This is a genomic window from Rhodococcus jostii NBRC 16295, from assembly GCF_001894825.1.
Taxonomy (GTDB): Bacteria; Actinomycetota; Actinomycetes; order Mycobacteriales; family Mycobacteriaceae; genus Rhodococcus_F; species Rhodococcus_F jostii.
This window is the reverse complement of record NZ_BCWY01000015.1, coordinates 1-57,671: the sequence shown is the minus strand read 5'-3', so window position 1 is coordinate 57,671 and position 57,671 is coordinate 1. Positions and strand designations below refer to the sequence as shown.

Genomic DNA, 57,671 nt, shown 5'->3' with positions numbered 1-57,671 from the left:
GTGGGTCGCCGCCGGGACTCGCCACCAGGCGATTTGCATTCCCGAGAAGCGACCCGCTAATGTTCTGTCTCGCAAGAGCGAGCGCCTATAGCTCAGTTGGTAGAGCAAGTGACTCTTAATCACTGGGTCCGGGGTTCGAGTCCCTGTGGGCGCACTTGCACGAAGGCCCCCATCCTCTCACGAGGATGGGGGCCTTTTTCATGTCACCACCATCACAGCGTGGGTGCGGGGCGGTCAGATGACGAACGGGCCGCCGGAACGTGAAGTCCCTGCGAACTTCACACCCGACGGCCCGTTCGAGGGTCGTTCAGCGCAACGCTTTGCGGAGCACCAGGAGCCCTGCCACCGCACCCACGGCGATCAGTCCGTACTTGACCGCCGGCTCGTTCAGCTTGGCGATCAGCGTCCGCTTCGTGTTCTCCATGAGACGCTTCGGGTTGGTGCGGACCGTCAATTCGTCGAGAGTGCTCGCGAGCTGATTACGCGCGTTCTCGATCTCACGCTCGATGCTCTCGGTGTCCCTGGGCACGTGTCCTCCAACTTGTTCGACTGTTCGATCAGCGAGAGCGACGCTACCGCGGCGATCCCACACTTGCGTCAACCGTAGACGAGAACACGCGACCTGCGACTCCGTCTCCCCCGATCGCGCTTCGGCTCACGGTCAGACCTTCCCGGTAGCCTGACTTCTCGTGACCGACAACAGCAGACTCGCCCCCGGAGACACCGCCCCCGCCTTCACGCTGCCCGACGCCGACGGCAACGACGTGTCGCTCGCCGACTACCGCGGCCGCAAGGTCGTCGTGTACTTCTACCCGGCGGCAAGCACGCCGGGCTGCACCAAACAGGCCTGCGACTTCCGCGACAATCTCGCCGACCTGAACGGCGCCGGTCTGGACGTGATCGGAATCTCCCCCGACAAGCCGGCGAAGCTGGCCAAGTTCCGCGACGCCGAGGAACTGACGTTCCCCCTCCTCTCCGACCCCGAGAAGACGACGCTCGAGGCGTGGGGCGCGTTCGGCGAGAAGAAGATGTACGGCAAGACGGTGCAGGGTGTCATCCGCTCCACGTTCCTCGTCGACGAGGACGGCAAGATCGAGGTGGCCCAGTACAACGTCCGCGCCACCGGCCACGTCGCGAAGCTGCGACGGGACCTGTCCGTCTGATCGACGCCCGGGCGGCTGCGACTCGTCAGCCGCCCGCGAGCCGTTCGATGCCGTCGAGCAGCGGGCGTAGTCGACCTGGATTCCGGCCCACCGCCGGCCCGATGCAGTGGCTGACCGCGCTCGGGCTCCTCGCCGGCACCGAGGACGGTCCGTGGCCTGCTGGTCCGCGCACCCGTCGACGACACAGCGCTGATCGGGGTGTTGTGGTGTGTCGGAATAGCCTGCGTCGGCTACTTGTGGGCGATCACATCGTTCACCCAGAGAACGACGCGATGAGTCGTCTCCGCCAGGTGAAACCTGACGCGTCACCGGGAGGGATCTTCGGAATCCGGACGAAAGACGGATAGCCTGGGGCGGTGGAGTCTTCAGTCAGCAAGCAAGCGCCGCGCCGTGTGGACCCGGCGTTGGAGCTGCAGTCGGACCCGCAGGAGCTGCTGCCCCGCAGACGTCCGACCCAGGAACGTAGTCGCCGCAAGTTCGACGCGCTGCTCACGGCATCGCGGGAGTTGCTGGTAGACGTGGGATTCGAATCGTTCACGTGCGAGGAGGTCGCCGCACGCGCGGACGTCCCGATCGGCACCCTCTACCAGTTCTTCGCGAACAAGTACGTGATCGTCTGCGAGCTCAACCGGCAGGACCTCGTCGGCGTGCAGCACGAGATCGCCCAGTTCAACGGTGAGGTCCCGTCCCTCGACTGGCTACGGTTCCTCAATTCCTTCGTCGATCACATGGCGGGCCTGTGGACGTCCGACCCGTCGAGGCGGGAGGTGTGGCTGGCGATGCAGTCGACCCCCTCCACGCGCGCCACCGGGGCCATCCACGAGAAGGCGTTCGCGGAGCAGGTCTCACGGATGCTCGCGCCACTCACCCCGCAGACGTCGCGGGAGCGGCGCACGATGATGGCCGAGGTGCTCGTCCACGTCGTGTATTCGATGCTCAACTTCTCGGTGCAGGACAACCAGAGCCACGCGGACGCCGTCGCCGAACTCAAACGGCTGATGGTGGCGTACCTGCTGGTCGCCGAGAAGGAATCGCGCTCCACCTAGCCGCTACACGCTCGTGCGCCCTTCCGGTTGCCGGAGCTACCAGAAGGGCGCACGAGCGCCGAAGGCGCCTACAGGGACTCGATGACGGCGAACGCGCCGGCCATGTCTCCGTCGTGGGTGAGGGAGATGTGGATCTTCACATCCGTCAGATGCTTGGCGACGTCACCGCGTAAGCGGATACTCGGTCGCCCCCACGCATCCGTCACCACCTCGATCAGGTGGTGGATCATCTCGGGCAGCACCGGCGGGCTGGCGAAGAGGGACGTGGACCAAGCCTTGATCACTGCCTCCTTCGCAGCCCACCGGGCAGCGAAATGTCTAGCCGGATCGGAGCTCCGGGTCACGGCGTCCCGACGCTCGCCCGGTGTGAAGTTGTCGAGCATTGCCGTCCCTGGCCGGTCCAGCTGCTCGGCGAACTCCGACACCGTCACGAGATCGAAGCCGATCCCCAGAACTCCCATCCGTCGTTCCTACTTGCAGCCGGGCAGACCCGAGCTGTACACGTCGTCCGCTCCCAGGCGCGCGGCCTCGGTGAGCAGGACGTCCGCCTCGAGCTGACGGGACGCTGCGGCCGGGACGCTGTCGCCGCCGAAGCGACGATCCGCCGGACGCTCGTACAGGCTGCCGCCACCGACCATGGCCTTGGCCAGACGACGCTGACCCTCGACGGTGCGCTTGCGTGCCTGCTCGAGGTACGCCTCACGCTTGTCGGCCGGGATCGCCTCGACGAACGCCTGCGGGTGCACCACGGCGACCATGCCCGACACGTGCCCGAAGCCGAGGCTGGTCAGCAGACCGGCCTTCAGCGGGAACTGCTCGCCGAAGCGGAGCGGCTCCCGAGCCCACACGAGGTGTTCGAACTCGGCCATCTTCTCGTCGACGCAGTCCAGGCTGCGGTTCGGCGGCACGATGCCCTGGTCCAGCACCTGGCAGAGACCGATCAGCTGGAATGCTGCGGCACCACCCTTGGCGTGTCCGGTGAGGCTCTTCTGCGAGACGACGAACAGCGGTGCACCTTCGCTGCGGCCGAGTGCCCCGGCGAGGCGCTCGTGCAGCTCCGCCTCGTTGGGGTCGTTGGCCGCGGTGGAGGTGTCGTGCTTGGAGATCACCGAGATGTCGTCGGCACTCACACCGAGCTTGCCGAGGGACAGGGCGAGCTGCGAATCCGCTCCACCACGACCCGCGCCGAGCGCACCGATTCCGGGAGCCGGGATCGAGGTGTGGACACCGTCCGCGAACGAGCCGGCATAGGCGACCACACCGAGGACGGGCAGGCCCATCTCGAGTGCCAGGTCACCGCGGGCCAGCAGGATGGTGCCACCACCCTGCGACTCGACGAACCCGCCGCGACGACGGTCGTTCGCCCGTGAGAATCGACGGTCGTCGATGCCCTTGGCACGCATGTCGTCGGTCTTGGCCGTGGCGGACATGTCACCGAATCCGATGATGCCCTCCGCGCTGAGGTCGTCGAACCCGCCGGCGACCACGAGCTGGGCCTTGCCGAGCTTGATCTTGTCGACGCCCTCCTCGACGGACACCGCGGCCGTGGCGCACGCCGCAACCGGGTGGACCATGGCGCCGTAACCGCCGACGTAGGACTGGACCACGTGCGCCGCAATCACATTCGGCAGGGCTTCCTGCAGGATGTCGTTCGGCCGGTTCTCGCCGAGCAGCGTGTCGATGTACAGCGACCTCATGGAGGTCATGCCGCCCATGCCGGTGCCCTGGGTGTTGGCGACCAGCGAGGGGTGCACCCACCGCAGCAGTTCGCTGGGCGTGAATCCACCGGTGAGGAACGCGTCCACCGTGGCGACGATGTTCCACAGGCCCACGCGGTCGACGGAGTCGGCCATGTCGGCGGGGATGCCCCACTTGGTGACGTCGAATCCGGTCGGGATCTGACCACCCACGCTGCGCGTGAGCTTCATCTTGCGGGGCACGCGGATCTCGGTGCCGGCACGGCGCGTGACCTGCCAGTCACCGCTGTCCGGAACCGGCGTCGCGACCGTGTTCTCCGGGTCGGCCTCGACGAAGGCCAGTGCCTCCGCCTCGGTGCTGACCACGAAGCTCAGGTCCTTGTCGAGGAAGACCGACGTGAGCAGCGGCGCGGTGTTCTCGATCATGGAACCGTCGTCGGCGTAGCGGCGGATGCCGCAGTTCTCGACGACCCGATCGTGGTACCGGTCCGCGATCTCGGCCTCCGGAACCAGTTCCCCGGTCTCGGCGTCGTACCAGCCGGCGGACGGCGTGGTTTCCCACACGACGAGTCCGGTGTTCCAGGCGAGTTCGAGAACGCCTGCCGCCGAAAGCTCTTCGTCGACCTCCATCTCGAAGCGGGTACGCGAGGAACCGAACGGTCCGAGCTCACCGGCACCGACGATGACGACGAGGTCCTCGGGAGCCGCGGTGACTCCGGACCAGGCCGGTGCCACCGACGCGGAGACCCGCGGCGGGGCGGGCAGAGCCGCGATGGTGTCGAGCTCGGCGGCGTCCGCGTCGGCCTCTGCAGCAGCGGTCGCAGCGTCCTGAGCCTGCTTCGCCAGCGCGGGCAGATCCAGGTTCGCCTGGGCGAGCCCACCGGTCAGGTCGGCCGCGAGCGGCTCGGTGGAGGCGAGGCGACGTGCCTCGGGCTCGCACCACTGCAGCAGCTCGGTGGCCATTTCCTGGGTGGACCAGGTACGGACTCCGGCACCTTCGACGGCCTCGACCAGCGGGTCGTTGCCGCCCATGAGGCCGGTTCCGCGGACCCAGCCGATGAGAGCGTGCACCAGGGTGACGCGCTCGGCCCAGTTGCGCTCGGCCTTCCAGCGGCCGACCACAGCGTCCAGCGCGGCCTTGGCCTCGCCGTACGCACCGTCGCCACCGAACAGGCCGCGGTTCGGGGAACCGGGCAGGACGACGTGCAGGTGGGTGTCGACGTCACGGTCGTAACCGATCTTCGACAGCCCGCCGATCAGGCGCTCCACCGACCACAGGAGAACACGCATCTCCATTTCGGCGCGGGCGCCGGCGTCGGCGAGGTCGCCTGCCACGCGGGGCGCGGCGAACGGGAACAGCAGCGTCGGGGTGACCGCTTCCTTGACGAGCTTCTTCGATCCACCGGCCGTCTCGTACTGGGCTTCACCGATCCACTCGATGAGTGCGTCGATGTCCGTGTAGGACGCCATGTTCGCGGGAACCACCCACAGGGCGGCACCGGCGCGAGCATTGCGGCGGTACAGGTCGCGGTAGAAGCCGAGACGCTTGTCGTCGAGACGCGAGGTGGTCACGAAGACCGTCGCGCCGCCGGCGAGGAGCTTGCCTGCGACCGAGGCCGCGATGGAACCCTTGCTGGCACCGGTGACGACGGCGACCTGGTCGGCCCATTCCGGGGTCTCGTCGGTGACGACGGCTGCCGCCTCCGCGATGCGTCCGTACTTCTCGGCCAGAGCCGTGCGGCCCTCGTCGGTTGCGCGAGCCTGCCACCATGCGGCCTGCGCCGCAACGGACTTGCCTGCACCGGCGAAGCCTTCGATCTCGAGAGACTCCACGCCTGCCGCGTCGATCCACAGCCGGGCCAGGTCCTCACGTGCGCTGGCCCAACGGTCGTCGAGCAGCACCGCACGCTTGGCGTCGAATGCCGGAGCGACGAGTCGCGGCCAGTCGGAACCGAGTTCCGCCGACACGAGGTCGACGAGTTCGGTGTCGGACGGCTGCGTTGCCGCCGCCGTGTCGCCGGCGAACCCGAGCTGCTCGAGCACGAGGCGGGCGGCCGATGCCAGCACGCCGTCGCGACCGGTGATGTGCTCGGTGAACTCACCCAGCGCCGCGGCGTCGACGGTGCCACCGGCGCCGCCACCCGAGGACGGGAGGGAGACGCTGATGCCGCGGCGCGAGGCCACTGCGGCCACCGCGCTGTCGATGACGGCGTCCACCGCGGCGCCGTCGGCGAGACCGCCGCCGGCCAGGCCGCCGAGGTCACCACCACGGATGCTGGAACCGTCGCGGGTTCCGAGCGCCACCTCGGCGGTGACGTGGTATGCCCAGCCCTCGCCGAGTTCCCAGACCTTCTTCACACGGTCCGCGATCGCCGCGGGACGACGACCCGACGGGCCGAAGACCTTGCGGAGGTGGTCGTTGATCGAGTCGGACAGCACCGGGCCGAACGGCTTGTAGGTGCGGGCCAGCGAGTCGACCGTGCCGGCGAGCGAGCCCATGTCGGCGTCGGCCGCACCGTCGATCGCGCCGAGCGAGAGCTCGGAGCCGAGGTCGACGAGCAGCTGGTTACGCCGCGAGGACACGCCGTCGCACAGCGCCTCGATCGTGTCGACAGGTCCGACCTGATCGGGACGGAGCTTGGTCCACAGGCTGATCAGGACCTTGGTGGCGTCGGCTGCCTTGAACGCGATGTCGTCGGGACGCGGTCCACCGGACGGTGCGGCGGCCGGAGCCGGCGCAGCCGCGGGGGCGGCGGCAGCGGCGGGAGCCGCAGCAGCGGGAGCTTCCGGCTCGTCGTCCTCGACCGGCGCCGGATCGACGTCGGTGGAGTAGACGATGCCGGCTTCACGCTCGATGTTCAGGACCTCGACCGGGTAGCCGAAGCGGCCCGGCAGCTTCAGGGTCTGCGACGCGAGGTTCGCGACGGTCGGGACGGAGCCCAGGCCGATCTCGACGAACCGCTCGACACCCAGTCCACCTTCGGACTCGTCGCCGAACAGCAGATCCTGCGTCTCGATCCAGCGCACCGGGCTGGCGAACTGCCAGGCCAGGAGCTCGGTGAGGACCACGCGGGTGAGCTGGACCGGCTTCTTCGCCCAGGAGTCGAAGTCCTTCAGCACCTTGTCGAGGGGCTTCGACGGCACCAGGTCGGCGATCTCCTGCACGAACTCCTTCTTCAGGGAGAACGGCTTGGGGACCAGGTTCGGGATGTAGCGCCCGATCAGGATGGCCGGGTCGATGTCCTTCGGAAGCAGTTCCTCGAGACGTCCGCGGAAGTCGTCGACACCGCCGCGCAGCACCGTCGAGTGGAACGGAACGTCGATGCCCGGGACCATGATGTACGCGCGCTTGCCACCGAAAGCCTCACGGCGGATGTCGATTTCGACCTCCAGCGCGTTGAGTCCGGCGACCGTACCGGCGATGGCGTACTGCGAGCCACGCAGGTTCAGGTTCACGATCTGCAGGAACTCACCGGTCGCCTCGGCGACACCGGCGACGAACGCCTCGACGTCGTCGTCGGCCAGACCGATCTGCGACGGGCGGATGGCGGCCATCCGGTAGTCGGAGCGGCCGGCCTCGTCGCGGGGAACGAGTGCGTGCATCGCGGAGCCACGCTGGAAGACCACCTCGAGAACGGCTTCGAGAGGCAGCACACCGGCGACGGCGGCGAGAGCGTTGTACTCACCGACGGAGTGGCCTGCGAGCAGGGCACCCTCGACGAAGGCACCGGACTCGCGAAGCTCGGCGACCTGAGCCACACCGAGCGTCGCCATCGCGACCTGGGTGAACTGGGTCAGGTGCAGAACACCGTCCGGGTGCTTGTGCTCGACACCACGGGCCTTGACGACCGTCGGGTTGTCGCGGACCACGGCGAGGATCGAGAAGCCGAGAGCCTTGCGGGTGTGCTTGTCGGCGCGGTCCCAGATCTCGCGGGCGGCCTTGGAGCGGGCGCGGGCGTCGAGGCCCATGCCGGGACGCTGGATGCCCTGTCCGGGGAACGCGTAGACGGTCTTCGGGGCCGCGGTGCGACCCGTCGCGACCATCACCAGTTCACCGTCGATGCGGCAACCGACCTCGACGATCTCGGCACCACGGTCCACGGCGACGCGGTCGACGCGGACGTCGATCTCGGCACCGGGGCGAACCATGCCCAGGAAGCGTGCGGTCCAGGCGGTGAGACGACGCGGCGGCGTCTTGGTCTCGGCCGGGTCCACGGCGGTGACGACCTGCTGGGCAGCGGCGGAGAGCCACATGCCGTGCACGATCGGGCTGCCGAGGCCGGCGAGCAGTGCCGCGTTGTCGGAGGTGTGGATCGGGTTGTGATCGCCCGACACCTGGGCGAAGGAGCCCATGTTGCGGGGAGCGACGATCGTGGTGTCGCGGCGACGGCGACGCGGGGTCTCGACAGTCTCGTCGCTGAGCGAGCCACCGGCGCGGGCCGGGTCGGTCAGTTCGCCCTTGCCGATGCGGCCGCGGATCGCGAAGCGCTCGGACAGGGTGACGACGGCGGGCGCGTCCAGGCCCTCGCCGAGCATGGCGCCGACCTCGACCTTGACCTCGACGACGCGGCCCAGGTCGGTGTCGAGAACCGAGGCGACCTCGGCCTTGACCACGAGAATGCTGGTCTCCGACGGCAGTTCGCCGACGAAATCGACACCGTGGTCCAGGTGGACCAGGTCGAGCATGCCCTCGATGACGGAGAGCGAGTCCTCGGTCTTCGCGGCACCGAGCACGGCGAACACGGCCGGCCAGCAGGCGCCGACGACGACGTCCGGGACAGCCTTGCCGCTGACGCTCAGCGTCGTGGGCAGACCCGAGCCGGTGACACCGGCGTGGTCGGCGACCAGGTCGGGCATCCAGGCGAGGTTGAGCCGTGCGACACCGTTTTTGACGGTGGGCAGTTCCTGGCCGGCGGCGACCGAGAGGAGGGCCGTCATCGACTTCTCCGCGTCGGCCTCGGTGACCACGGGGGCGCCACCGTCGGCGACGGATGCGGGAACGGTGATGGTGATCTCGACGGACTTGCCTGCCACCAGCGGGACGGTGAGGAGCACCTGCTGGTCGTCGATCACGGACAGCTCGGCACCGGTGGTCTCGTGCACCGCGCGGACGTCGGACTCGATCGACCACTTGTCGAGGTCACCGAGCCGGCGAACCGGGTTCAGGGTCAGGCGCGAGGCCCACTGGATGTCGGGAGCCGACAGGACGGTGTCCAGGAGACCGCGGGCGATGTCCGCGTGACGGCGTGCGGGCAGCGACAGCGGCGCGGCACCGGCGGTGACCAGCTCGTCGTAGGTGGCCTTCTCGAAGCGGTCGAGCAGCTCGCCGACGGGCTCGTCGACTCGCGTGATGCCGGCGACGGCGACGGTGCCGGGGATGACGCAGACCTGGTCGGCCGTGTAGCGGGGATCGTGCGCCTGCCACAGCGAGTCGGAACGCCACCAGCGGCGGACGTCACCGTCGACGACGGGCACGAAGTTGACCGGCTTGCCGGGGGTCTTGCACAGCGAGACGAAGAACGAGACGTCCGCGGGGTGCAGAACCGTGGTGGCGTAGTCGGGGTACTGCGCCTGCAGGGCGCAGATGGCCGCCTCGGGACGCTCGAGGATCACGTCGTCGGCGAACAGGGTCGGGATGGGGCCACGGTCGACCGGGTGCAGACGCGACTCGGTGCGCTGCAGCATCTCACCGAAGCGCGCACGCCAGGTGATGTCGAGCCACGGGCTCTCGTTGGCCTCGGTGATGGCGTCCTGGAGGTCGGAGCCGCAGTCGAATGCCTTCGCGGCGTCGATGCCGACGGCCAGCTCGAGGTAGCGGCGCAGCCACTGCTCGTACGTCATCGTCGCGATGTCGCCGAAGTACGGCTTGGCCGTGATGTTCAGTGCCTCGATGATCTCGTCGCGACGATCCGCGACGGCGTCGGCGTCTCCGGCGACATCGTCGAGCAGGCGGCCGGTGCGGGATGCGGCGTTGTCGATCTCGTGGATGTCGGCGCCGAGCTGGCTACGGCCGGAGGCCATGCCGCCCTCGGCGGTGCCCGCACCGACCCAGTCCGGCGTACCGGGGGTGTCGACGAGGAGCTGCTTGACCTCGGGAGACGTGGTGGCCTCGAGGGTGGCCATGGCGGCGGTGCCGACCAGGATGCCGTCCAGCGGCATGGCCGGGAAGCCGTGCGCGACGGACCAGCGGCCGGTCAGGTAGTCGGCGGCCTGCTCGGGCGTGCCGATGCCGCCACCGACGCACAGAACCAGGTTCGGCCGGGTACGCAGCTCGGCGTAGGTGTCGAGGAGGAGGTCGTCCAGGTCTTCCCACGAGTGGTGGCCACCGGCGCGGCCGCCCTCGATGTGGGCGATGACGGGGAACGAGGGAACTTCGTTGGCGATGCGGATGACCGAGCGGATCTGCGCGACCGTGCCCGGCTTGAACGCGACGTAGCTGAACCCGGCATCGGTGAGGTCCCCGATGATGGAGACGGCGTCCTCGAGCTCGGGGATACCGGCGGTGACGACGACGCCGTCGAACGGGGCACCGGCGGCGCGGGCCTTCGGAACGAGGCGCTTGCCACCGACGTGGAGCTTCCACAGGTACGGGTCGAGGAACATCGAGTTGAACTGCACGGCGCGGCCCGGCTCGAGCAGCCCGGTGAGCTTCTCGACGTTGTCGGCGAAGATCTGCTCGGTGACCTGGCCACCGCCGGCGAGCTCGGCCCAGTGGCCTGCGTTGGCGGCTGCGGCGACGATCTTCGGGTCGACCGTGGTCGGGGTCATGCCGGCGAGCAGGATCGGCGAACGACCGGTCAGCTTCGTGAATGCGGTCTCGACGCCGATGCGGCCGCCCGGCAGCGACACCGGCTTCGGGAGGAACTCGGTCCACGCGGCGGGAACCTCGGGGGTTGCGCCCGGGGTGAGCAGGTTGCGGTTACCGCCACGGGTCGCGGCGGCGACGATGCCGACGCCCTGGCCGCGGACACTGGCGGATGTCATGCGGGTGAGCAGGTCACCGGGTCCGAGGTCGAGGATCCACGCGGCACCGGCTTCGATGGTGCTGTCGACGGCACCGACCCAGTCGACGGGATCGACGAGGCAGGCGCTCGTGAGGGCGCGGGCCTTCTCCTCGTCGAGACCGCAACGCACGGCCCACTGGCCGACGATGTCGATCGTCTCCGCGAGTGCGGGGTGGTGGAAGCCGATCTCGACGGAGAGGGGCTCGAAGACCGGCGCGAAGATGGAGCCGCCACGCTTCTTGGCGTCGCGCTCACGGGCCTCGTCGGCCTCGATCTGCTCGCAACGCTGCTGGACGCGTGCCAGCTGTGCGGGCGGGCCGGACAGCACGACGCGACGACGGGCGTTACGGATACCGAGGACGGCTGCACGCTCGGGCTCGAGACCCTCCGCGAGCTCCTCGACGATCTGACGGAGTCGTTCCGGGTCGACGTTGGAGACAGCCAGCATCGGGGTGGAGTCGGCGGCGGAGATCACTCCGCGACGACGGCCGACCAGACCGGCGGCTGCACCGATGAGCTGAGCGAGGGCGAGGAGTTCGCCGTCCTTCTGACCCGAGGAGGCAACGGCCTCCGCGGCGAGGAGTCCCTGGGAGTGGCCGATCACCGACACGGGAGCCGTTACCGCGGGATCGAGGCCCTGAGCTGCCAGCGCACGCAGCGCTGCGATCTGGGTGAGGAAGACGCCGGGAAGGGACACCGCCGCCGAGGTGAGTGCAGCCGCGGAGGGGCCGGCCGCCTGGGCGCCGTCCTCTTCGTCGGCGAGTTCCTGCTCGAGGATCCATGCGATGGGGTCGAATCCGACCGGGCGCACGACGAGCAGTTCCTGCGCCACGGGGGCCAGGTAGTCGGCCGCGTCGTTGACGATGGTGGTGAGCGCCGGCTCGAGACCGTTGTCGCGACTCAGTTCCTCGAGCGAGCTCAGCCAGGGCGCACCCTGACCACCGAAGGCGAGCGCGTACGGCTCACCTCCGAGCAGACGATCCACGAGGGTGCCCTTGCTCGACGACCGAGTGTCGTCCCGGTCTACGCCGATGCGCCGCGAACCCTTCGAGTTGTTTCCGTTTCCTGCGGGTGTCGTGTCGTCAATCGTCACGCGTATGTCCTCTCCTGGTCCCCTCTGGGGGGAGGTGGGGATAGTGTCTGCCGCCCTCGGCATCGTGTGCCTGCTGTATCGGCTCTGATCAGCTCTTCCGGGCTGTTCAAGGTTGACACAGAATCATGAGGATTTCCTCACGTTCAAAAGCCGCAGGGTTGTCACAGCCACGCATCGGAGAAATATCGCGTGATGTCCCTCACAGACCTTCCGTGAAGTGACCGACGAGTAGATTGCGTCGTCGCTGGACGTGGCGGTGCAAGGACGTCCAAGAACCTGAGGAAAGCCTCACGTTAATCGTTATCAATTCGTTACCACCTTGACGAAGTCCCAGGTTCATGCACGTCTGCACCCTCGAAGCGGGGCCCACACAGCAACGAAACCGAACCTGTCGGACCCTCGCACTAGTGTTCGATCCAGGAACCGCACACAGCCATTCTCCCGGGGGGAAGAAATGAGCACTGCACACGTCCGCGCCCTACTCGACCACGTCGAAGCCGAGCTGCCGAGGGACTCCTGGCCGCACTGGACGGAGGGATGGCCGCAGGAGATCGAAGCCGGTCTCCTCGATGCGGCATTCACGGCCCGCGCCACGTACGGCACGCCCACCTCGGGCGTCCGCGCCGTCATCACCCGCTGGCGCGATCACCGCACCGCGCCTCTCGACGACCTGACCGCACTCGCCGCACACGCCGACGAGCCCGAGAGCCTCCTCGAGATCCTGGACAACAGGCAGCGGGTACCCGGGAACTACACCACCAAGGCCGAGGCCGTCGCGTCGGCAGCACGCGCGCTCACCGGACTGGGCTGCACCACCTCGGCCGATCTCCGCGACGACGACGCACAGCGCAGCGCGGTCGTCGGGGTGCCCGGGTTCGGCGTCGCCACCTGGGACTGCTTCGTCATGCAACTCGGCATCCACACAGCCGGATCTCGAGAATTGTTGTGCGACTTCGTCAGTGAGGCGCTCGAACTCGAATCACCCGCCTCCGCAACACAGGCCGAAGACCTCGTCGCCGCCGCAGCAGCACGGCTGGAGATCACCTCCGCCGCCTTCACCCACGCCGTCTGGCGATACCAGCGCGCACAGCGGCGGGTGGCGGGTGCGCGATGAAGTACACGCGGGAAGTGCTCGGGCAGGCGGTCGCAGAATCGACGAGCTTCGCCGGTGTCATGCGCTACTACCAAGGGCAAACCGGCTCGCAATCGCATGTCGTGGGAGGAGATTCTCGTGGAACGACCACCAGGTAGCACACGAGTGAAACCACATCTGTTGCGCCGGGCCCTGATCGAGGCCGGAGTCGAACACATATGCGTTCTCTGCGGCCTCGGTGACGGCTGGTGCGGACTCCCACTGATCCTGCACGTGGCCCACATACGGGGTGACCCGTCGGACTCCCGCTTGGAGGAAGTTCGAATCCTGTGCCCCAACTGCCACAGCCAGACTGCGACGTGGGCCGGATGAAAGAGCCGCGACGGGGGCGAACGAGCCGATTGACATGTGTTGCGGGGGGTGCATTGGTTCATGGCGTAGTCTGTCCATCGCGCGCGAGTGGCGTAATTAGGCAGCCGCGTCAGGTTTAGGTCCTGGTGTCCGAAAGGACGTGGGGGTTCGAGTCCCCCCTCGCGCACTTCTCGGGCTTTTCGCCCATTCGGCGGTTACATCTTCGACAGCGCCTCGCGGCCCGTCGGGCGCACGTGGCGGCACTTGTGACCGCCGCCATAGCGGCAACCTCTCCTAGCAGCGCATTCGGCGATTCAGGTACCGTCGTTACGTGTCCGGAAACCGTAAGCAACGCCGCCCCGCGCTGATCCTGTTCGTGGCCGTCGGGGCTGTGGGGTGCCTTGCACTCGGCTGGTGGCAGTGGACACGTTTCGAGGCGGTGGGCGGCACCGGCCAGAATCTCGGCTACGCATTCCAGTGGCCCCTGTTCGCGGCGTTCTTCGTCTACGCCTACCGCCGGTTCGTGCAGCTCGAGGACGCCGAACCGGCCGACACCGCCGACGTCCTGGATGCTCCCGACGACCTGCGGGAGATCCCGGCAGACATCCTGCCCCCTCGCCCCCGGGTGGCCGAGGACGACGATCCGGACGATCTCGAGAGCCTGCAGATTTCGCAGTACAACCAGTACCTCGCCGAGCTGTCCGCTCGCGAGACCGATAGGAGCACCACGTGAGCACGGGCCAAGACGAGACGACTGCCGGTTCGGTCGCAGACACCGCGAAGCAGAAGAAGATCGCTCCCGCGCTCCTGCGCTACCGCGTCCTCGCCTACGCCACCGGCGTGTGGCTGCTGGTCCTCACCGCCGAAATGGTGGCCAAGTACATCTTCAAGGTCGACAACCTGCCCACCTGGATCGCCGTGGTCCACGGCTGGGTGTACTTCGTCTACCTGCTGGTGACGCTCGACCTTGCGGTCAAGGTGCGCTGGCCCGCGGGCCGTACGGTCGGAACGCTTCTCGCCGGCACCATTCCGTTCCTGTCGTTCTACGTCGAGCACCAGCGGACCAAGCAGGTCCGCCGCGACTTCGGTCTCTGATCGAGCCGAACCGCTCTGTCACATGATCGCCGGCTGCCCGGTGATCATCGCGATCACGTACGTCAGCCAGCCGAGCGGTGTCTGCGGCACCATCATCGGAGACATGGGAACCTCCTCCCCTACAGCGGAATGAGTACCCCTGCAGCGTAGCGAGGTCAGCGTCCCGTGAGTGCCGCCAGAGCGGGGACCAGCTGAATCAGGGCACGCCCGCGGTGGGAGGACGCGTCCTTCTCCTCGGGTGACAGCTGGGCCGCCGACCGGGTGTCACCCTCCGGCACGAAGACGGGGTCGTACCCGAATCCGCCGTCGCCGACGGGCTCACGGGCGATGCTACCCCGCCATTCTCCCCGGACCACTGCCTCGTCACCGCCGGGCACGACGAGTGCACACGCCGAGACGAATGCCGCTCCCCTCCGCTCGTCGGGCACGTCGCCGAGCTGCGCCAGCACGAGAGCCGTATTCGCGGGATCATTGCCGTGCGTACCCGACCAGCGGGCGGACAGGATGCCCGGCATACCGTTCAGGGCGTCCACCTCGATACCGGAATCGTCTGCGACGCAGGGTAATCCGGTCACCGAGGCGCCGTCTCGCGCTTTCGCCAGAGCATTCTCCTCGAACGTGGCACCCGTTTCGGGGGCCTCGGGGTATTCGGGCACCGCATCCAGCCCGACCAGTTCGATCCCGTCGACCCCCGCGGCCCTCAGGACGCGATGCAGTTCCCGGAGTTTCTTCGCGTTGCGGCTGGCCACCAGTACTCGCATGGTTTCCGGCACCGAGTCAGCTCCCGAACTTCTTCTTCGACGTCTCCGGGACCTTCGGCTCGGGCAGCACTCCGGGGTACGGCAGTTCGAGTGCGGCCTTCTGGATCTCGAAGAGTTGCTCGCACCCGGCCAACGCCGAGTCCAGGAGTTTGTCGAGCGTGCTCCGCGGGAAGGTCGCCCCTTCCCCGGTGCCCTGGATTTCGACGAGGGTGCCGGTGTCGGTGGCGACCACGTTCATGTCGACCTCGGCGCGCGAATCCTCCTCGTACGGCAGGTCGAGGCGCACCCGGCCGTCGACGACACCGACGCTCACCGCGGCGATGCCGCAGGAGATCGGCTGGGGGTCGGCGAGGCGGCCGGCGGCACGGAGGTAGGTCACCGCGTCGACGAGGGCGACGTAGGCGCCGGTGATGGCGGCGGTGCGGGTTCCGCCGTCCGCCTGCAGAACGTCGCAGTCGAGGGCGATGGTGTTCTCACCGATCGCGGCGAGGTCGATGCAGGCGCGGAGGGAGCGGCCGACCAATCGGCTGATCTCCTGGGTACGTCCACCGACCTTGCCCTTGACGGACTCTCGGCCGCTGCGGGTGTGGGTGGCGGCGGGCAGCATCGCGTACTCGGCCGTCAACCAGCCGAGTCCGGAGCCCTGACGCCAGCGGGGAACACCGTCCTCCACACTGGCCGTGCACATCACCCTGGTGTTGCCGAATTCCACCAGAACCGATCCCGCGGGATGAGTGGTGAACCCCCGGGTGATCTTGACCTCGCGGAGTTCGTCGTCCGCCCTACCGTCTTCTCGTGTGGTCACAGCGGAGAGCCTAGTCGCCCCACTGTGGGGTGCGGGCACACGGCTTCAGACGGTGTAGACGCCGCCCGCGGACACCGCGTGGACGGGGCCGGAGAATTCGGCCTTGGCCTCGGCGATGACGTCTTCGCGGGACGTCCATGGCGGTATGTGAGTGAGCAGCAGTTCGGCGACACCGGCACGGTGTGCGACCTGACCGGCCTCGGTGCCCGAGAGGTGGATGCCTTCGGGGCGGTCGGGGCTGTGCGTCCATGACGCCTCGGCGAGCAGCACGTCGGCCGCGCGGGCGAGTTCGATCACTTCTTCGCACATGCCGGTGTCGCCGGTGTAGACGAGGGTTCGTCCGGCGCCGTTGGTCACGCGGAACCCGTAGGCCTCGGGCGGGTGGTTGACCCGCCGCGCGGTGATGGTCAGGTCGCCGAACGTGACGGGCTCACCGTCGATCCAGTGGTGCAGGTCGATCGTGTCGGAGATGTCGTCGATGTCGCCGCCGCACTCCGCGGACGCGACGCCGATGCGGCGGGCGGTGTCGGAGGGGCCGTAGACGAGTGCGCGACCTGTCGGCGGGTGGGGATGGTAACGACGCCAGACGAGCAGTCCCGGCAGGTCCAGGCAGTGGTCTGCGTGCAGGTGGCTGAGCAGGACGGAGACCTCGCCGGGATCGGCGAATCGCTGGAGCGCACCGAGGACACCGGGTCCGAAGTCGAGTACCAGCGGCGGTGTGTCCGGCGCGGTCAACAGATAACCCGATGCAGGTGAGTCTGGTCCGGAGACGCTCCCTGAACACCCCAGGACGGTAATGCGCATACCCGCCATGCTGCCACGACGACCCGTTGCGGAAAAAGCTTCCGACGGAATTGGCGCGTCGACCTCACAACCGATGGGGAACTGTGACCTGACCACGATGATCTACCGAAGTTCCGGCTCCGTTACCGTTCCCATGCCTCTTCCAGGACCCGGACTCGTGCGTCGTAGGTGCCGGTCGAGAGGTACTTCCATCCGCCGTCGGCGACCACGAAGGCGATGTCGGCCCGCTGCCCCGCCTCGACGGCGATCCGGGCCACGTCGAGTGCCGCATGCAGATTGGCGCCGGTGGAGGTGCCCGCGAAGATTCCTTCGACGTCGATCAGTTCGCGGGTGCGCTGGATCGCTTCGGCGTGGCGTACCCGGAATCTCCGGGTGAGTACCGATTCGTCGTACAGCTCCGGAACGAATCCCTCCTCGATGTTGCGGAGCCCGCACACCAGCTCTCCGAAGCGTGGTTCCGCGGCCACGATCTCGATGTCCTCGACGTGCTCGCGGAGGAATCGACCCGTTCCCATCAGGGTTCCGGTGGTGCCGAGTCCCGCCACGAAGTGGGTGATCTCGGGAAGGTCGCGCAGGATCTCCGGCCCCGTGGTCTCGTAGTGCGCCATCGCGTTGGCCGGGTTGCCGTACTGGTAGAGCAGTACCCAGTCCGGATTCTCACCCGACAGACGCATCGCCACGGCGACGGCCTCGTTGGAACCGCCCGCGGCCGGGGAGTCGATGATGCGGGCGCCGAACATCGTCAGGAGCTGGCGGCGCTCCGCCGACGTGTTCTCGGGCATCACGCAGATCAGCTGATAGCCCTTCAGTTTCGCGGCCATGGCCAGCGAGATACCCGTATTGCCGCTGGTGGATTCGAGAATCGTCGCACCCGGGGTGAGCCGGCCGTCCCGCTCGGCCTGCTCGATCATGCGCAGCGCCGGGCGGTCCTTGATCGAGCCGGTGGGATTGTGATCCTCGAGCTTGGCCCACAACCGCACCGGGCTGCTGCCGTTCCAGCGGGGCGACAGCCGGGGCAGGCCGACCAGAGGGGTGTTCCCGAGCGTGTCGATGTACGAATCGAACCGTGCCACGGCAGCGATCAGCCTTCCGCGACTACGCAGCGAACGGACGGACACTCTCCGTCGACGTCGAGGGTCGGAATTGTGACAGCCATGATCAGCTCCTGAGGGTGCGGAGGGGTGCGGCGACGGAGATCCGCAGCTGGAAACGCACGGGCGTCGGCGACACGGCATGTGCGCAAACCTGCGAGTTCGAACCACATCAACCGGCCCCCGTGATGACACTGTCGACAGCTCTGAACTACGCAGTTCCTTCGGTGCCCGGATCTCGCGAGGAGCCTACCAGCAGGCCGTTCGCTCAGCGGTCTGATGCGGAGTACACGCCGCTAGACCGCATATTCGTCGCCCGGGGGACGATCAGCCGAACGACTGCGGCCCCACCGCTTTCTGCGCCCGCTGCTTCCTGGCGTCCGCGGACAGCAGCCAGGCTGCGACGACGCCGCCCACGGCCCCGAACAGGTGTCCTTGCCAGGACACTCCCGGCGCGCTCGGCAGCACCCCCCACAGCAGACTGCCGTAGACGACGAACACCACCACACCGACGAGGATCTGGCCGAGACTCCGGGCGAACACTCCCCGGACCAGCAGGTAGGCGAGCCAGCCGAAGATCAGGACCGAGGCGCCGATGTGGTTGGAATAGGATCCGCCGGTCAGCCATGTGCCCAGACCTCCGACCACCCAGATGATCCCGGTGGCCGCCAGGCCGCGGGCGATGCCCGACAGCAGCACGAGGAACCCGAGGACCAGCAGCGGGACGGTGTTCGCGATCAGGTGCGCCCAGTCGTCGTGAAGGACCGGGGCGAACAGGATCCCCCATAGTCCGTCGATCGAGCGCGGTTCGACGCCGTTCTGCTCGAGCCGTTCGTCGGAGAGGACGTCGACGATTTCGATGACGTACAGCAGCATCGTGAAGGTGCCGACGAGGACCGCGGACTGCAACCACAGCGGCCTCGACTTCGGCGACGGCGTCGGTGATGCGCCGCCCCTCGGCACCGGCGAGCCGAATCGCGAGGAATCGAACGAAGAAGTCATGATCCACACACCGCCGTCGTCATGCCCACAACTGTCCTTCCAGAGCTTCTTCCGCTTCCTCGACCGTACCGCCGTAGGCGCCGGTCGACAGATATTTCCATCCCCCGTCGGCGACGATGAACGCGATGTTCGCCGTGCGTTCGGCCTTCACCGCCTTGCGCGCCACCCCCAGGGCGGCGTGGAGGATCGCGCCGGTCGAGATGCCGGCGAAGATGCCCTCGTTGTCGATCAGCTGACGGGTCCGGCGGACCGCGTCGGCGGGGCCGACGGAGAACCGGGAGGTGAGGACGGACTCGTCGTACAACTCGGGAACGAAGCCCTCGTCGATGTTGCGGAGACCGTAGACGAGTTCGCCGTACCGTGGCTCGGCGGCCACGATCTCGATCCCGTCGACGTGTTCGCGGAGATACCGTCCGACGCCCATCAGGGTTCCGGTGGTGCCGAGACCGGCGACGAAGTGCGTGATCTCGGGAAGGTCGCGCAGGATCTCGGGGCCGGTGGTCTCGTAGTGGGCCAGCGCGTTCGCGGGATTACCGTACTGATAGAGCATCACCCAGTCGGGATGCTCCGCCGACAACCCCTTGGCCACTGCGACAGCTTGATTCGAGCCGCCGCGCGCCGGTGAGTCGATGACCTCCGCCCCGAACATCGTCAGCAGTTGCCGGCGTTCCACGGACGTGTTCTCGGGCATCACGCAGATCAGGCGGTAGCCCTTGAGCTTCGCGGCCATCGCGAGGGAAATTCCGGTGTTTCCGCTGGTCGGTTCCAGGATCGTCGCGCCCGGTGTCAGGGTGCCGTCGTTCTCGGCCTGTTCGATCATGCGCAGCGCGGGGCGGTCCTTCACCGAACCGGTGGGGTTGCGGTCTTCGAGCTTCGCCCACAGGCGGACCGGTGCCGTGCCGTTCCAGTCCGGCGACAATCGGGGCAACCCGACGAGGGGGGTGTCTCCGAGGGTGTCGATCAGGGAATCGAACCGCGCCACGGCCGCGATCAGCCTCCCGCGACGGCGGGCAGAATCGTCACCGAATCCCCGTCGGCCACCTCGGTGTCGAGTCCACCCGAGAAGCGCACGTCCTCGTCGTTGACGTAGACGTTGACGAAGCGGTGCAGGCGACCGTCGTTGATCAGACGGTCCTTGATCCCGCCGTAGTGGCCGTCGAGGTCGTCGATGACGGCGGAGAGCGTGGGACCTGTTGCCTCCACCCGCTTTTCACCGCCGGTGTGGGTACGCAGGATGGTGGGGATCGAAACTGTGACAGCCATGGTCGGCTCCTCGGGGATGGGGGGTGTCTTCCTGCCGCGGGCCCGTCGCGTCGGACGGCACCATCACTTGTCGGGGACGTCCGCGACGGAGGTGTGGGCGAACTTGTAGCTCTGGACCACGTCGACGGGTTCCTCGGTGACGACACCGTCGACGATGCGATAGCTGCGCAATTCGTGGGTGTCGGGATCGCGGGTGGAGATCAGCACGTAGTGGGCGTCCGGTTCGGATGCGAAGGAGATGTCGGTCCGGCTGGGGTACGCCTCGGTGGCGGTGTGCGAGTGGTAGATCACCACGGGCACCTCGTCGGCGTCGTCCATGGCCCGCCACACCTTCAGTTGCTCTCCCGAGTCGAATCGGTAGAACGTCGGCGAGCGTTCGGCGTTGATCATCGGGATGTGCCGTTCGGGGCGGTCGGAGCCCTCGGGCCCGGCGATGACCCCGCACGCCTCGTCCGGGTGGTCGGCGCGCGCATGCGCGACCATCGCCTCGACGAGGTCCGATCGAATCACCAGCACGTCATCCACCTCCGTGAGCGCCATCCTAGGTGCGGACGGTCGAGTCGGCCACCGACCGGCCGGTACCTCAGGAACGCAGTCTTGTCAGGAACTCAGCTTTGTCAGGAACGCAGTCTTGTCAGGAACGCAGTGCAGAGGGGAACAGTTCGCGGTAGGTGGGAATTCCCGCGACGGAGGTGGCGCTGAGGACGGCGTCGACGATGGCCTTCTCCACCACTTCGGCTGCCGCCGCGCACACGGCGTCGACGACGGGCAGGTCGGGCGGGAAGCTGTCGGGCACTCCGGCGGGGGCGTGGACGGGATGGATCCCGGTGGACAGCGCGAAGATCGTGTCGCCGTCGAGCGGCGAATGCGCCGGCCGGATGGCGCGGGCGAGCCCGTCGTGTCCCGCGACGGCGACACGGCGCATCGCAGCCTTGCCCAGGATGGCATCGGTCGCGACGACGCCGATGGTCGTGTTGAGGACGGTGCTCTTGTCGAGCAGTTCGCGCGCCGCCGACACCTCGGCGGCGGCCGGAGGCCGGAGCCCGAAAGCTGCTGCGCCCACGGTGGCGACGCCCCACGGCAACCCCGTCGCCGGGTCGAACACGGTGCCGACGGGATTGGCCACCATCAGCGCGGACACCGTGATGCCCTTCGCCGGTCCGTCGGTGACGACGACGCTCGCCGTTCCGACCCCGCCTTTGAGCGCGCCGGCGCGCGCTCCCACCCCGGCACCCACCGACCCCGACAGCACGCTGTGCGAAGCAGAATCGGCTGCCCGGTAACCGAATTCGGCGGTGGGCCTGATCCGCCAGTCGCCGACCGGCAGGTCGAAGATCACGGCGCCGGGGACGATGGGAACCACCTGATCGGGCTGCCCCATGGCGATTCCGTGACCGTGCTCCTCGAGCCAGCGCATGACGCCGTCCGCCGCGGCGAGGCCGTATGCGCTGCCGCCGGTCAGGAGGATCGCGTGCACCTTCTGGACACTGTGGCTGGGGTCGAGGAGGTCGGTTTCCCGTGTGCCCGGCCCGCCCCCGCGGACGTCGACCGCGCCGGTCGCGCCGTGTGGGGCGAGGACCACCGTGCATCCGGTGGCGGCGCCGCTGCCGAGTGTCGCGTCGGCGTCGAGTTCGTGGTGATGCCCGACGCTCAGGCCCACCACGTCGACGAGTGAATCGGTGCGGCCCGGCGTCGTGGCCGTCACGGTGCGAGTACCTGAACCAGCGAGTCCTGCATCCAGGTCAGCCAGTGGTAGATGTCGAGGTGCGGTGCACGGGGATCGGCGGGGTCGAGTTCGTCGGAGGTGTCGGCGTCGATGCCCAGATTGGTGCCGAGCGCCAGCCGGATGTCGTTGAGACCGCTGAGCCAGGCGTCGGCCTGCTCCGGCGTGAGCAGCACCTTGCCGCCGTTCTCGGGCACGGTGCGGAGGATGACCGAGCCCGCGGCCAGTTTGGCGTCGATGATCTCCGGTTCGTGGAGTCCGCGGAGCGCGCCGTTGATGTCGGCTTTCGATTCGGCCCGGATCTCGTCGTCGTCGGGTGCGTCCATGTCCGGCCGGTGGAAGTCGGGCAGCAACCGGGCGAGGACCTCCTCGTCGGGTGCGGTGGTGTTGCCGGTTCGCATCCCGGTGAGTGCGGCGAGTTCGTCCTCCGGTGCGGACGCGGCCCGCTCCTCGAGGAGTCCGAGGACGGACGCGACCAGCGATCGCAGCACCGTGGCCTCGTGCGCATCCATCTCCGAACGCAGCTTCACGCCGCCGAGCGAGTTCTTCCTGCTCCACATCCGCACGTCGTGTACCGAATTCCTTACTGTCCGAACGGAAAGTTAGCTGCCGTCGCGCTGCATCGTGGCCCACAGACCCGCGGCGTGCAGTTTGCGTACATCGTTTTCGACCTTGTCCCGGGAGCCGCTCGACACGACGGCCTTCCCTTCGGAGTGCACCTGCATCATCAGTTCCGTGGCCTTGGCTTTGCTGTAGCCGAAGAGCTTCTGGAAAATGTAGGTGACGTAGTGCATCAAATTCACCGGATCGTCCCACACGACGGTGACCCAGGGCCGATCATTGGCTTCATCGACCTCGGCGACCTCCGCCTCTGCAGGCGTGACCTGCGGCGATGCCGGCATGGCATCCACGAGTGGAGCTGTCGTCGAGCAATGAGCCATGACACCAGGGTACGACGCTCCTCCATCGGACGACACCGCGGCTTACAGTGGCCGGGTGTCCACAGACAGCTCCGCATTGTTCACCGACCAGTACGAGTTGACGATGCTGTCGGCGGCCCTCGCCGACGGTTCCGCGCACCGGCGCTGCAGTTTCGAGGTGTTCGCGCGGCGGCTCCCCGACGGCCGCCGGTACGGCGTGGTCGCCGGCACCGCACGTCTGGTGGCCGCGCTGTCGAACTTCCGTTTCGGCAAGTCGGAACTCGAGATCGTCTCCCGCTTTCTCGACGACAGGACCGTCGCATGGCTGCGCGACTACCGCTTCACCGGTGACATCGACGGGTACCGCGAGGGCGACTTCTACTTCCCGGGGTCCCCGATCCTCTCGGTCCGCGGCACGTTCGCCGAATGCGTCCTGTTGGAGACACTCAGCCTGTCGATCCTCAATCACGACAGCGCGATCGCGTCGGCCGCCGCGCGCATGGTCAGCGCCGCCGACGGGCGCCCCATGATCGAGATGGGTTCGCGGCGCACCCACGAGGAATCCGCGGTGGCGGCGTCCCGGGCCGCCTACCTGGCGGGTTTCACGGCCACGTCGAATCTCGAGGCGGTCCGCAGGCACGGGGTGCCCGGTGCCGGCACCAGCGCGCACGCGTTCACCCTGCTGCACACGACCCCGGACGGTCCGGACGAGGCCGCGGCGTTCCGCGGGCAGGTCGCGGCACTGGGGGTGGGCACCACGCTCCTCGTCGACACCTACGACATCACGGAGGGCGTCAAGACCGCCGTCGAGGTCGCGGGCCCCGAACTCGGGGGTGTGCGGATCGACTCCGGCGACCTCGGTGTCCTGGCCCGGCAGGTCCGCCGGCAACTCGACGACCTCGGTGCGACGGGCACGAAGATCGTCGTCTCCGGCGACCTCGACGAATACGCCGTCGCCGCACTGCGCGCCGAGCCGGTCGACGTGTACGGCGTCGGCACGTCCGTCGTCGTCGGCTCCGGCGCACCCACCGCCGGAATGGTCTACAAACTCGTCGAGGTGGACGGCATCCCCGTCGAGAAGCGCAGCAGTAACAAGGCGTCGCGGGGCGGCACGAAGCGGGCGGTGCGGTTCGCCCGCGAGACCGGCACCCTGGTGGAGGAGGTCGTGTACTCGGCCCACTCGGACGCACCCGACCCGGCCGGCCTCGAGGCGCGGGAACTGCTGGTCCCGCTGGTGCGTGGCGGTGAGACGGCTTGCGACGCGACTACCCTGGAGGACAGCAGATCCCTCCTGGCCGCGGGTCTAGTGAGCCTGCCCTGGGAGGCGTTGAAGCTCTCCCGCGGCGAACCGGCGATCCCGGTGCGGTTCGCCGAACCCGACTCCAGGAGGGCACGATGACCGGCACCCACGTCCGCCGGGCACTGCTCGTCGTCGACGTCCAGAACGATTTCTGCGAGGGCGGCTCGCTCGCCGTGGACGGTGGCTCCGCGGTCGCGGCCGCGATCAGCCGCTTCCTGGCCTCGACCCCGTACGACGCCGTCGCCGCGACCATCGACCACCACATCGACCCGGGCGGCCACTTCTCGGAGGAACCGGACTACGTGGACACGTGGCCGGTGCACTGCAAATCGGGAACGTCCGGTGCGGACTTCCACCCGGACCTCGACCTGAGCGGCATCGAAGCGGTGTTCTCCAAGGGCGAGTTCTCGGCGGCCTACTCGGGGTTCGAGGGCAAGGATTCCGACGGCCGGAGCCTGGAGAAATGGCTGCGTGCGGCCGGGGCCACCGACGTCGACATCGTCGGGATCGCCACCGATCACTGCGTGGTGGCGACGGCCCTCGATGCTGTGGCGGCGGGATTCCCGACACGGGTCCTCCTCCCCCTCACCGCGGGCGTGTCGCCGACGACCGTCGAGGCCGCGATCGACCGGATGCGGGCCGCCGGGGTGCACCTCGTGGGCCGCGACGCGGACGCCCCATCGGACCGCGTGACGATTTCTGACGTAGGTCCCGAGTAACCTGCTCGGGTGCCCGAAAACCTCCCCAACGTCCCCGAACTGTTGCGCACGGCGGTGCGGTCGCTGGGCGGCGCCGAGCGGTCCAACCAGCTCACCATGGCCTCCGCCGTCGCGCATTCGATCGACACCGGGGAGCATCTGGCCGTCCAGGCCGGGACGGGCACCGGCAAGTCCCTCGCCTATCTGGTGCCGAGCGTCCGGCACGCGGTGCAGAGCGGCAAGACGGTCATCGTCTCGACGGCCACCATCGCGCTGCAGCGTCAGCTGATCGACCGGGACATGCCGCGGCTCGCGGACGCGCTCGAGGGTTCACTCGGCAGGAAACCGCACTTCGCGATCCTCAAGGGCCGCAACAACTATCTGTGCATGAACAAGATCCACACGGGGTCGGCGGAGGAACCTCCGGCCGACGAGTTGTTCGACCCGTTCGCGGTGTCCCGGCTGGGCCGGGAGGTCCAGCGCCTCACCGAGTGGTCGTCGGACACCGAGACCGGCGACCGCGACGACCTGGCACCGGGGGTCAGCGACAAGGCGTGGCGCCAGGTCAGCGTCACCGCCCGCGAGTGCCTCGGCAAGTCCCGCTGCCCGGTCGGTGAGGACTGCTTCGCGGAGCGCGCCCGTGCGGAGGCCTCCCAGGTCGACGTAGTGGTCACCAACCATGCCCTGCTCGCGATCGACGCCATCACCGGAATCGCGATCCTGCCCGAACACGACGTCGTGGTCATCGACGAGGCGCACGAACTGGTCGACCGCGTCACCAACGTCGCCACCGCGGAGTTGGCGGCGTCGACGATCAGTGCCGCGGCGCGGCGCTGCGCGAAACTCGTCGAGGAGCAGGACGCCGACCGGCTCGAGGCTGCAGGAGAGGGCTGGGCGGCACTGCTCGAGGAGTTGCGCCCGGAACGGTGGGAGGCACTGCCTCCCGGCGCGGCCCCAGCGCTCGCCGCGGTCCGCGATGCCGCCTGGTCGCTGCGCACGGCCATCGGGCCGTCCCGTCCCGGCATGGCGCTGAGCGATCCCGAGGCCGCCGCGGCCCGCAACACGGCTCTCGCGTCGGTCGAGGAGGTCCACGACAGCGCCGTCCGCGTTCTCAGCACCTTCGACGAACCGGATCCGGCCAAACGTCACGACGTGGTGTGGCTGGCCGCCGACGACAACCGCGGGTCGGTCCGCCGGGTGGTGCGGATGGCGCCGCTGTCGGTGGGCGGGCTGCTGCGGTCCCGGCTGTTCGCCGAGTCGACCGTCGTCCTGACGTCCGCAACCCTGACCGTCGGCGGCTCCTTCGACGGTCTGGCGGTCAACTGGGGGCTTCCCGCCGAGTCGTCCGTCGTGATCGATCCGGCGACGGCGACCGGATCGGAGGCACCGTCCGACGCGGGCACCATCAAGTGGAACGCCCTCGATGTGGGATCGCCGTTCGACCACGCCCGCGCCGGCATCATCTACATCGCGAAGCATCTTCCGCCGCCGGGACGGGACGGCCTGTCCCCCAAATATCTCGACGAGATCGCCGAACTCGTGGAGGCGGCGGGCGGCCGCACACTGGGATTGTTCTCGTCGATGCGGGCCGCCAAGGCCGCGTCCGAGGCCATGCGCGACCGGCTCGACAGCCCGATCCTGTGCCAGGGCGACGATTCGACGGGTGCCCTCGTCCGGGCGTTCGCCGGCGACGAGCCGACGTCGCTGTTCGGCACGCTGTCGCTGTGGCAGGGGGTCGACGTGCCGGGCCCGTCGCTGAGCCTGGTGATCCTCGACCGCATCCCGTTCCCGCGCCCCGACGACCCCCTGCTGGTCGCCCGGCAGAAGGCCGTCGAGTCGCGCGGCGGCAACGGATTCCTTTCCGTCGCAGCCAATCACGCGGCACTGCTGCTGGCGCAGGGCGTGGGACGACTGCTCCGCAGCGTCGACGACAAGGGGGTGGTGGCCGTCCTCGATCCTCGGCTCGCCACCGCCCGCTACGCCGGGTTCCTGCGGGCGTCGCTGCCCCCGTTCTGGGAGACGTCCGATCCGGAAGTCGTGCGTAAGGCACTCGGCCGGATCCGCGACTCGCGTCCCTGAACCCCGGTCGCGCACTGAGTCGGACACCGGACCGGTCCGCACCTATGCTCGACCGATGGACCTTGCGATCTCAGTCCGCGGACTCACCAAGAAGTTCGGCGAAGTCGTCGCCCTCGACGGCCTCGATCTGGAGGTGAAGCCGGGTGAGGTGCACGGATTCCTCGGCCCCAACGGCTCGGGCAAGTCCACGACCATCCGGGTTCTTCTCGGTCTCCTGCGTGCCGACGGCGGTACAGCGTCCGTTCTCGGTTCCGATCCGTGGCGTGATTCCGTTCCCCTGCATCGGCGACTCGCCTACGTTCCGGGAGAGGTGAACCTGTGGCCCACGCTGTCCGGTGGGGAGGCGATCGACCTGCTCGGGCGCCTGCGCGGCGGACTCGATCCGGCACGGCGCGCCGCACTGATCGAACGGTTCGAACTCGATCCCACCCGCAAGGGCCGCACCTATTCGAAGGGCAACCGGCAGAAGGTCGCCCTGGTGGCGGCGCTGGCCGCCGACACCGAACTCCTCGTCCTCGACGAGCCGACGTCGGGCCTGGACCCGTTGATGGAGGCGGTGTTCCAGGAGTGCATCACCGAATTCGCGCGCGACGGACGCACCGTCTTGCTGTCCAGCCACATCCTCGCCGAGGTCGATGCACTGTGCCACGCCGTCACCATTATTCGCGCGGGTAGGACGGTGCAGGCGGGAACGCTGTCCGAACTGCGTCATTTCACCCGCACCACGGTGACGGCCACCACCCGAATCCGCCCCAACCCCATCGCGAACGTCCCCGGTGTGCACAACCTGCAGAAGGGTGACGACGCGAACACCGTCACGTTCGACGTCGACTCCGACCAGATCGACCCGGTCATGACCACACTGACCGGACTGGGCATCGTCTCGATCACCGCCAACCCGCCGACGCTCGAAGACCTGTTCCTCCGCGAGTACCGCGACGAGGTCGAGGCGCTCGGGATCGGACGGTCGCAGTGAGTCAATTGAGCGGAACGGATGTGCTCGCCGAACTGGCCGTGCGCACCGACCGGGTTCGGATCCCGGTGTGGACGGTCGCGGTCGCGGGCCTGACCGTACTGATCGCATCGAGTTATTCGACGATCTACCCGACTGCCCAATCCCGTCAGGCCCGTGCCGAACTCATCGCGTCCCCGGCGGCGACCGCGCTCGCCGGGCCGGGGTACGGCCTGGACGATTACACGCTGGGCGCGATGGTGGCCAACGAGATAGCCGGCATGACGATGGTGGCGGTGGCGATCATGTCGGTGCTGCTGGTGACGCGGCACCTGCGGACGGAGGAGGAGACCGGGCGCACGGAGCTGGTGCGCGCCGGCGTCGTCGGTCGGTACGCGGGCATCACGGCGGGACTGATCTCCGCGGCGCTCGCCAACGTGTTCGTCGCCCTTCTGCTCGTCATCGGGTTGCTCGCCGTGGGTCTGCCTCCGGCGGGTTCGCTGAACATGTCCGCCGGTGTGCTGGTGGTGGGTCTGGTGTTCACGGCGCTGTCGGCGCTGGCGTCCCAGTTCACCGAACACGCCCGCACTGCGAGCGGGGCCGGGATCTGCGCGATCACCGTCGCGTACCTGCTGCGTGCCCTGGGCGACGTGCAGCAGGGTCACAGCGGGAGCCTGCTGACGTGGGTGTCGCCGATCGGCTGGTCGCAGGCCACCCGCGCGTACGTCGACGAGCGCTGGTGGCCGTTGTTGATCGGCCTCGTCGCGGCGGCGCTGACCGTGCTGGGTGCGTATGCTGCCATCGGTCGCCGGGACGTCGGGGCGGGGCTCCTCCCGCCGCGGGGTGGGCGCGCCGAGGCGACCACGCGCCTGAACGGTGTCGCCGCGTTGGCGACGCGTCAGCAACGCGGCCAGATTCTGCCCTGGGGTGTCGGCGTGTTCGCGCTGTCGCTGCCCATCGGTTCCCTCGGCAGGCAGATCGGCGATTTCATCGACCAGGATCCCGATCTCGCGCAGCTGTTGCCGGGTGGCGCCGCCGCGGCGGCCGACGGCGCGTTCGCCCTGTACCTGGTGTTCCTGGTGGTGATGGCCGCGATGTACGCCGTCGGAGCCGTCGTGTCCATCCGCTCGGAGGAGTCGTCCGGTCGCGCCGAGGAGGCGCTGGCCACTCCCGTTTCGCGGGCGCGGTGGCTGGGCGGCCAGCTGGCGGTGACCGCCGCGGCGGCCGTCGCGATCGCAGCGGCGGCAGGGGTCGGCATGGGGATCACCGCCGCATTCACACTGTCCGACGCGGGCGCTCTCGGCCGGCTGATCGGCGCGGCCCTCAACACCGTGCCGGCCGTGCTCCTGATCGTCGGGTTGTGTGCGGCCGTGTACGGTCTCGTCCCCCGCGCGCTCGTCCCCCGCGCGCTACCGGTGCTGTGGGCCTACGTCGGCTACGTCCTCGTCGCCGGCATGTTCGGGGAAGTGCTCCCCGGCTGGTTCGGGTTGCTCTCCCCCTTCCACTACACCCCGGCCCTGCCCGCCGAGAGTTTCTCGGCCACTCCCCTCGTCGTTCTGCTGATTCTCGCGGCGGCCTTGTTCGCCGCCGGGATCACGGGTTTCCAGCGCCGGGACGTGGGCCGCTGAGCTGTCGGCCGGTCTCCCGGTTCGCCTGAGAAGTAGACCTCGCGGTTTCTACCATGGAGGGATGGAACTCCCTGCGCGTTTCGACGACCCCTACCGCGCGAGACATCGCACCGCGGCGCAGATTCGTTCCGCCGGAGCGATCGGATCGCTGAACGACGGAGTCGAGGTCGAGATCCACGGGGTCGCGACGCGTCTCATCGCCTGGCCCGGCACGGGCTTCCAGACGCAGAGCGTGCACGTCCTCACCCTGGAACCGGGCCAGGAGATGGACATGCACGCCTACGGTCTCGCCGAGGAGTCGATACTCGCCCTGCAGGGTGAGGGTGAGGTGTTCGTGCGGAATCACTGGGCGCGATTCCGACCGGGCGACGTGGGGTTTTTCCCGCCACCGGTCGAGCACGCGATCCGCGCGACACCGGGAGGTCCCGGCCTGGTGGCGGTCGCCTCGATCTCGCCGCCGGAGTTCGAACTGTACGAACCCGCCGGCTTCTACAACCGGCAGTACGGCGTCGTCAACCAGGAAGCGGCCTGGTTCGCGAGGAGCAACGCGACGCCCGGAAAACTGTCGGGCCCGTCGCAACTCGCGTACCACGACTCCGATCCCGCTGTCCGCGCGTGGAACCTCACGGTGAGCGAGATCCGCACGCACGGAGCCCTCTTCAACGTGTTCTGCGGTGCGAAGATCGACGTCATCGAGGCCCCGATGGTGTTCGTGCTGTGGCCCGGGTACGGCGCACGGTCCACCGGCTTCCACTTCGCGAACGGCGACGACGGGCTGACCACCGCCGTACACACCCACCCCGCGTCCGACGAGTGCGTCGTCCTGTGGGACGGCACCGCCCGCGCCTGGCAGCAGGGCGGGTGGCACGACATGGAGGTGTTCGACGTCGTCTTCGCGCCGTGCGGGGTGGAACACGGGATCAGCTCGGTGACCGGCGAGGCGCTGTGGGGAGGCTTCGCCGCCCCACCACAACTCGACCTCTACGCGCGCACGCCGTACTACAACCCGCCCGGCACGTTCGCCGAGGTCCCCTTCGGCCGGCTCGACCGATAGACCGGTCAGGGGTTCGGCACCGCCACCAGCCCCAGCTCCGACGGATCGACGAGCAGTCGGTGGTGCGGAAGGACTCGCACCGTGTACCCGACCGATCCGGACAGCGGCAACGCCAGGTCGGCGGCGAACAGCTCGCCCGACTCGTCCGACGAGAGGTGCGTCATCGGGAGGGTGACGATGTCGGTGAGCTCCTCGTCCGGACCGGCCTTTCCGATGACGGCCTGCACGGTGACGTCCTGGACGGACAGCTCACCGAGGCGGATGCGCGCGCGGAGAACCAGATTCGCTCCGATCTCGGGGGTGTCGGGCAAGCCCGCCCCGTCGACCTGCAGGACCGCCACCGCCGGCCAGGCGGCCTCGACCCGGCGACGGAACCGTGCGAGCTCACGGGCGCCGGCGTAGTCGTCGGCCGCCACCGTCCGGGCCGATTCGGCGGCGGGCGCGTAGTACTGGACGGCGTAGTCGCGCACCATCCGCGACGCGAGCACCTTCGGTCCGAGATGCTGCAGGGTGTGACGGACCATCTCCACCCAGCGCACCGGCAGGCCGTCCGCGCGGTCGTAGAACCGGGGCAGGACGGCGCGCTCGAGCAGTTCGTACAGCGCGCTGGCCTCGAGGTCGTCGCGCCGTGTCTCGTCGACGACGCCGTCCGCGGTCGGGATGGCCCAGCCGTTCTCGCCGTCGAACATCTCGTCCCACCAGCCGTCCCGGATCGACAGGTTCAGTCCGCCGTTGAGGGCCGATTTCATACCCGACGTTCCGCAGGCCTCGAGCGGTCGCAGCGGGTTGTTGAGCCACACGTCGCAGCCCCAGTACAGGTAGCGGGCCATCGACATGTCGTAGTCGGGGAGGAACGTGATCCGGTGCCGGACGTCGGCGGCGTCGGCGAAACGCACCACCTGCTGGATGAGGGCCTTTCCGCCGTCGTCCGCCGGATGACTCTTCCCCGCGACCACCAGCTGCACCGGACGCTCCTCGTCGAGGAGGAGGGCCTTCAGCCGAGCGGGGTCGCGCAGCATCAGCGTCAGTCTCTTGTAGGTGGGCACCCGGCGGGCGAAGCCGACGGTGAGCACGTTCGGGTCGAACACCTCGTCCGTCCAGCCGAGCTCGGCCGACGTGGCGCCGCGTTCGATCCAGGACGCGCGCACCCGTCGGCGCACCTCCTCCACCAGCTTCCCGCGCAGGGCGTTGCGGGTCGACCACAGTTCCTCGGCGGACAGATCCTGCAGCCGCTCCCAGCCGCGGGCCTCCTCCACCAGTTCGGGGCCCAGAATGCGGGTCGCCAGATCGATCCACTCCGGTGCGGCCCAAGTGGGCGCGTGGACACCGTTGGTCACCGAGCCGATCGGCACCTCGTCGGCGTCGAATCCCGGCCACAGCGGCCGGAACATCTCGCGGCTGACGATGCCGTGCAACTTCGACACACCGTTGGCCCGCTGTCCGAGGCGGAGGCCCATGTGGGCCATGTTGAACACCGCCGGATCCGGCTCGCGCCCGAGCCCGAGGATCCGATCGATCGTCAGGCCCGGCAGCAGCGAGGATTCGTTCACTCCGTTGTCGCCGCCGAAGTAGTGCCGCACGAGGTCTGCCGGGAACCTGTCGATTCCGGCGGGCACCGGGGTGTGGGTCGTGAACACGGTGCCGGCGCGGACCGTGGCCAGCGCCTCGTCGAAGTCGAGGCCGCCCGCGGTGACCAGTTCACGGATCCGCTCGATGCCGAGGAACCCGGCGTGTCCCTCGTTCATGTGGAAGACGGCGGGATCGGGCAGGCCGTAGGCGTGGGTGTAGGCGCGGACGGCACGCACACCGCCGATGCCGGCGAGGATCTCCTGCTTGATGCGGTGGTCCTGGTCGCCGCCGTACAGGCGGTCGGTGACGCCCCGCATCTCGGCGTCGTTCTCGGCGATGTCGGAGTCGAGCAGCAGCAGCGGGACGCGGCCTACCTGGGCGATCCAGACCCGGGCGCGCAGAACCCGGCCGCCGGGAACCGCGACGTGGACGAGGACGGGGGCACCGTCGGACGACTGCGGCCCGGACTCGGTGAGCAGTCGCAGCGGCAGACCCTGCGGGTCGTGTGGCGGGTAGTGCTCGGCCTGCCAGCCGTCCGCGGTCAGCGACTGCCGGAAGTACCCCGAGCGGTACAACAGCCCGACACCGATCAGCGGCAGGCCCAGATCGGAGGCAGCCTTCAGGTGGTCGCCTGCGAGGATTCCGAGACCGCCGGAGTAGTTGGGCAGCACTTCGCTGACACCGAACTCCATTGAGAAATAGGCGATCCCACCGTCCAGCATGACCCCCTTGGCCTGCTGGTTCTGGTACCAGCGGGGCCTCGACAGGTAGTCGTCGAGATCGGCCGCCGCGGCATCGAGCCGCGCAAGGAACGAGACGTCCTCGGCCAGTTCGTCCAGGCGGGCGGGATCGACCTCTCCGAGCATCCGGACCGGGTCGAACTGCACCTGCCGCCACAGGTCCTCGTCGAGCAATCCGAACAACTCCTGCGTGGCCGGATGCCACGACCAGCGGAGATTGGTGGACAGCGGACCGAGGGCAGCGAGCCGCTCCGGAAGGTGGGCTCGGACAGTGAACCGACGCAAGGCTTTCACCTCGCGAACGATAACGCACTGCGAGCACCCCTGCCTGCGTGTCGGGGCGGGTCGGCGCCATATCTCCAATACGGACAGGAACCGGTCTACTCCATTACGGTTGAACCGGCGGCCCAGCCCACGAGCCGCCGGCAACTTCCGGCTATGGAACGGAGCCCAGCGTGACAGGTCGACTCGGTATCGACGACGTGGAGCCGAACATCGGGTGCGGTCGGTATCCCGCCAAGGCCGTTGTGGGTGAGGTGTTTCCCGTCCGGGCAACCGTGTGGCGCGAAGGTCACGACGCCGTGGCCGCCACGCTCGCGGTGCGGGGGCCGCGCAGCGCCGCGTCCGGTGGCTCGGCGACCTTCCGTATCCCCATGACCGGCGGTCCGCTGCCCGATACCGTCGACGGCTCCTTCACACCTACCGGCGAGGGCCTCTGGACGTTCCGGATCGAGGCGTGGAGCGATCCGGTCACCACGTGGAAGCACGCGGTCGAGGCCAAGCTGTCGGTAGGCCAGGGTGCGGCGGAACTGGCCAACGACCTCGAGATCGGTGCGCGCCTGTTCGAGCGTGCCGCGAAGGGCATCCCGCGCGCCGACCGCTCCCGGCTGACCGGGGTCGCGGCGTCACTGCGTTCCGACCGTCACCTGTCCGAACGGGTGGCGCCGGCGTTCGGATCGGACGTCACCGAACTGCTGCGTGCGCATCCGCTGCGCGACCTCGTCACCAAGAGCGAGCCGCACACGGTGCTCGTCGACCGCACCCGCGCCCTGTTCAGCTCGTGGTACGAGTTCTTCCCACGCTCCACCGGGGGCTGGGACGAGAACGGACGGCCCCGGCACGGGACGTTCGCAACCGCCGCGGCCGCACTCCCCCGGATCGCGTCGATGGGATTCGACGTCGTCTATCTGCCGCCCATCCATCCGGTGGGCAAGATCAACCGGAAGGGCCCCAACAACACGCTGACTCCCGGGCCCGAGGACGTCGGTTCGCCGTGGGCCATCGGCTCGGACGAGGGCGGCCACGACGCCCTCCACCCGCAGCTCGGGACGATGCGCGATTTCAAGGCCTTCGTCGCCGCCGCCCGGAAGTTGAACATGGAGGTGGCCATCGACCTGGCCCTGCAAGCCGCGCCGGACCATCCGTGGGCGAAGAAGCACCCCGAATGGTTCACCGTGCTTCCCGACGGCACCATCGCCTACGCCGAGAATCCGCCGAAGAAGTACCAGGACATCTACCCGGTCAACTTCGACGACGACCGGGACGGCATCTACGCGGAGGTCCTGCGGGTGGTGCGGCACTGGGTGGCGGCGGGCGTCAAGATCTTCCGGGTCGACAACCCGCACACCAAGCCGCCGGACTTCTGGGAGTGGCTGATCGCCGAGGTCAAGAAGTCGGATCCGGACGTCCTGTTCCTGTCCGAGGCCTTCACCCGTCCCGCGCGGTTGTACGGTCTCGCCCGGCGCGGGTTCACGCAGTCCTACACGTATTTCACGTGGCGCACGGCCAAGTGGGAGCTGACGGAGTTCGGCAAGGAGATCGCGGCAAAGGCCGACGAGGCGCGCCCCAACCTCTTCGTCAACACCCCGGACATCCTGCACGAGAGCCTGCAGAACGGCGGCCCGGGCATGTTCGCACTGCGCGCCGCGCTGGCGGCGACACTGTCTCCCACATGGGGGGTGTATTCGGGATACGAACTGTACGAGCATGTTCCGGTGCGACCTGGCAGTGAGGAATACCTCGACTCGGAGAAGTATCAGTTGCGTCCCCGCGATTTCGAAGGGGCGGCCGCCCGCGGCGAGTCCCTCGAACCGTGGATCACCGCGCTCAACCGGATCCGCAGGCAGCATCCGGCGTTGCAGCAGCTGCGCAACATCCATTTCCATCACGTCGACAACGACGCCCTGATCGCCTATTCCAAGTTCGACGCCACCACCGGGGATGCGGTGCTGACGGTGATCAATCTCAACCCGTACGGCGCCGAGCAGGGCAACGTGTGGCTCGACATGCCCGCGCTCGGGCGCGACTGGCACGACCACCTGACCGTGCTCGACGAGGTCACCGGTGAGCAGTACCACTGGGGCCAGGCCAACTTCGTGCGCCTCGAACCGTGGCGCTCCGTGGCCCATATCCTGGCATTACCGTCGATCCCCTATCCGGCCAGAACGAAGCTGGCCTACCGCGGAGGTACAGAGTGACCGTCGAACCGCCTGCCGCCATCGCACCCGACGCCGCCGACCTCGACCTGCTGGCCCGCGGGGAGCACCACGATCCGCACTCGATCCTGGGCGCGCACCCGCACCCCGAGGGCACGGTCATCCGCGTACTTCGGCCCTACGCCGAGGCCGTCGACGCCGTCATCGGGGGGACGAGCTTCTCGCTGGAACATCTGGCGCACGGGGTGTGGGGAACGCTCGTTCCGTACCGGGACCTGATGGACTACCGGCTGTCCACCACCTGGCCGGGTGGTCACAACGACGTCTCCGCCGACGGGTACCGGTTCCTGCCCACCCTCGGCGAACTCGACCTGCACCTGTTCGGTGAGGGCAGGCACGAGCGACTGTGGGAGATCCTCGGCGCACACCGCCGTCGCTACGACACCCCCGACGGCACCGTCACCGGCACGTCGTTCGCCGTGTGGGCTCCCAATGCCCGCGGGGTGAGTGTGATCGGCGATTTCGACGGGTGGAGTGGCCGAAATTTCCCGATGCGCGCACTCGGATCCACCGGGGTGTGGGAGCTGTTCATCCCCGGTATCGAGGTCGGCGAGCTGTACAAGTTCCGGGTCCACGGGCCCGACGGCAGTGTGCGTGACAAGGCCGATCCCATGGCCTTCGCGACCGAGGTACCGCCCGCGACGGCGTCCCGGGTGTCGGTCAGCACGTACGAGTGGAATGACGCCGAGTGGCTGGAGCAGCGCGCGGCGACCGAGCCGGCGCAGTCCCCGATGAGCGTGTACGAGGTGCACCTCGGTTCGTGGCGTCCCGGGCTGAACTACCGCGAGATGGCCGAACAGCTCGCCGCCCACGTCACGGAGACGGGTTTCACGCACGTCGAGTTGCTTCCGGTCGCCGAGCACCCGTTCGGCGGGTCGTGGGGTTACCAGGTCACGTCGTACTACGCGCCCACCGCGCGGTTCGGCTCCCCCGACGACTTCCGGTGGTTCGTCGACCATCTGCACGCCGCCGGTATCGGAGTGATCGTCGACTGGGTCCCTGCCCACTTCCCCAAGGACGAATGGGCCCTGGCCCGTTTCGACGGCACGCCGCTCTACGAACACAGCGATCCTCAGCGCGGCGAGCAACTCGACTGGGGAACGTACGTGTTCGATTTCGGGCGGCTGGAGGTCCGCAACTTCCTGGTGGCCAACGCGCTGTACTGGCTGGACGAGTTCCATGTGGACGGTCTGCGCGTCGACGCGGTCGCCTCGATGCTGTACCTCGACTACTCGCGGCCCGAGGGCGGGTGGACGCCGAACATCCACGGCGGACGGGAGAACCTCGAGGCCGTCGCATTCCTGCAGGAGACCAATGCCACGGTCCACAAGAAACACCGCGGCGTGGTCACCATCGCCGAGGAGTCGACGGCGTGGCCGGGGGTCACGCGCGCGACCAACGTCGGCGGTCTCGGTTTCAACATGAAATGGAACATGGGGTGGATGCACGACACCCTCGGATTCCTGGCACACGACCCCGTCCACCGCAGCTATCACCATCACGAGATCACGTTCTCCCTGATGTACGCGTGGAGCGAGAACTATCTGCTGCCCATCAGCCACGACGAGGTGGTGCACGGCAAGGGCACGCTGTGGACGCGGATGCCGGGAAACGACCACGCGAAGGCCGCCGGGGTCCGGGCCCTGCTGGCGTACATGTGGTCGCACCCGGGCAAGCAACTGCTGTTCATGGGTCAGGAGTTCGGACAGACCGCCGAATGGTCCGAGGAACGGGGACTCGACTGGTACCAACTCGACGACCCGTACACCGGCGGCTTCCACCGCGGTCTGCTCCGCCTCGTCCACGACCTCAACGCCACGTACCGCGAGCACCCGTCGTTGTGGACACTCGACACGTCACCGGGCGGGTTCTCCTGGATCGACGCCAACGACACCGCCAACAATGTGCTCAGTTTCCTGCGCTACGGCACCGACGGCTCGATCCTGGCCTGTCTGTTCAATTTCTCGGGTTCCCCACACGCGAATTATCGTGTGGGCTTGCCAGAACTGGGCGAATGGCGTGAAATTCTCAACACCGACGCCGAGGTCTATGCAGGATCGGGTTGGGGAAATCTCGGTGCGGTGACGGCGACTTCGCAGCCGTGGCACGGCCGTCCCGCCTCGGCAGAGGTGGCACTGCCCGCCAACGGGGCGATCTGGATGAGTCTGGAGCGTTGATGAAGGCACGGCCATGCTGACCCGACGTCGGCAGTGGGCTGCGAGCATGGGCGTGCTGGCCGTGACCGCGGTCGTCCTGTCGGGTTGCGCCCGTTCGATAGACGGCGACGCCGCATCCATCTACGACGACCCCTTCAAGGTTGCGGGGCTCGATGCGACGTCGGGGCCGAGCGGTGCCCGCAAGGGAGTTCCCGACGCCGATCTCCCCGTCACCGGCACCGACGGCGGCGAAATCGACACGATGGTTGCCAACGCCGTCAGCGACATCGAGGACTACTGGCGCATCCAGTTCCCGGCGCTGTTCCAGCGCGACTTCGAACCGGTCGAGGAACTGATCTCCTGGGATCCCCGCGAGGCCGACGGCCCTCGGTTCTGCGGAGACAGCACCGAGGAACTTCTCAACGCCGGCTACTGCACCACCGACCACACGATCGGCTGGGACCGGACGCTGCTGCTGCCGGAGGTCGTGGAGAAGTTCGGCGTCGTCGCCGCGGTCTTCGTGCTGGCCCACGAGTACGGGCACGCCGTCCAGACGAAGGCGGGCATCGCCGACGAGGGCGTGGGCGGAGACATCGTGCGGGAACAGCAGGCCGACTGCCTGGCGGGGGCGTTCATGCGGCACATCGCGGAGGACAAGGCACCCCACTTCACGCTCAACACGTCGGACGGCCTGAACAAGGTCCTGGCGTCGGCGGTGGCCATCGGCGACACCGACCCGAACGACCCCGACAACGTGCACGGTTCGGCCTTCGAACGGGTCACGGCCACGCAGATCGGGTTCACGGACGGTCCGGCGCCGTGCACGCGCATCGACGAGAAGGAGATCGACTCGCGTCGCGCGGATCTGCCGCAGCGATTCGCCGACGAATCCGACGACGGCGAACTGCCCGTCACCGAGGAATCGCTCGAGTCGTTCTTCACGTCGTTCCAGCAGATCTTCGATCTCGACGATCCACCTGCGCTGCAACTCGACGGCGCCGACCTCGACTGCGCGGACGCCGACGTCACCGAGCCGGTGTCGTACTGCCCGGCCACCAACACGATCGGTGTCAGCGTCGATGCCCTCGCCGAACGCGGCACACCGGGCCACCTCGGCAGGCGTGAACTCTTCCCGACCAACCTCACCGGCGACTACAACGCGTACGTCCTGCTCGCCTCCCGCTACACCCTGGCGTTGCAGCGGGACCGGGGCGACGATCTGCACTCACCGCAGACCGCACTCCGCGCCGCCTGCCTGTCCGGGGTCATCACCACCGCGCTGAGTCCGGACAATCCCGCCACCCTGGAGGCGGGCAGCGTGTGGCTGTCCCCCGGCGACCTCGACGAGGCCGTGTCGGGTCTACTCACCGACGGATTGGCCGCCAGCGACGTCAACGGGGAGACGGTGCCGAGCGGATTCTCCCGGGTCGACGCCTTCCGCACCGGAGTGCTCGGCGGCGAGCAGGCCTGCGAGGGCCGGTACCGCTGACCGTCGCACGAAGTGACCGTTCTCAGATCTCCCGGTAGCCGAGTGCCGCGGAGATCCGTCCGGCGGCCCGGCACACGACCGGCACGAGGCCACGCATCCGCTCGTCGGGCATGTACGGGCTCGTCGCCGACACGCTGATCGCACCGACGATCGCGCACGACGCGTCCCGGATCGGCGCCGCCACGCAGCGGATGCCCGGTTCGTTGTCCTCGAGGTCCATCGCGGCGCCCATCCGCACGTAGTCGTTCATGCGTGCACGGAAATCCGCCGACCCGCCGGAGGCGCCGGCCGGTGGTCGCGGCCCCTGCGCACCGTCGCTCTCGTACAGCGCATCCCAGCGCTCGGCCGAGTCCAGCAGCAGCGCCTTTCCGACGCCTGCGCGGGTCAGCGGCATGCGGTGACCGATGCGGGACCGCATCTCGGCGCCCCGCGATCCGGGCAGTTTGTCCAGATACAGCACGGAGCCGCCGTCCTCGACCGCCAGGTGCACGGTGTCGTGCACGTGCGCCGACAACTCCTCGAGGATCGGGCGGGCGACGACCGGCAGCGGGTTGCCGTGGAGCGCCTTGAAACCCAGCTCGATCAACGTCGGCCCGAGGGTGTAGCCGCGGCTGCCGTTCCGCAGGTATCCCTCGTGCACCAGCAGTTGCACGAGTCGGTGCGCGGTGCTGCGTCCCAGCGCGGTGTGTTCGACGACGGCACGCAGATCCTGCGCGCCGTCGGAGACGGCACGGATCACGGAGAGGCCCCGTGCCAGCGTCTGGGTGCCGGGTGGAATGTCGTACGTCGGATTCGCCACACCCCACTATCCCACATATAGGGACCGTATTCGTCATTATGGGATTTGCGTCCGATAGTGGTCAGGTGATCCAGAACACCCCCGACACTTCGACACCGCGTCTGATCGCCCTCGACTGGGGCACGTCGTCGCAGCGTGCCTGGCTCCTCGGCGACCGAGGCCGCATTCTGGACGCCCGCCGGCCGGACTTCGGACTGCTCGGCGCCACCGGCGACGACCCCGGATCGAGGACCCGCGACTACGAAGCCGCATTCGACGCGGCGTGCGGCGACTGGCTCGCCGCGTCCCCCGGTCTCCCGGCCATCGCGTGCGGCATGGTCGGCAGCGCCCAGGGCTGGCGTGAAGCCGGCTACCTCACCACCCCGACCGACCTCGCCATCGACGCCGCCGACCTGACCACGGTCCCGCACCCTCGCGGAGTACTGCATCTGGTCCCCGGACTGCGCGTCGCCCCCGCGGCCGACGGGACAGTCGCCGGCGACGTCATGCGGGGCGAGGAGACGCAGATCATCGGGGCGCTGGGCATGCTCACCCCGACCGACAGCCCGCTCACCATCGTCCTACCCGGAACCCACACCAAGTGGACCCGCGTCGAGAACCGCAAGATCGTCTCGTTCGCCACGTCGATGTCGGGCGAGTTGTACGGCCTGGTGATGCAGCACGGCATCCTCGGCCGGACCGCGCACGGTGGCGTGCGGGACGACGCCGCGTTCGAGCGCGGCCTCGTCACCGGAACGTCGGTGCCGTCCCGCGGATTGCCCGCGGAGTTGTTCGGAGCACGAGCGCTCGTGCTCGACGGACTCCTCGATCCGGCGTCGGTTCCCGACTACGTCTCCGGCGTGATCATCGCGGACGAGGTACGACACCTTCTTCCGCAGTTCGCCCTCGGGGGCCGAATTCTGCTGTGCGGCAACGCCGATCTATGCCGGCGCTACGCAGCGGCCCTGCGCGTCCACGGCGTGGTCGCCGAGATGGTCGCCGAGGAAGCGGCGGCGCAGGGCTTGTGGCACGTGGCGATCGCCGCGGGCCTCGTCGAACAGACACCATCCACGAACCACCAGAAGGAGACCCCGTGAGCCCCACAGCCACTGAAACCGCGACCGGATTGATCGCCATTTTGCGCGGCATCACCCCGGAGGACGTCGTCGCGGTCGGTTCCGCCCTCGCCGACGCAGGCTTCACGGCGATCGAGGTCCCGCTGAACTCTCCTCGCCCGTTCGAATCGATCGAACGACTGGCGGCTGCCGTCGGCGACGCCTGCGTGGTCGGCGCCGGGACCGTGCTGAGTGTCGACGACGTGATCCGGGCCGAGACCGCCGGTTCCCGGATCATCGTCTCGCCCAACACCGATGTCGACGTCATCGGCGCTGCCGTCGCCCGGAACCTGCGCGCGTACCCGGGAGCGGCGACACCCACCGAGGCCTTCCGCGCCGTCGGCGCGGGCGCCCGCAGCGTGAAACTGTTCCCCTCCGACTCCATCGGGACGGCCGGGATGACGGCGTGGCGGGCGGTGCTGCCCACGGAGGTCGAACTGCTTCCCGTCGGCGGTGTCGACCGAACGAATCTCGCCGAGTGGGCCGCCGCCGGTGCGGGCGGCGCCGGCCTCGGCACCTGCCTGTATCGACCCGGTGACAGCGCCGACACCGTGCGAGAGCGCGCACGCGCCTTGCTGGACATCTGGTCCGCCGACGCCGCCTGAACCGACTCACACGACGACCGGGGCCCACACCACCGCCCCGCACAGGAGGACTCCATGAAGATCAAGTCACTCACCACCTACACCGTGCCACCGCGGTGGCTGTTCCTGCGGATCGAGACGGACGACGGGGTGGTCGGCTGGGGCGAACCGGTACTCGAGGGCCGCGCGGCGTCGGTCGCCGCCGCGGTGGAGGAACTGTCCGACTACCTCATCGGGCAGGATCCGACCCAGATCGAAGACCTGTGGACGGTCATGTACCGGTCGGGTTTCTATCGCGGCGGCGGCATCCACATGAGCGCGCTGGCCGGCATCGACCAGGCGTTGTGGGACATCAAGGGCAAGGCCCTCGGCGTGCCGGCGTACGAGCTTCTCGGCGGCCGCGTCCGGGACCGGATCAAGGTCTACTCGTGGATCGGCGGCGACCGCCCCGCGGACACCGCGAAGGCGGCGCGTGAGGTCGTGGACCGCGGATTCACCGCGGTGAAGATGAACGGCACCGAGGAACTGCAGTACCTCGACACCTGGGACAAGGTGGACCGGTGTCTCGCCAACGTCGCGGCGGTGCGCGATGCCGTCGGCCCGGAAATCGGCATCGGCGTCGACTTTCACGGCCGGGTGCACAAGCCGATGGCCAAGGTGCTGCTCCGGGAGCTCGAACCGTTCCGGCTGATGTTCGTCGAGGAACCGGTCCTCTCCGAACACGTCGACGGTTTCGTCGACGTGCTGCGGCAGTCGCCGATCCCGATCGCCCTGGGTGAGAGATTGTTCTCCCGTTGGGATTTCAAATCCGTCCTCGCGTCCGGCGCCGTCGACATCATCCAGCCCGATCCGTCGCACTGCGGCGGCATCACCGAGGCGCGGAAGATCGCGCACATGGCCGAGGCCTACGACGTGGCGCTCGCGCTGCACTGCCCCCTCGGGCCGATCGCGCTGGCGACGTGCCTGCAGATCGACGCCGGCTGCTACAACGCCACGATTCAGGAACAGAGCCTCGGCATCCACTACAACACGTCGAACGATCTCCTCGACTACCTCGTCGACCCGTCCGTGTTCACCTACGCCGACGGTCAGGTCCGAATCCCCACCGGCCCGGGACTGGGCATCGAGGTGAACGAGGAGTACGTGATCGAACGGGCGGCCGAAGGACATCGTTGGCGAAATCCGGTCTGGCGCCACAGCGACGGATCGTTTGCGGAGTGGTGAGGGACATGGTCCAGATTCAGAAGACCGGCCGGTCCACGTCGGTGGCCGCGCAGGCATCGAAGGCGCGCGTCCTCATCGCGGTGATGCTGTTCGTGACGGTCGTCATCAACTACATGGACAGGGCGAACCTGTCGATCGCGATGCCCGCGATCGCCGAGGAGATGGATCTCTCCAAGGCTCAGCAAGGGCTGCTGCTGTCGGCGTTCGGGTGGACTTATGCGGCGCTGCAGATTCCGGGTGGCTGGCTCGTCGACCGCATACCCCCGAGACTGCTCTACCCGGCGTGCCTCATCCTGTGGTCCGTCGCGACGGCGTTCATGGGTGTCATCGGGGGCTTCGTCGCCCTCATCGCGCTGCGACTTCTCGTCGGCGTGTTCGAGGCACCGGCGTATCCGATCAACAACCGGGTCGCGACCGCCTGGTACCCCGAGCGTGAACGTGGGACGGTGATCGGCTTCTACACCTCCGGCCAGTTCATCGGACTGGCACTGCTCACGCCGTTCCTCTCCTGGCTTCAGTCCGTCCTGTCCTGGCACTGGGTCTTCATCGTGACCGGCGTGATCGGAGCGGTCTGGGGTCTCGTCTGGTACGCCTTCTATCGCGAACCGCGCGACTCGCGGGCGAACGACGCCGAGATCGACCTGATCCGCGACGGCGGCGGGCTCGTCGACCTCGTGGAGGAACAGCAACCCGAACGTCCGGCCGTGACGCGCAACGATGTCGCGACCGTCCTCGGCAGGCGCAAGCTGTGGGGCATCTATCTGGGCCAGTTCTGCCTCACCTCGACGCTGTGGTTCTTCCTGACCTGGTTCCCGACCTACCTCGTCGAGTACCGGGGCATGGATTACATCAAGTCCGGATTTCTCGCTTCGCTTCCGTTCGTCGCGGCGCTCGTCGGTGTGCTGTTCTCCGGGGTGTTCTCCGACTTCCTGCTGAAGAAGGGGATATCGCTCGGGGTCGCCCGTAAGGGGCCGATCATCGTGGGGCTCCTGCTGACCGTCGCGATGATCGGCGCAAACTTCACCGACTCGACCGCGATGGTGATCATGTTCCTGTCCATCGCGTTCTTCGGCAACGGTCTCGCGTCGATCACCTGGTCGCTGGTGTCGGCTCTCGCACCGGAACGCCTGCTCGGGCTCACCGGTGGAATGTTCAACTTCATCGGCAACCTGTCGTCGATCGCGACACCGATCGTCATCGGGTTGCTCGTCACCGACGAGAGTTTCGCGCCCGGGTTCGTCTACATGACCGTGGTGACCGCGGTCGGGATCGCCTCGTACGTCTTCCTGGTGGGACGGGTGGAGCGCGTCCGGAGCTGACATTCCGGTCCGGGTCACCGGGGTGAGTGCCGTCGGCGCTCACCCCGGTTCCGTGTCAGTACAGGGCGGCGGCGAGCTTCCGGCGCGCGGTCATGACGACGGGCTCGGCCGGGTCGAACAGTTCGAACAGTTCCAGCAGACGCGTCCGGACACGTGTCTTGTCGTCGCCGGCGCTGCGCGCGACCAGACCGATGAGCCGGGCGAACGCGGCGTCGGGGGCCTGGGAGTAGAGCTCGACGTCTGCAGCCTGGAGTTGGGCGTCGATGTCGTTCGGGGCGGCGTCCGCCGCGGCGACGGCCCCGGGATCGACGGACTGCACCCGGGCTAGGAAACGCACCTGCCGGATCGCGCCCTGCGCCTCGGCGTTGGCCGGTTCCTCGTCGAGGATCTTCTGGAACTCGGCTTCGGCGGCCGACAGGTCGCCTTCGTCGAGGGCGGCCTCGGCGGCGACGAAGCGCGGGTCCTCGGGCTCGGGCTCGTCCGGGTCGCCGTCACCGGCCGGGGGTCCGGACAGCTTTCCGGCAACTGCCTGCTGGACGGCGGCGAGCCACTGCCGCAGTTGCGGCTCGGGTTGTGCGCCCTGGAAGTCGGCGAGCGGTTGTCCGCCCGCGATGGCGACGACGGTCGGGACGGACTGGACGCCGAACGCCTGCGCGATGCGCGGGTTGGCGTCGACGTCGACCTTGGCCAGCACCCAGGTGCCGCCGGCCTCGCGCGCCAGCTTCTCGAGCAGCGGCGAGAGCTGTTTGCACGGCTCGCACCAGGTGGCCCAGAGGTCGACGACGACCGGCACCTGCTGGGACCGGACGAGCACCTCGGCCTCGAACGTCGCCTCGGTGACGTCGATGACGGGGGCGAGCCCGGTACTGTCCGGGGCGGCCGGGGTGGCACCGTCACCGGAGGGGGCGGGTGCCTGCGGAGGCGGAGCGGCCGCACGCTCCTTGAGGGCGGAGAGATCGACTGCTCCGCTCATGGCTGCGGTCACTGCTGAGGAACGCGCTGACGGACGAGAACCTGGTCGAGTCACGCCCACCAGTTTGTCACGATTTGCGGGCGCACCGGAATGCGGGCCGTGTCTACCGCGGGCTCGGTGCGGGAGTCAGACGAGCGAGGGTTCGGCCTTCGCCGCGCTCGACCGGGACAGTTCGGCCATGCGGCCGGTGCGCGCGGCCCACACCTCGAAGACGACGGTGCCGAACGGCGGGACGCTGGCGACGAGCGCCCAGAAGATGGTGACCAGATTCCAGCTCAGCTTGCGGGCGGTCCAGAGCGAGACGAGCAGGTACAGGACGAAGACGCCGCCGTGGATGGGACCGAAGATCTTCACGCCGATCTCGTTGCCGTCGGCCGGCAGGTATTTGAAGGCCATGCCGATGAGGAGGCCGAGCCAGGTGAAGGCCTCCAGAATTGCGACAAATCGGAAGCGCTTGGCCGTGGTACTGAGATCGAAGACGTTCGCCATGCCGACCATTGTGCCCGACCATCTACGACAGTCCGTAGTGGTGTGAGATACACCACCACGGACTGTCGTGCAGGTCACGCCTTCGGGACGCGCACGATCAGGGCGTCGCCCTGTCCGCCGCCACCGCACAGCGCCGCAGCACCCACACCCCCGCCACGACGGCGCAACTCCAACGCGAGATGCAACGCGATCCGCGCCCCGGACATCCCCAGCGGATGCCCCATCGCGATCGCGCCGCCGTTGACGTTCACGACCTCCGGGTCCAGCCCCAGTTCCTTCGTCGACGCGATGCCCACCGCCGCGAACGCCTCGTTGATCTCGACCAGGTCCAGATCCTTCGGCTCGATCCCCTCCTTGGCGCACGCCTTCGCGATCGCCCGCGCCGGCTGCGACTGCAACGTCGAATCAGGACCGGCCACCACGCCGTGTGCCCCGATCTCCGCGATCCACGACAGCCCGAGTTCCTCGGCCTTCGCCTTGCTCATCACCACGACGGCTGCGGCTCCGTCCGAGATCTGCGACGCCGAGCCGGCGGTGACCGTGCCGTCCTTGCTGAACGCCGGCCGCAGCTTGCCGAGCGACTCCACCGTCGTGTCCCCGCGCACGCCCTCGTCCGAGGTCACCATCACCGGGTCGCCCTTGCGCTGCGGCACCGGCACGGGCACCACCTCGTCGTCGAAGACCCCGTCCTTCCATGCCCGGGCGGCACGCTGGTGGGACGTGGCCGCGAACGCGTCCTGGTCCTCGCGGCTGATCCGCTGCCCGTCCTCCGCGTTCTTCGCCTCCGTCAGACTTCCCATCGCCTGATCGGTGAAGATGTCGTACAACCCGTCAAACGCCATGTGGTCGCGCATCGTCACGTCGCCGTACTTGAATCCCTCCCGCGACTTCTCCAGCAGGTGCGGCGCCCGCGACATCGACTCCTGGCCCCCGGCGACGACCACCTCGAACTCCCCCGCCCGGATCAGCTGATCGGCCAACCCGATCGCGTCGATCCCGGACAGGCACACCTTGTTGATCGTCAACGCCGGCACATCCATCCCGATCCCCGCCGCTACCGCTGCCTGCCGCGCGGGGATCTGACCAGCTCCCGCCGTCAGCACCTGACCCATGATCACGTACTCGACCTGCTCGGGAGCGACGCCCGCCTTCTCCAGCGCACCCCGGATCGCCACCCCACCCAGATCAGATCCGGACACATCCTTCAACGAACCCAGCAGACGACCCATCGGGGTCCGGGCTCCGGCAACGATCACAGAACTGGTCACGATTTCCTCCGGTGCAATGAGCGAGTAGGCAGGTGCGGGGCGACGGAAGTCACATCCCGACGAGAACTACCGAAACGGTAGCGCTAACGTCGGAACCATGACACAGTCCTCCCCCACCCAGACCTCCTCACCTCTGTCCTCGGACCTGGTGACCGCCATCGACCACGTCGGCATCGCCGTCCCCGACCTCGACGCCGCCATCGCGTGGTACTCCGAACACCTCGGCATGGTGTCGACGCACGAAGAGGTGAACGAGGAGCAAGGCGTGCGCGAGGCGATGCTGAGCGTCGTCGGCTCCCCCGAGGGCAGCACCGCGCTGCAGTTGCTCGCACCGCTGAACGAGAACTCGACCATCGCCAAGTTCATCGATCGCAGTGGCCCCGGTCTGCAGCAGCTCGCATACCGCGTCACGGACATCGACGCCATCTCGGCTCAGCTGCGCGAGCGTGGCGTCCGGCTGCTGTACGACGCTCCCCGCCGCGGAACCGCCGACTCGCGAATCAACTTCGTGCACCCGAAGGACGCGGGCGGCGTTCTCGTCGAACTGGTGGAGCCCGCGGCGAGCCACTAGCACCGGGCACCAGGCGCAGAGACAAGTTCTACTTTGCCCAGGTAGATTGGCGGCCATGGTAAACGAGCAGGACCGTGGTTCGATCCCCCTTCCCTTTTCCACCGTGCGTAAGGGATTCGACCGGGACGAGGTACGCAACTACTTCGAGCGATTCGACGCCGAGCTCCGCGTCACTGCCGCCGACCGCGACGCCGCGGCGGCGCAGGCGCGGGACCTCGCCAAGCAGCTCGACGATGCGCGCGACGAGATCGACGATCTCCGCAAGGACGTCGACCGCCTGTCCGTCCCTCCCACCACCGCGGAGGGTATGAGCGACCGCATCTCGCGCATGCTCCGTCTCGCTTCGGACGAGGCGTCCGAGGTGCGGGCCAAGGCCGAGGCCGACGCCGCGGAGATGATTTCCGTCGCCGAGCAGGAGGGCGCGCAGCTCCGCGGCCAGTACGAGTCGCTGGTCGCGGAACTCGAAGACCGCCGCAGTGCTCTCGAGATCCAGCACGAGCAGACCATGGCCAAGGCCCGCACGGAGGCCGCGAAGATCGTCGAGGCCGCCCAGTCCGAGCGCGACCGTCTGGCCGCCGAGGCCGAACTGCGCCGGTCGCAGGTGCAGGAAGACTTCGACCTCGCGATGTCCGAGCGTCGCCAGAAGACGATCACCGCGGTCAACGAGCTCGAGTCCACCAGCAAGGCGGAGGCGCACCGTCGTCTCGCCGACGCGACGCACGAGGCGGAGCGCCGACTGCAGGCGGCCACCGATCAGTCGGAACGCAAGATCGCGCACGCCAAAGAACTGGCGGAGGAACTTCGGGTGCTACGCGGCCGGATCCTGGCGCAGCTCTTGGGAATTCGGGGCCAGCTCGATTCCGTTCCCGCAATGTTGGCCTCGGTCAACCGCGAGAGCGAACTCCTCGACGCGCAGCCCGAATCCGCGTCGTCGAAGTCGGATCAGCGCTCGAACGAGAACAAGAACACGAACACCAAGTCGGCGCCGGGCGGAACCGCGGACCGGAAGAACGCGCCGAACGAGTCCGGGAAGGGCTCCGAGGACGAGACGGACAACTCCGACGAGGACACTGCGGTGCTGACCACCGTCGAGAAGAACCCGGCCAGATCGGCCGGTCAGCGGACCGTCAAGACCGGAAGCTAGGACCACTTGCGCGTCAGGCCCCGGGTGCTGCGTCCCGACCAGCACCCGGTGTGCCAGTGCCGCCGGTCTTCGGCTCCGCCGTATTCGGCCGGCCAGGTGACGAGATGGGCGACACCCGGCCGGATGTCGTGATCGCAGCCGGGGCACCGGTAGGACTTGGCCGCCCGGGCCCCGGGGATCGTGCGCACGATGTAGCTCTCGTCCGCGTCGCCTGCGGGTCCGGATTCCTGACGCATCAGCGCGCTGCCGAACAGTGAGCCCTCGGAGGTGTCCGGAGGCGCACTGCGGCGCGTGTTCTTCCGCTGCGGTTTACGACGGGGCACGGGTTCAGCCTAGGCCTCAGAAGAGCCGGAACTCGGTGCTCTCGGTGCCGCGCAGCGCCTCGTAGTCGAGCACCAGGCACCGGATTCCGCGGTCGGTGGCAAGCGTTTTGGCCTGCGGCTTGATCTGCTGGGCGGCGAAGACGCCGCTCACCGGCGCCAGCAGGGGGTCGCGGTTGAGCAGTTCGAGGTAGCGCGTGAGTTGTTCGACACCGTCGATGTCGCCCCGGCGTTTGATCTCCACCGCGACGGAGGCGCCGTCGGCGTTCCGGCACAGCAGGTCCACAGGACCGATGGCGGTCATGTATTCGCGCCGCACGAGCGTGTACCCGCTGCCGAGGGTTTCGACGTGCTCGGCGAGCAGCTCCTGCAGGTGTGCCTCGACACCGTCCTTGACGAGCCCCGGATCGACCCCGAGTTCGTGGCTGGAGTCGTGCTCGATCTCCTCGATGGTGATCCGCAGTTCCTCGCCGGCCTTGTTGGTCACCACCCACAGGGCCTCCGCGTCTTCGACGGAATCCTCGACCAGCCAGCAGGGCGGGGACATCCAGTTCAGCGGCTTGTAGGCACGGTCGTCGGCGTGGATGCTCACGGAGCCGTCGGACTTGATCAACAACAGTCTGCGAGCGGTGGGCAGATGTGCCGTCAAGCGGCCTACGTAGTCGACTCGGCATCGGGCAATCACTAGGCGCACCCGCCCACCCTAAGGGATCGTGCCGACTAGTCTCGAATGACTATGCGCAGCCCTCGCCGATCCGTCGCCCCGCTGGGGTCGTGGTTGCTCGGATCGCCGGACGAGAGTCCGCGTCGGCGCCGTATCCGTGTCCAACTACTGCTGACCGCCCCGCTGGTGTTCACCAATCTCGTCGGCGCGCTGATCACCTGCCTGCTCGTCAGCGTCGTCGTCCCCGGCCCGAGTGTGTGGTCGAGCGAATTCGCGATCGCCAACTTCGTCGCGGTGCCGGTGTTCGTGTTGTGCGCGGTTCTGATCGGTGTGACCTGGGGCACCAAGCGACTGGTGTCGGACCTCCGGTGGGCAACCGAGGACGACGCGCCCACCGACCGCGACCGGTCGGCCGCGTTTCGCGCGCCGTGGCGCCTGACCCGGGTCCAGGCGGCGTTGTGGGGCATCGGGTTGGTCTTCTTCACGACGCTGTACGCCATCATCGACCCCCAGACCATTCCGAAGGTCGCGTTCACGATCGCCCTGGCGGGGATCACGGTCTGCGCGTTCTGTTACCTGCTCACGGAATTCGCCCTCCGGCCCATCGCCGCCCGCGCGCTGGGATCGGACGGACCACAGTCCCGGCGCACCCTCGGCATCACCGGCCGTACCGCGTTGGCGTGGATCCTCGGAACCGGGGTTCCAGTGCTGGGGCTGATGCTCATCGCGATCTTCAGCTTCATCCGCCCCGCGAGTTCGACCAGCCTCGCGGTGTCGATCCTCGCTCTCGGCGGGGTGATACTGCTCTTCGGGCTGCTGCTGGTCGTGATCAGCGTCCGCGCCACCGAGGCGCCGATCCGTTCGGTGTCGCTGGGCATGGCGAAGGTGGCGGAGGGCGATCTCGACGCGAGCGTCGTCGTCTACGACGGCACCGAACTCGGTGCGCTGCAGACCGGATTCAACCGGATGGCGGAGGGACTGCGCGAACGGGAGCGGATCCGCGACCTGTTCGGGCGTCACGTCGGGCAGGAGGTGGCCTCCCAGGCGCTCCGCCACAACCCCGAACTCGGCGGCGAGGAACGCGACGCGGCCGTCCTGTTCGTCGACATCATCGGATCCACCACGATCGCGGCCACCCGGTCGCCGGCAGAGGTCGTGGACCTGCTCAACCGATTCTTCGATGTGGTCGTCGACGAGGTCGATCGGCGGGGCGGGTTCGTCAACAAGTTCGAGGGCGACGCGGCGCTCGCCATCTTCGGCGCGCCCGTCGCTCTCGACGACCATGCCGGCGCCGCCCTGTCCGCGGCGAGGGCCCTGCGGGAACGGCTGTCGGCCGAGGTGCCGGAGTGCGATGCGGGGATCGGCGTGGCGGCGGGTCGCGTCGTGGCCGGGAACATCGGCGCACACGAACGTTTCGAGTACACGGTGATCGGCGATCCCGTCAACGAGGCGGCGCGACTGTCCGAGCTCGCCAAGAACGTTGCCGGGCACGTCGTCGCCTCGCAACGCGCGATCGACGCGGCAGCCGCGGACGAACGCGCGCGGTGGCAACTCACCGACACCGTCACCCTCCGCGGGCGGGTCGAGCCGACCACGCTGGCCGTTCCCGCAGGGCTAATCGCCGCCGGTTCCGCCGTCGACGATTAGGGCGCCGACTCCGTCGAGTAGCCGCGCGAGCCCGAACTCGAAGGCGTGGGCGGGAGCGAACGCGGCATTGTGGTACTCGCCCGCCGAGGTCCCCACCCGAGCGGCCAGCGGGAACCTGCCCGGGTCGAAGACCTTCTCGAAGTGCGGAGCGACGCTCTGCCACCACTCACCGTCCGCCTCGTGCGCTGCCGCCGCGGCTGCGTCCACGGCGGCACGAGCCGCGCCCGCGACGAAACTGTCGAGGAGCGTGACGACGGAATCCATGTCCAGGTCCGACAATCCCAGCCCCTCGACCGCGCGCAGCTCACGTTCGTACTTGGCCATCCCACCGGGCCCGAGAACCGGCCTGCTCAGTGCGACGACGCCCAGCATCCACGGGTGCGCGCACAGTAGCTGGAAGTAGTCGCGGGCGGCGTCCGCGAGACGCTCCCGCCACCCCGCGTCCGATTCCTCCGCCGGAGCGAGGGTGGAGAGGGCGCGATCGAGCATCACCTCCACGAGCTCCGTCTTCCCGGGAACGTGTGTGTACAGCGACATCGCCCCGGCCCCGAGTTCCGCCGCCAGCCGGCGCATCGAGACGGCGTCCAGCCCTTCCGCATCCGCGACGGAGACGGCGGCCTCGACGATACGGTCGAGCGTCAGGCCCGGCTTCCCGTTGCGGGGGCGCGAAATCGGAGTGCTGCCGCCACCCCACAGCAGCTCCATGGTGCGGGCCGGATCGCCCTCCGGTGTCGCGCTTCTACCCATGCCGAGATCTTCGCACGGCAGCCGGGAACAATTCCGCCCACCGCCTCGTTGACGTACGGCGTACCATACACAGGCGAAAGGCGCAGTAGTGACAGCGGAGCCCGATCTCGCCACCTGTGCGGCCACGTTCGTCCCCGCCGATCCGCCCCGTGCCGCCCACCTGGTGTTCTGGAGCGAATCCCCGGACGGCCCGCAGCCACCGCGTTCCGATTCCCACACCCGGATTGCCGTCGCGGGCGCTCTGAAGAGCATTCCGACGCAGAGCGTTCCCCTCGCCGCCGCGCTGCCGATGCTGCTGGCGCTGTCCCCCGGCGACACGACGCATCGGTCGGTTGCATTCTGGGTCGCCTGCACCCGCACCGCCCTGGCATATCTGCACCAGGGCAAGGTCCTGCCCGCGGTCACGGCGGCCGGTCGCGACGTGTGGCGGCTCGGCCGCCTCGACGGCGAGGACGAATCGCACCTGCGACAACTGATCGCCGCGCTCCCGCCGGAAGCCCGCGCGATTCCGCTCGGCGATCCGCCCGAGGGCGCGGCGGGAGCTCTCCTCCCTGCGGCCGCGGACGTGCTGCGCGACTTCCTGTCCGCCGTCGTCGACACGATCCCGCGACTGGAGTCTGCGACCGACTCCGGCCCCTACCTGGGATGGAACGTCGCCCCCTCGCCCGAACTGCGCGCGTGGGCCGCCGCCCTGGCACCCGAGACGGTTGCCCTGTCGCTGCGGATAGACCCCGTCGACTCGGGCGCGATCGACCTCACGGGCAGCGAGTTCGACGCCACCGTCCAGGTACACGGTGTCGCGCGGCCCGGGGTCGTGTGCGACGCGATCGACCTCTGGCGACAGCCGTCGCTCGCCGAGTCCGCGTTCGCGGCCGATCCGCGGATCGAGGTGCTCGACGCTTTGCGCCGGGCGGCTCAGGAGTGGGCGCCGCTCGAAGATCTGTTGCGCGCCGAGGCTCCCCATCGCCTCCGGCTCGAGGACGACGACCTGGCTTCCCTCGCCGGGGACGCCGGGCGTCGGCTGCACGGATTGGGAGTCGAGATCCATTGGCCGCGTGAGCTGGTGGCCCGCACCTCGACGCGCTTGATTCTCGGCGAGCGCGGGTCGAGCGAGGACCCATCGACATTCGGTGGCGACCGCGCCTTCGACTTCGACTGGCGCGTCGCGGTGGGCGACGACGTGCTCACCCGGGAGGAGATGGAACAGCTCGTGTCCGCGGAGCGCGCCGTGGTGAAGCTGCGCAACCGGTACGTCGTCGTGGACTCCGCGTTGCTACGGAAGACACTGCAGCGGCGCACCGGAACGATGACGTCGATCGAGGCGTTGCGGGCCTCGCTGACCGGACGGGCCCGGCGCGGCGACGAAAACGTGCGCGTCGACTCCTACGGGGCGGCCGCGGCGGTGGCGCGAGAGCTGTCGACGAACAACCTGGAGGCAGTGCCGGCACCCGCGACCCTGCACGCGCAGCTGCGGGACTACCAGCTCACCGGATTCCGCTGGCTCGCGGGGCTCACGTCACGAGGCCTGGGCGCCTGCCTCGCCGACGACATGGGTCTGGGAAAGACCTTGACCCTCATCGCCCTTCACCTGCACCGCCAGGAAGACCCGGCGACGGCGGGACTCACACTGGTGGTCTGCCCGGCGTCCCTGCTGGGAAACTGGCGACGTGAGATCGAACGTTTCGCACCGGGTACCAGCGTCCTCGTCCACCACGGTCCGAAGCGGCGCCCGCCGAGCGAATCGCTCACGAACGGCAGCGGCACGGTCGTCCTCACCACGTACGCGACGATGCGACTCGATTGCGACACTCTCGCCGCGACGGCGTGGGGGCTGGTCGTCGCGGACGAGGCGCAGCACCTGAAGAACCGGTCCGCTTCCGTCACCCGGGCACTGCGGACCATTCCGGGGAAGGCCCGCGTGGCCCTGACCGGCACACCGGTGGAGAACAAGCTGAGCGACCTCTGGTCCATCCTCGACGGCGTCACCCCGGGGCTCCTCGGCCCGTACACGCAGTTCCGCCGCCGCTACGACAGCTCGGCACCCGACGACGGGATCGATCGCGCGGCGGAACTGGCGGCGCTGATCTCGCCGTTCGTCCTTCGGCGTAAGAAATCGGACCCGGGGATCGCCCCCGAGTTGCCACCGAAGACGGAGATCGACCTGGACGTCACACTCACCCGGGAGCAGGCCGGGATGTACGAGGCCCTCGTCCGCGAGGCGATGGAGCAGATCGAGAACAGCGACGGCATCGGCCGGCGCGGCAGCATCGTGTCATTGCTGACCGGTCTGAAGCAGATCTGCAACCACCCCGCCCAGTACCTCGGCCAGGAGCACACCGCGCTCACCGGCCGCTCCCACAAGATCGGTCTGCTCGACGAGCTGATCGACACCAACCTGTCGGAGGGTGGGCGTTCGCTCGTGTTCACCCACTTCACCACGATGGGACGGCTGCTGCGGCGGCACCTGACGGCGCGCGGGGTGCACTGCGAATTCCTGCACGGCGGCACCTCCGTCGCCGCCCGCGAGGAACTGGTCGAACGGTTCCAGAACGGCGACATCCCGGTTCTGATCCTGTCACTCAAGGCCGCCGGCACCGGGTTGAACCTGACTCGTGCCGATCACGTCGTGCACTTCGATCGCTGGTGGAATCCGGCGGTCGAGGACCAGGCGACCGACCGCGCGTACCGCATCGGCCAGACGCACCCGGTCGTCGTCCACCGGCTCGTCACCGCGGGAACCATCGAGGAACGTATCGCCGGCATGCTCGCGTCCAAGCGGCAGCTCGCCGACTCGGTCCTGTCCCACGGCACCGATGCCTTGACCGAACTGAGCGACGGCGAACTCGCCCGACTGGTGGCCCTGAGCCCCGACTACGACTTCGGAGGTGACCTGTGACCGAGGCTGTCACCCGTCCCCGTTTTCCTGCACAGAAGGGCCGGCGTACCCGTGGCCGGACCTGGTGGGCGCAGCGGTGGGTCGACGATGTCGAGCAGGCCGCGCTCGACTCGGACACCCTGAAGCGCGGACGTGCCTACGCCCGAGGTGGTCTGGTCGGGCCGCTCACGTTCGCGGCCGGGCTCGTCTCCGCGGACGTCCACACCGACGAGGAGAGCCTGCACGTACGGATCCGGGTGGACCAGCTCGACGAGCGCCAGTGGAGCCGGGTACTCGCGACCCTCGCGTCGCGGAGCGGCCACGTCGCCCAGTTGTCGAGTGGAACGCTTCCCCGCGAACTCGACGAGGACCTCGCTGCCGTCGACGTGTCACTCGTGCCGTCGATGTTCGACGCGGACGCGACGTGCACGTGTGAGGAGTGGGACGTGCCGTGCCGCCACGCTGCCGCGGTCCTGTATCAGGCGGCGTGGGTGCTCGACGACGAGCCGCTGCTCTTCTTCCTCCTGCGCGGGCGCGAGGGGCAGGACATACTTCAGTGCCGGCACGACGCGCACGAGGAGACGTCCCGTTCGTCGTTCGACGGTTCGTACACCGCGGTGCCGGCGACGGACGCCTACGCCGCAGCGCCCGGACCGCTTCCCGCTCCGCCGCACACCGTCGGTTCCCCGATACGGCCACGGTGGCTGGACGACTCTCCCCCCGAAGTTCAGGCGGACGCCGTGTGGTCGGCGATCGTCACTGCGATCTCGCGATACGGAGACCGTGCCTGACGTCCTCCGACGGTCCGGGCACCAGGCTCGGCGCGACCACTCGGGCACCGGTCGCCGGGTACGGCGTGCAGATCTGGACGTCGTGCACGAAGCACCAGCGCCAGTTGTCCCCCGCGTGGAGCGACTGGACGATCGGATGACCGCTGCGCTCGGCGTGATGTCTCGCATGCCTCATCGGTGACGCATCGCTGCATCCGACATAGCCGCACGTCAGGCACAACATCAGGTGCTCCCAGCGGGTACCGAGTGCGAGACAGCCCTCGCACCCGTCCGACGTGTGCGCGACGACATCACGAATCATATTCAGATCGGGATCGTGCCAGTTATTGGATTGGGTCATAATTGCCACCCCTCAGTTACCAAGGTTGGCGGTTGGCGCGCCGCGCCACCTGGTCACGACGGAACGAAAGAATCCCCCGAAATCCGGCCTCGGCGGACAGCGTCCCGGTTTCGACGGCGCAAAACGGGGTAGTTCCATGCCATGGATCTGGAAGCAGCACCAGACCCGAGGGTGGATCACACACCGCGGGCAGCGAACCTGTGCGCGGTGCTGTCCGTCACCGCACACATGCACGACTGCGGAAACCGGGACGAGATTCTCGCCCTGATGGTGGACGCACTCCCCGAACTCGGTCCCTTCACGGTGGAGCCCGTATCGGCGGTGACGGGCGAACTCCACGATGACGACGACGTCTGGCGGCACCGGGTGCTGCTCGACGATTCGTGGTCGAGGCCGGTGTCACTGACGCTGCGGGCCGACTACCCGCCGACACCATTGCAGGCCACGCTGCTCGAGTTGCTGATTCAGCACACAGGATCAGCCCTGCGCGCGACATCGCTGCGCGGTCGAGCGGCCACCCAGGAGCGCCAACTGCGCGAGGCCACGGAGGAGATCACCGCGATCACCGCGCGGGCCTCGCGGCTGGAGCAGGAAGCGAAGATCCATCACACGTTCGGACGCCTCTCCGCCACCGGAGGCGACGAGACCGCCATCGCCGACACCCTCCACCGGCTGACCGGGCTCGCGGTCGGGATCGAGGACGCCTTCGGCACCCTTCGCGTCTGGGCCGGCCCGGACAGGCCTCCCAAGTACCGCAAGGTCGGCGGCGGGAACCGCGTCGATGTCATTCGCCGCGCCACCATGGAGGGGCGCCCACTGCGCGACGACAACCGGATCGTGCAGATAGTCCGCCCCGGCAAGACCCTTCTCGGCGTCCTGTACCTGTCGGATCCGGACCACCGGGCCGCCGACCTCGACACATTCGCGCTCGAGTACGCCACGACTGTGCTCGCCGTCGACATGGCGCACCGCAGGTCCCTCGCCGAGACGGAGGCGCGGTTGAGCCGCGACCTGGGAGCCGACCTGCTCGCCGGGACCGATGACGACAGCGCCTATTCACGGGCCGACGCACTGGGTTACGACCTGCACACTCCACAGCGCGTCCTGGTGGTGCAGTGGGGCCCGGACACTCCCATCGAGACCGTTGCCGAAGCGTTCCGGCGGCACCTCACGTCGACCGATTCCTCGGCCCTCCTCGTGCACGGCAACGAGCACCGCACTGGAGTTCTCGCCGCTGTCATGGACGCGACGACGGACGCGAACACGATCTTCAAGGCGCTGGAGAAGTCGCTCGGACCCGCCGTCGGGGTGGTCGGTGTCGGTTCCGAATGCGGCTCCCCCAGCGACCTTCCCAATTCGTACACCCACGCGATGCGTGCGCTCGAGATCCGGAAGCAGTCGCTGTCACCCCGCGGGGTGGCACTGTTCGACGAACTCGGCGTCTACCGCATCCTCGATTCGCACAGCAGCACCGGCGACGTCGAGGCGTTCGTTCAGGAATGGCTCGGACCGCTCCTCGAGTACGACCGGGAACACAGGAGCACCATGACTGCCACGCTCGCGCAGTACCTCGAGTGCGGTGGCAAGTACGACGAAACCGCGCAGGCCCTCCGAATCCACCGCAGCACACTGCGATACCGGATGTCCCGCATTCACGAACTGACCGGACGTGACCTCCGGAGCGTCGACACCCGCCTGAACCTTCACCTGGCCTCCCGGGCTCTTCAGGTCCTGGCCGGCGGCGAGCGGCA

The 57,671-nt window shown here is 68.5% G+C and carries 47 protein-coding genes, 2 tRNA genes and 1 pseudogene; 27 read left to right on the top strand and 23 right to left on the bottom strand.

Annotated features, from left to right (window positions below):
- Positions 1-81 precede the first annotated feature (81 nt).
- A tRNA-Lys gene (locus RJ1_RS12430) sits at positions 82-154 on the top strand.
- 153 nt (positions 155-307) lie between these two features.
- Here the strand turns inward: RJ1_RS12430 and RJ1_RS12425 are convergent.
- The gene (locus tag RJ1_RS12425) at positions 308-529 is read right to left on the bottom strand and encodes a DUF3618 domain-containing protein (RefSeq protein WP_005248277.1); all 222 of its coding nucleotides are present in this window, start codon (positions 527-529) and stop codon (positions 308-310) included.
- Positions 530-689: 160 nt separating this feature from the next.
- On the opposite strand from RJ1_RS12425, the gene bcp reads away from it, so the two are divergent.
- Together bcp and RJ1_RS12410 are read left to right on the top strand one after the other, a co-directional pair.
- Positions 690-1,163, top strand: coding sequence for a thioredoxin-dependent thiol peroxidase (bcp, locus tag RJ1_RS12420; protein WP_073360272.1), 474 nt, complete (start codon positions 690-692; stop codon positions 1,161-1,163).
- Positions 1,164-1,519: 356 nt separating this feature from the next.
- The gene (locus tag RJ1_RS12410) at positions 1,520-2,209 is read left to right on the top strand and encodes a TetR family transcriptional regulator (protein ID WP_005248286.1); all 690 of its coding nucleotides are present in this window, start codon (positions 1,520-1,522) and stop codon (positions 2,207-2,209) included.
- Between the two features lie 68 nt (positions 2,210-2,277).
- Here RJ1_RS12410 and acpS read toward each other — a convergent pair whose 3' ends face one another.
- Together acpS and RJ1_RS12400 are read right to left on the bottom strand one after the other, a co-directional pair.
- A complete protein-coding gene (gene acpS / locus RJ1_RS12405) occupies positions 2,278-2,670 on the bottom strand; it encodes a holo-ACP synthase AcpS (RefSeq protein ID WP_005248288.1) in 393 nt (130 codons plus the stop codon).
- A gap of 9 nt (positions 2,671-2,679) precedes the next feature.
- On the bottom strand, positions 2,680-12,003 hold the full coding sequence (locus RJ1_RS12400) for a type I polyketide synthase (protein WP_073360270.1): 9,324 nt from the start codon (positions 12,001-12,003) through the stop codon (positions 2,680-2,682).
- A 454-nt stretch (positions 12,004-12,457) separates the two neighbouring features.
- Here RJ1_RS12400 and RJ1_RS12395 point away from each other — a divergent pair, with 454 nt between their 5' ends.
- From RJ1_RS12395 to RJ1_RS12375, 5 genes and pseudogenes are all read left to right on the top strand, one after another.
- On the top strand, positions 12,458-13,117 hold the full coding sequence (locus RJ1_RS12395; protein WP_073360268.1) for a DUF8548 family protein: 660 nt from the start codon (positions 12,458-12,460) through the stop codon (positions 13,115-13,117).
- A pseudogene (locus tag RJ1_RS49260) lies at positions 13,114-13,468 on the top strand (HNH endonuclease). Before RJ1_RS12395 ends, RJ1_RS49260 begins: the two are co-directional and overlap by 4 nt.
- A gap of 81 nt (positions 13,469-13,549) precedes the next feature.
- Positions 13,550-13,634 (top strand) — tRNA-Leu (locus RJ1_RS12385).
- 144 nt (positions 13,635-13,778) lie between these two features.
- A complete protein-coding gene (locus RJ1_RS12380) occupies positions 13,779-14,180 on the top strand; it encodes a transcriptional regulator (RefSeq protein ID WP_073360266.1) in 402 nt (133 codons plus the stop codon).
- Positions 14,177-14,542: a DUF3817 domain-containing protein gene (locus RJ1_RS12375; RefSeq protein WP_005248298.1), complete on the top strand. Its 366-nt coding sequence runs from the start codon at positions 14,177-14,179 to the stop codon at positions 14,540-14,542. The genes RJ1_RS12380 and RJ1_RS12375 overlap by 4 nt, the downstream gene beginning before the upstream one ends.
- A gap of 155 nt (positions 14,543-14,697) precedes the next feature.
- On the opposite strand, the gene rdgB is transcribed toward RJ1_RS12375, so the two are convergent.
- The 11 genes from rdgB to clpS form a co-directional block, all read right to left on the bottom strand.
- On the bottom strand, positions 14,698-15,303 hold the full coding sequence (gene rdgB / locus RJ1_RS12370) for an RdgB/HAM1 family non-canonical purine NTP pyrophosphatase (RefSeq protein WP_073360395.1): 606 nt from the start codon (positions 15,301-15,303) through the stop codon (positions 14,698-14,700).
- Positions 15,304-15,319: 16 nt separating this feature from the next.
- The gene (rph, locus tag RJ1_RS12365; RefSeq protein WP_005248301.1) at positions 15,320-16,108 is read right to left on the bottom strand and encodes a ribonuclease PH; all 789 of its coding nucleotides are present in this window, start codon (positions 16,106-16,108) and stop codon (positions 15,320-15,322) included.
- A gap of 45 nt (positions 16,109-16,153) precedes the next feature.
- On the bottom strand, positions 16,154-16,912 hold the full coding sequence (locus RJ1_RS12360; protein WP_073360393.1) for a cyclic nucleotide-degrading phosphodiesterase: 759 nt from the start codon (positions 16,910-16,912) through the stop codon (positions 16,154-16,156).
- A gap of 122 nt (positions 16,913-17,034) precedes the next feature.
- Complete coding sequence (locus RJ1_RS12355) at positions 17,035-17,985, bottom strand: PLP-dependent cysteine synthase family protein (RefSeq protein ID WP_073360264.1); 951 nt, start codon at positions 17,983-17,985, stop codon at positions 17,035-17,037.
- Positions 17,986-18,330: 345 nt separating this feature from the next.
- Entirely contained in the window at positions 18,331-19,005 is a 675-nt protein-coding gene (locus RJ1_RS12350) for a rhomboid family intramembrane serine protease (RefSeq protein WP_073360391.1), read from the bottom strand.
- 19 nt (positions 19,006-19,024) lie between these two features.
- Positions 19,025-19,987, bottom strand: a complete 963-nt coding sequence (locus RJ1_RS12345) for a PLP-dependent cysteine synthase family protein (protein WP_073360262.1) — start codon at positions 19,985-19,987, stop codon at positions 19,025-19,027.
- 8 nt (positions 19,988-19,995) lie between these two features.
- A complete protein-coding gene (locus RJ1_RS12340; protein WP_073360260.1) occupies positions 19,996-20,268 on the bottom strand; it encodes a MoaD/ThiS family protein in 273 nt (90 codons plus the stop codon).
- A gap of 63 nt (positions 20,269-20,331) precedes the next feature.
- Positions 20,332-20,808: a M67 family metallopeptidase gene (locus RJ1_RS12335; RefSeq protein WP_143048886.1), complete on the bottom strand. Its 477-nt coding sequence runs from the start codon at positions 20,806-20,808 to the stop codon at positions 20,332-20,334.
- A gap of 94 nt (positions 20,809-20,902) precedes the next feature.
- Complete coding sequence (locus RJ1_RS12330; RefSeq protein ID WP_073360258.1) at positions 20,903-21,973, bottom strand: P1 family peptidase; 1,071 nt, start codon at positions 21,971-21,973, stop codon at positions 20,903-20,905.
- Positions 21,970-22,557 (bottom strand): oxidative stress transcriptional regulator AosR, encoded by a 588-nt coding sequence (aosR, locus tag RJ1_RS12325; RefSeq protein WP_073360256.1) that lies wholly within the window; start codon positions 22,555-22,557, stop codon positions 21,970-21,972. The genes RJ1_RS12330 and aosR overlap by 4 nt, the downstream gene beginning before the upstream one ends.
- Positions 22,558-22,593: 36 nt before the next feature.
- Positions 22,594-22,932 carry an ATP-dependent Clp protease adapter ClpS gene (gene clpS, locus RJ1_RS12320; RefSeq protein ID WP_073360254.1) on the bottom strand — a complete coding sequence of 113 codons (339 nt, stop codon included), beginning with the start codon at positions 22,930-22,932 and terminating at the stop codon, positions 22,594-22,596.
- Between clpS and RJ1_RS12315 the strand changes: the two genes are divergently transcribed.
- The 6 genes from RJ1_RS12315 to RJ1_RS12290 all read left to right on the top strand — a co-directional run bounded on the left by RJ1_RS12315 (position 22,931) and on the right by RJ1_RS12290 (position 30,622).
- Complete coding sequence (locus RJ1_RS12315) at positions 22,931-24,310, top strand: nicotinate phosphoribosyltransferase (protein WP_073360252.1); 1,380 nt, start codon at positions 22,931-22,933, stop codon at positions 24,308-24,310. The genes clpS and RJ1_RS12315 overlap by 2 nt on opposite strands.
- Positions 24,307-24,930, top strand: a complete 624-nt coding sequence (locus RJ1_RS12310; RefSeq protein ID WP_073360250.1) for an isochorismatase family protein — start codon at positions 24,307-24,309, stop codon at positions 24,928-24,930. Before RJ1_RS12315 ends, RJ1_RS12310 begins: the two co-directional genes overlap by 4 nt.
- 9 nt (positions 24,931-24,939) lie before the next feature.
- Complete coding sequence (locus RJ1_RS12305) at positions 24,940-26,988, top strand: ATP-dependent DNA helicase (protein ID WP_073360248.1); 2,049 nt, start codon at positions 24,940-24,942, stop codon at positions 26,986-26,988.
- Positions 26,989-27,043: 55 nt separating this feature from the next.
- Positions 27,044-27,964: an ABC transporter ATP-binding protein gene (locus RJ1_RS12300; RefSeq protein WP_073360246.1), complete on the top strand. Its 921-nt coding sequence runs from the start codon at positions 27,044-27,046 to the stop codon at positions 27,962-27,964.
- Positions 27,961-29,568, top strand: coding sequence for an ABC transporter permease (locus tag RJ1_RS12295; RefSeq protein WP_240319745.1), 1,608 nt, complete (start codon positions 27,961-27,963; stop codon positions 29,566-29,568). Before RJ1_RS12300 ends, RJ1_RS12295 begins: the two co-directional genes overlap by 4 nt.
- 61 nt (positions 29,569-29,629) lie before the next feature.
- Entirely contained in the window at positions 29,630-30,622 is a 993-nt protein-coding gene (locus RJ1_RS12290; RefSeq protein ID WP_073360242.1) for a cupin domain-containing protein, read from the top strand.
- A 5-nt stretch (positions 30,623-30,627) separates the two neighbouring features.
- Here RJ1_RS12290 and glgP read toward each other — a convergent pair whose 3' ends face one another.
- Complete coding sequence (gene glgP, locus RJ1_RS12285; RefSeq protein ID WP_073360240.1) at positions 30,628-33,225, bottom strand: alpha-glucan family phosphorylase; 2,598 nt, start codon at positions 33,223-33,225, stop codon at positions 30,628-30,630.
- A 161-nt stretch (positions 33,226-33,386) separates the two neighbouring features.
- Between glgP and RJ1_RS12280 the strand changes: the two genes are divergently transcribed.
- Genes RJ1_RS12280 through RJ1_RS12270 form a run of 3 tightly spaced genes read left to right on the top strand, consistent with a single transcriptional unit; the run spans position 33,387 to position 39,071 of the window.
- Positions 33,387-35,408: an alpha-1,4-glucan--maltose-1-phosphate maltosyltransferase gene (locus RJ1_RS12280; RefSeq protein WP_073360238.1), complete on the top strand. Its 2,022-nt coding sequence runs from the start codon at positions 33,387-33,389 to the stop codon at positions 35,406-35,408.
- The gene (gene glgB / locus RJ1_RS12275; protein ID WP_073360236.1) at positions 35,405-37,603 is read left to right on the top strand and encodes a 1,4-alpha-glucan branching protein GlgB; all 2,199 of its coding nucleotides are present in this window, start codon (positions 35,405-35,407) and stop codon (positions 37,601-37,603) included. Before RJ1_RS12280 ends, glgB begins: the two co-directional genes overlap by 4 nt.
- Before the next feature lie 46 nt (positions 37,604-37,649).
- Positions 37,650-39,071 carry a neutral zinc metallopeptidase gene (locus RJ1_RS12270; RefSeq protein WP_073360387.1) on the top strand — a complete coding sequence of 474 codons (1,422 nt, stop codon included), beginning with the start codon at positions 37,650-37,652 and terminating at the stop codon, positions 39,069-39,071.
- 22 nt (positions 39,072-39,093) lie between these two features.
- On the opposite strand, the gene RJ1_RS12265 is transcribed toward RJ1_RS12270, so the two are convergent.
- Positions 39,094-39,870 carry an IclR family transcriptional regulator gene (locus RJ1_RS12265; RefSeq protein ID WP_073360234.1) on the bottom strand — a complete coding sequence of 259 codons (777 nt, stop codon included), beginning with the start codon at positions 39,868-39,870 and terminating at the stop codon, positions 39,094-39,096.
- A gap of 65 nt (positions 39,871-39,935) precedes the next feature.
- Between RJ1_RS12265 and RJ1_RS12260 the strand changes: the two genes are divergently transcribed.
- Genes RJ1_RS12260 through RJ1_RS12245 form a run of 4 tightly spaced genes read left to right on the top strand, consistent with a single transcriptional unit; the run spans position 39,936 to position 44,091 of the window.
- On the top strand, positions 39,936-40,946 hold the full coding sequence (locus tag RJ1_RS12260) for a 2-dehydro-3-deoxygalactonokinase (RefSeq protein ID WP_083400463.1): 1,011 nt from the start codon (positions 39,936-39,938) through the stop codon (positions 40,944-40,946).
- Complete coding sequence (locus tag RJ1_RS12255) at positions 40,943-41,569, top strand: 2-dehydro-3-deoxy-6-phosphogalactonate aldolase (RefSeq protein WP_073360230.1); 627 nt, start codon at positions 40,943-40,945, stop codon at positions 41,567-41,569. Before RJ1_RS12260 ends, RJ1_RS12255 begins: the two co-directional genes overlap by 4 nt.
- A gap of 54 nt (positions 41,570-41,623) precedes the next feature.
- Complete coding sequence (gene dgoD / locus RJ1_RS12250) at positions 41,624-42,772, top strand: galactonate dehydratase (protein WP_073360228.1); 1,149 nt, start codon at positions 41,624-41,626, stop codon at positions 42,770-42,772.
- A 5-nt stretch (positions 42,773-42,777) separates the two neighbouring features.
- Positions 42,778-44,091, top strand: a complete 1,314-nt coding sequence (locus RJ1_RS12245; protein ID WP_073360226.1) for an MFS transporter — start codon at positions 42,778-42,780, stop codon at positions 44,089-44,091.
- A 55-nt stretch (positions 44,092-44,146) separates the two neighbouring features.
- Here the strand turns inward: RJ1_RS12245 and RJ1_RS12240 are convergent, their stop codons facing one another.
- The 3 genes from RJ1_RS12240 to RJ1_RS12230 all read right to left on the bottom strand — a co-directional run bounded on the left by RJ1_RS12240 (position 44,147) and on the right by RJ1_RS12230 (position 46,821).
- Positions 44,147-45,064 (bottom strand): tetratricopeptide repeat protein, encoded by a 918-nt coding sequence (locus tag RJ1_RS12240; protein ID WP_073360385.1) that lies wholly within the window; start codon positions 45,062-45,064, stop codon positions 44,147-44,149.
- A 126-nt stretch (positions 45,065-45,190) separates the two neighbouring features.
- On the bottom strand, positions 45,191-45,562 hold the full coding sequence (locus tag RJ1_RS12235; RefSeq protein WP_073360224.1) for a DUF3817 domain-containing protein: 372 nt from the start codon (positions 45,560-45,562) through the stop codon (positions 45,191-45,193).
- 65 nt (positions 45,563-45,627) lie between these two features.
- Entirely contained in the window at positions 45,628-46,821 is a 1,194-nt protein-coding gene (locus RJ1_RS12230; protein WP_073360222.1) for an acetyl-CoA C-acetyltransferase, read from the bottom strand.
- A 97-nt stretch (positions 46,822-46,918) separates the two neighbouring features.
- On the opposite strand from RJ1_RS12230, the gene mce reads away from it, so the two are divergent.
- Together mce and RJ1_RS12220 are read left to right on the top strand one after the other, a co-directional pair.
- The gene (mce, locus tag RJ1_RS12225; RefSeq protein ID WP_073360220.1) at positions 46,919-47,392 is read left to right on the top strand and encodes a methylmalonyl-CoA epimerase; all 474 of its coding nucleotides are present in this window, start codon (positions 46,919-46,921) and stop codon (positions 47,390-47,392) included.
- 55 nt (positions 47,393-47,447) lie between these two features.
- Entirely contained in the window at positions 47,448-48,536 is a 1,089-nt protein-coding gene (locus RJ1_RS12220; protein ID WP_073360218.1) for a coiled-coil domain-containing protein, read from the top strand.
- Here the strand turns inward: RJ1_RS12220 and RJ1_RS12215 are convergent.
- Both RJ1_RS12215 and nucS read right to left on the bottom strand, forming a co-directional pair.
- Positions 48,533-48,859: an Rv1322 family protein gene (locus RJ1_RS12215; protein WP_073360216.1), complete on the bottom strand. Its 327-nt coding sequence runs from the start codon at positions 48,857-48,859 to the stop codon at positions 48,533-48,535. The two genes, RJ1_RS12220 and RJ1_RS12215, sit on opposite strands and share 4 nt — an antisense overlap.
- Positions 48,860-48,875: 16 nt before the next feature.
- On the bottom strand, positions 48,876-49,550 hold the full coding sequence (gene nucS, locus RJ1_RS12210; RefSeq protein WP_073360214.1) for an endonuclease NucS: 675 nt from the start codon (positions 49,548-49,550) through the stop codon (positions 48,876-48,878).
- 36 nt (positions 49,551-49,586) lie between these two features.
- Between nucS and RJ1_RS12205 the strand changes: the two genes are divergently transcribed.
- Complete coding sequence (locus RJ1_RS12205) at positions 49,587-51,167, top strand: adenylate/guanylate cyclase domain-containing protein (protein ID WP_073360212.1); 1,581 nt, start codon at positions 49,587-49,589, stop codon at positions 51,165-51,167.
- Here the strand turns inward: RJ1_RS12205 and RJ1_RS12200 are convergent.
- On the bottom strand, positions 51,135-51,914 hold the full coding sequence (locus RJ1_RS12200; RefSeq protein ID WP_073360210.1) for a TetR/AcrR family transcriptional regulator: 780 nt from the start codon (positions 51,912-51,914) through the stop codon (positions 51,135-51,137). The genes RJ1_RS12205 and RJ1_RS12200 overlap by 33 nt on opposite strands.
- An 88-nt stretch (positions 51,915-52,002) precedes the next feature.
- On the opposite strand from RJ1_RS12200, the gene RJ1_RS12195 reads away from it, so the two are divergent.
- Positions 52,003-54,810: a DEAD/DEAH box helicase gene (locus RJ1_RS12195; protein WP_073360209.1), complete on the top strand. Its 2,808-nt coding sequence runs from the start codon at positions 52,003-52,005 to the stop codon at positions 54,808-54,810.
- A complete protein-coding gene (locus tag RJ1_RS12190; RefSeq protein WP_073360206.1) occupies positions 54,807-55,580 on the top strand; it encodes an SWIM zinc finger family protein in 774 nt (257 codons plus the stop codon). The genes RJ1_RS12195 and RJ1_RS12190 overlap by 4 nt, the downstream gene beginning before the upstream one ends.
- Here RJ1_RS12190 and RJ1_RS12185 read toward each other — a convergent pair.
- Positions 55,546-55,881 carry a UBP-type zinc finger domain-containing protein gene (locus tag RJ1_RS12185; RefSeq protein ID WP_255284877.1) on the bottom strand — a complete coding sequence of 112 codons (336 nt, stop codon included), beginning with the start codon at positions 55,879-55,881 and terminating at the stop codon, positions 55,546-55,548. The two genes, RJ1_RS12190 and RJ1_RS12185, sit on opposite strands and share 35 nt — an antisense overlap.
- A gap of 180 nt (positions 55,882-56,061) precedes the next feature.
- Between RJ1_RS12185 and RJ1_RS12180 the strand changes: the two genes are divergently transcribed.
- A partial coding sequence (locus RJ1_RS12180; protein ID WP_073360384.1) for a PucR family transcriptional regulator occupies positions 56,062-57,671 on the top strand: 1,610 nt, incomplete at its 3' end.

Excerpts from the sequence above, each read along its gene's own strand:
- RJ1_RS12240 (WP_073360385.1), bottom strand. The coding sequence starts at position 45,064 with ATGAGCGGAGCAGTCGATCTCTCCGCCCTCAAGGAGCGTGCGGCCGCT.
- acpS (WP_005248288.1), bottom strand. The coding sequence starts at position 2,670 with ATGGGAGTTCTGGGGATCGGCTTCGATCTCGTGACGGTGTCGGAGTTC.
- RJ1_RS12335 (WP_143048886.1), bottom strand. The coding sequence starts at position 20,808 with ATGGCGCTCACGGAGGTGGATGACGTGCTGGTGATTCGATCGGACCTC.
- RJ1_RS12270 (WP_073360387.1), top strand. The coding sequence starts at position 37,650 with ATGGGCGTGCTGGCCGTGACCGCGGTCGTCCTGTCGGGTTGCGCCCGT.
- RJ1_RS12360 (WP_073360393.1), bottom strand. The coding sequence starts at position 16,912 with ATGCGCATTACCGTCCTGGGGTGTTCAGGGAGCGTCTCCGGACCAGAC.
- RJ1_RS12395 (WP_073360268.1), top strand. The coding sequence starts at position 12,458 with ATGAGCACTGCACACGTCCGCGCCCTACTCGACCACGTCGAAGCCGAG.
- RJ1_RS12245 (WP_073360226.1), top strand. The coding sequence starts at position 42,778 with ATGGTCCAGATTCAGAAGACCGGCCGGTCCACGTCGGTGGCCGCGCAG.
- RJ1_RS12310 (WP_073360250.1), top strand. The coding sequence starts at position 24,307 with ATGACCGGCACCCACGTCCGCCGGGCACTGCTCGTCGTCGACGTCCAG.
- rdgB (WP_073360395.1), bottom strand. The coding sequence starts at position 15,303 with ATGCGAGTACTGGTGGCCAGCCGCAACGCGAAGAAACTCCGGGAACTG.
- RJ1_RS12300 (WP_073360246.1), top strand. The coding sequence starts at position 27,044 with ATGGACCTTGCGATCTCAGTCCGCGGACTCACCAAGAAGTTCGGCGAA.
- RJ1_RS12315 (WP_073360252.1), top strand. The coding sequence starts at position 22,931 with ATGACACCAGGGTACGACGCTCCTCCATCGGACGACACCGCGGCTTAC.
- mce (WP_073360220.1), top strand. The coding sequence starts at position 46,919 with ATGACACAGTCCTCCCCCACCCAGACCTCCTCACCTCTGTCCTCGGAC.
- RJ1_RS12185 (WP_255284877.1), bottom strand. The coding sequence starts at position 55,881 with ATGATTCGTGATGTCGTCGCGCACACGTCGGACGGGTGCGAGGGCTGT.
- RJ1_RS12200 (WP_073360210.1), bottom strand. The coding sequence starts at position 51,914 with ATGGGTAGAAGCGCGACACCGGAGGGCGATCCGGCCCGCACCATGGAG.
- RJ1_RS12220 (WP_073360218.1), top strand. The coding sequence starts at position 47,448 with ATGGTAAACGAGCAGGACCGTGGTTCGATCCCCCTTCCCTTTTCCACC.
- clpS (WP_073360254.1), bottom strand. The coding sequence starts at position 22,932 with ATGGCTCATTGCTCGACGACAGCTCCACTCGTGGATGCCATGCCGGCA.
- RJ1_RS12340 (WP_073360260.1), bottom strand. The coding sequence starts at position 20,268 with ATGGCTGTCACAGTTTCGATCCCCACCATCCTGCGTACCCACACCGGC.
- RJ1_RS12235 (WP_073360224.1), bottom strand. The coding sequence starts at position 45,562 with ATGGTCGGCATGGCGAACGTCTTCGATCTCAGTACCACGGCCAAGCGC.
- RJ1_RS12350 (WP_073360391.1), bottom strand. The coding sequence starts at position 19,005 with ATGACTTCTTCGTTCGATTCCTCGCGATTCGGCTCGCCGGTGCCGAGG.
- RJ1_RS12205 (WP_073360212.1), top strand. The coding sequence starts at position 49,587 with ATGACTATGCGCAGCCCTCGCCGATCCGTCGCCCCGCTGGGGTCGTGG.
- dgoD (WP_073360228.1), top strand. The coding sequence starts at position 41,624 with ATGAAGATCAAGTCACTCACCACCTACACCGTGCCACCGCGGTGGCTG.
- RJ1_RS12290 (WP_073360242.1), top strand. The coding sequence starts at position 29,630 with ATGGAACTCCCTGCGCGTTTCGACGACCCCTACCGCGCGAGACATCGC.